This is a genomic window from Chryseobacterium sp. Mn2064, from assembly GCF_049319685.1.
Taxonomy (GTDB): Bacteria; Bacteroidota; Bacteroidia; order Flavobacteriales; family Weeksellaceae; genus Chryseobacterium.
The window spans coordinates 865074-922744 of the sequence record NZ_JBMOUE010000002.1 but is presented as its reverse complement, the minus strand read 5'-3'; the positions used below and the strand labels follow the sequence as shown (position 1 = coordinate 922744).

Annotated in this window: 55 protein-coding genes (2 of these 55 cut by a window edge); 26 read left to right on the top strand and 29 right to left on the bottom strand. The window is 36.3% G+C overall.

The genetic code is table 11. The annotated features are described in order from the left end of the window. From ACL9RH_RS11240 to ACL9RH_RS11225, 4 genes are all read left to right on the top strand, one after another. Positions 1–485 carry the 3' end of an NAD-dependent epimerase/dehydratase family protein gene (locus tag ACL9RH_RS11240; RefSeq protein WP_422693455.1) on the top strand. It extends 529 nt beyond the left edge of the window, so only the last 485 of its 1014 coding nucleotides appear in the window; its start codon lies off the left edge, out of view; the stop codon is at positions 483–485. Next, positions 482–2251, top strand: a complete 1770-nt coding sequence (locus tag ACL9RH_RS11235) for an AMP-dependent synthetase/ligase (protein ID WP_422693454.1) — start codon at positions 482–484, stop codon at positions 2249–2251. Before ACL9RH_RS11240 ends, ACL9RH_RS11235 begins: the two co-directional genes overlap by 4 nt. A gap of 128 nt (positions 2252–2379) precedes the next feature. Next, positions 2380–3438 carry a diphosphomevalonate/mevalonate 3,5-bisphosphate decarboxylase family protein gene (locus ACL9RH_RS11230; RefSeq protein ID WP_422693453.1) on the top strand — a complete coding sequence of 353 codons (1059 nt, stop codon included), beginning with the start codon at positions 2380–2382 and terminating at the stop codon, positions 3436–3438. 1 nt (position 3439) lies between these two features. Continuing rightward, a complete protein-coding gene (locus ACL9RH_RS11225; RefSeq protein WP_422693452.1) occupies positions 3440–3586 on the top strand; it encodes a hypothetical protein in 147 nt (48 codons plus the stop codon). Between the two features lie 42 nt (positions 3587–3628). Here the strand turns inward: ACL9RH_RS11225 and ACL9RH_RS11220 are convergent, their stop codons facing one another. After that, positions 3629–4669 (bottom strand): endonuclease/exonuclease/phosphatase family protein, encoded by a 1041-nt coding sequence (locus ACL9RH_RS11220; RefSeq protein ID WP_422693451.1) that lies wholly within the window; start codon positions 4667–4669, stop codon positions 3629–3631. 151 nt (positions 4670–4820) lie between these two features. Here ACL9RH_RS11220 and ACL9RH_RS11215 point away from each other — a divergent pair, with 151 nt between their 5' ends. The 3 genes from ACL9RH_RS11215 to ACL9RH_RS11205 are packed head-to-tail and all read left to right on the top strand — an operon-like array spanning position 4821 to position 6578. Continuing rightward, entirely contained in the window at positions 4821–5261 is a 441-nt protein-coding gene (locus ACL9RH_RS11215) for a nuclear transport factor 2 family protein (protein WP_422693450.1), read from the top strand. Then, positions 5262–6197, top strand: coding sequence for a hypothetical protein (locus tag ACL9RH_RS11210; protein ID WP_422693449.1), 936 nt, complete (start codon positions 5262–5264; stop codon positions 6195–6197). It abuts the gene before it with no gap. Positions 6198–6200: 3 nt separating this feature from the next. Next, positions 6201–6578, top strand: coding sequence for a VOC family protein (locus ACL9RH_RS11205; protein WP_422693448.1), 378 nt, complete (start codon positions 6201–6203; stop codon positions 6576–6578). Between the two features lie 3 nt (positions 6579–6581). On the opposite strand, the gene ACL9RH_RS11200 is transcribed toward ACL9RH_RS11205, so the two are convergent. Both ACL9RH_RS11200 and ACL9RH_RS11195 read right to left on the bottom strand, forming a co-directional pair. Next, a complete protein-coding gene (locus tag ACL9RH_RS11200) occupies positions 6582–6965 on the bottom strand; it encodes a DUF1634 domain-containing protein (RefSeq protein ID WP_422693447.1) in 384 nt (127 codons plus the stop codon). Beyond that, positions 6965–7795 (bottom strand): sulfite exporter TauE/SafE family protein, encoded by an 831-nt coding sequence (locus tag ACL9RH_RS11195; protein WP_422693446.1) that lies wholly within the window; start codon positions 7793–7795, stop codon positions 6965–6967. Before ACL9RH_RS11195 ends, ACL9RH_RS11200 begins: the two co-directional genes overlap by 1 nt. 97 nt (positions 7796–7892) lie before the next feature. Here ACL9RH_RS11195 and ACL9RH_RS11190 point away from each other — a divergent pair, with 97 nt between their 5' ends. Further along, positions 7893–8444 carry a DUF1543 domain-containing protein gene (locus tag ACL9RH_RS11190; protein ID WP_422693445.1) on the top strand — a complete coding sequence of 184 codons (552 nt, stop codon included), beginning with the start codon at positions 7893–7895 and terminating at the stop codon, positions 8442–8444. 26 nt (positions 8445–8470) lie between these two features. Then, complete coding sequence (locus ACL9RH_RS11185; RefSeq protein WP_422693444.1) at positions 8471–9583, top strand: 5-(carboxyamino)imidazole ribonucleotide synthase; 1113 nt, start codon at positions 8471–8473, stop codon at positions 9581–9583. Between the two features lie 83 nt (positions 9584–9666). Here the strand turns inward: ACL9RH_RS11185 and ACL9RH_RS11180 are convergent, their stop codons facing one another. From ACL9RH_RS11180 to ACL9RH_RS11170, 3 genes are all read right to left on the bottom strand, one after another. Then, positions 9667–10368, bottom strand: a complete 702-nt coding sequence (locus ACL9RH_RS11180) for a hypothetical protein (protein WP_422693443.1) — start codon at positions 10366–10368, stop codon at positions 9667–9669. Between the two features lie 84 nt (positions 10369–10452). Further along, a complete protein-coding gene (locus tag ACL9RH_RS11175; protein ID WP_422693442.1) occupies positions 10453–12576 on the bottom strand; it encodes a cation:proton antiporter in 2124 nt (707 codons plus the stop codon). Positions 12577–12585: 9 nt separating this feature from the next. Beyond that, positions 12586–13149 (bottom strand): hypothetical protein, encoded by a 564-nt coding sequence (locus tag ACL9RH_RS11170; RefSeq protein WP_422693441.1) that lies wholly within the window; start codon positions 13147–13149, stop codon positions 12586–12588. 298 nt (positions 13150–13447) lie between these two features. Here ACL9RH_RS11170 and ACL9RH_RS11165 point away from each other — a divergent pair, with 298 nt between their 5' ends. Next, entirely contained in the window at positions 13448–14356 is a 909-nt protein-coding gene (locus tag ACL9RH_RS11165; protein ID WP_422693440.1) for an alpha/beta hydrolase, read from the top strand. A 26-nt stretch (positions 14357–14382) separates the two neighbouring features. Here the strand turns inward: ACL9RH_RS11165 and ACL9RH_RS11160 are convergent, their stop codons facing one another. Then, entirely contained in the window at positions 14383–15291 is a 909-nt protein-coding gene (locus tag ACL9RH_RS11160; RefSeq protein WP_422693439.1) for a DMT family transporter, read from the bottom strand. 122 nt (positions 15292–15413) lie between these two features. Continuing rightward, positions 15414–16424: a zinc-dependent alcohol dehydrogenase family protein gene (locus ACL9RH_RS11155; RefSeq protein WP_422693438.1), complete on the bottom strand. Its 1011-nt coding sequence runs from the start codon at positions 16422–16424 to the stop codon at positions 15414–15416. Between the two features lie 86 nt (positions 16425–16510). On the opposite strand from ACL9RH_RS11155, the gene ACL9RH_RS11150 reads away from it, so the two are divergent. Beyond that, positions 16511–17341: an AraC family transcriptional regulator gene (locus ACL9RH_RS11150; RefSeq protein WP_422693437.1), complete on the top strand. Its 831-nt coding sequence runs from the start codon at positions 16511–16513 to the stop codon at positions 17339–17341. Between the two features lie 54 nt (positions 17342–17395). Then, positions 17396–17899, top strand: a complete 504-nt coding sequence (gene purE / locus ACL9RH_RS11145) for a 5-(carboxyamino)imidazole ribonucleotide mutase (RefSeq protein ID WP_034699885.1) — start codon at positions 17396–17398, stop codon at positions 17897–17899. 52 nt (positions 17900–17951) lie between these two features. On the opposite strand, the gene ACL9RH_RS11140 is transcribed toward purE, so the two are convergent. The 5 genes from ACL9RH_RS11140 to ahcY form a co-directional block, all read right to left on the bottom strand. After that, the gene (locus ACL9RH_RS11140) at positions 17952–19511 is read right to left on the bottom strand and encodes a BspA family leucine-rich repeat surface protein (RefSeq protein WP_422693436.1); all 1560 of its coding nucleotides are present in this window, start codon (positions 19509–19511) and stop codon (positions 17952–17954) included. A gap of 17 nt (positions 19512–19528) precedes the next feature. Continuing rightward, positions 19529–21085 carry a BspA family leucine-rich repeat surface protein gene (locus ACL9RH_RS11135; RefSeq protein WP_422693435.1) on the bottom strand — a complete coding sequence of 519 codons (1557 nt, stop codon included), beginning with the start codon at positions 21083–21085 and terminating at the stop codon, positions 19529–19531. 244 nt (positions 21086–21329) lie between these two features. Beyond that, the gene (gene yiaA, locus ACL9RH_RS11130; RefSeq protein ID WP_422693434.1) at positions 21330–21722 is read right to left on the bottom strand and encodes an inner membrane protein YiaA; all 393 of its coding nucleotides are present in this window, start codon (positions 21720–21722) and stop codon (positions 21330–21332) included. Positions 21723–21941: 219 nt separating this feature from the next. Next, positions 21942–22748 (bottom strand): hypothetical protein, encoded by an 807-nt coding sequence (locus ACL9RH_RS11125; protein WP_422693433.1) that lies wholly within the window; start codon positions 22746–22748, stop codon positions 21942–21944. A 102-nt stretch (positions 22749–22850) separates the two neighbouring features. After that, positions 22851–24164, bottom strand: coding sequence for an adenosylhomocysteinase (gene ahcY, locus ACL9RH_RS11120; RefSeq protein ID WP_422693432.1), 1314 nt, complete (start codon positions 24162–24164; stop codon positions 22851–22853). Between the two features lie 169 nt (positions 24165–24333). Here ahcY and ACL9RH_RS11115 point away from each other — a divergent pair, with 169 nt between their 5' ends. Both ACL9RH_RS11115 and ACL9RH_RS11110 read left to right on the top strand, forming a co-directional pair. Further along, a complete protein-coding gene (locus ACL9RH_RS11115) occupies positions 24334–24852 on the top strand; it encodes a HugZ family protein (protein WP_422693431.1) in 519 nt (172 codons plus the stop codon). Positions 24853–25019: 167 nt separating this feature from the next. Beyond that, a complete protein-coding gene (locus ACL9RH_RS11110; RefSeq protein ID WP_422693430.1) occupies positions 25020–25634 on the top strand; it encodes a 4'-phosphopantetheinyl transferase superfamily protein in 615 nt (204 codons plus the stop codon). 19 nt (positions 25635–25653) lie between these two features. On the opposite strand, the gene ACL9RH_RS11105 is transcribed toward ACL9RH_RS11110, so the two are convergent. The 3 genes from ACL9RH_RS11105 to porU all read right to left on the bottom strand — a co-directional run bounded on the left by ACL9RH_RS11105 (position 25654) and on the right by porU (position 33261). Further along, the gene (locus ACL9RH_RS11105; protein WP_422693429.1) at positions 25654–27912 is read right to left on the bottom strand and encodes an FUSC family membrane protein; all 2259 of its coding nucleotides are present in this window, start codon (positions 27910–27912) and stop codon (positions 25654–25656) included. Positions 27913–28137: 225 nt separating this feature from the next. After that, positions 28138–29301: a type IX secretion system outer membrane channel protein PorV gene (porV, locus tag ACL9RH_RS11100; protein ID WP_422693428.1), complete on the bottom strand. Its 1164-nt coding sequence runs from the start codon at positions 29299–29301 to the stop codon at positions 28138–28140. 60 nt (positions 29302–29361) lie between these two features. Next, positions 29362–33261, bottom strand: coding sequence for a type IX secretion system sortase PorU (porU, locus tag ACL9RH_RS11095; protein ID WP_422693427.1), 3900 nt, complete (start codon positions 33259–33261; stop codon positions 29362–29364). Positions 33262–33425: 164 nt separating this feature from the next. On the opposite strand from porU, the gene gldJ reads away from it, so the two are divergent. Both gldJ and ACL9RH_RS11085 read left to right on the top strand, forming a co-directional pair. Further along, positions 33426–35027 (top strand): gliding motility lipoprotein GldJ, encoded by a 1602-nt coding sequence (gene gldJ, locus ACL9RH_RS11090; protein WP_422693426.1) that lies wholly within the window; start codon positions 33426–33428, stop codon positions 35025–35027. A gap of 152 nt (positions 35028–35179) precedes the next feature. Next, a complete protein-coding gene (locus ACL9RH_RS11085) occupies positions 35180–36451 on the top strand; it encodes a UDP-N-acetylmuramoyl-tripeptide--D-alanyl-D-alanine ligase (RefSeq protein ID WP_422693425.1) in 1272 nt (423 codons plus the stop codon). Between the two features lie 74 nt (positions 36452–36525). Here the strand turns inward: ACL9RH_RS11085 and ACL9RH_RS11080 are convergent, their stop codons facing one another. Further along, the gene (locus tag ACL9RH_RS11080; protein WP_422693424.1) at positions 36526–37134 is read right to left on the bottom strand and encodes an NUDIX hydrolase; all 609 of its coding nucleotides are present in this window, start codon (positions 37132–37134) and stop codon (positions 36526–36528) included. 36 nt (positions 37135–37170) lie between these two features. On the opposite strand from ACL9RH_RS11080, the gene ACL9RH_RS11075 reads away from it, so the two are divergent. Next, a complete protein-coding gene (locus ACL9RH_RS11075) occupies positions 37171–37560 on the top strand; it encodes an SRPBCC family protein (RefSeq protein ID WP_422693423.1) in 390 nt (129 codons plus the stop codon). A 48-nt stretch (positions 37561–37608) separates the two neighbouring features. On the opposite strand, the gene ACL9RH_RS11070 is transcribed toward ACL9RH_RS11075, so the two are convergent. The 4 genes from ACL9RH_RS11070 to mdlD all read right to left on the bottom strand — a co-directional run bounded on the left by ACL9RH_RS11070 (position 37609) and on the right by mdlD (position 42084). Next, positions 37609–38652: an anhydro-N-acetylmuramic acid kinase gene (locus ACL9RH_RS11070; protein WP_422693422.1), complete on the bottom strand. Its 1044-nt coding sequence runs from the start codon at positions 38650–38652 to the stop codon at positions 37609–37611. A 10-nt stretch (positions 38653–38662) separates the two neighbouring features. Further along, positions 38663–39253, bottom strand: coding sequence for an LPS export ABC transporter periplasmic protein LptC (gene lptC, locus ACL9RH_RS11065; protein ID WP_422693421.1), 591 nt, complete (start codon positions 39251–39253; stop codon positions 38663–38665). Position 39254: 1 nt separating this feature from the next. Further along, positions 39255–40562, bottom strand: a complete 1308-nt coding sequence (locus ACL9RH_RS11060) for a hypothetical protein (protein WP_422693420.1) — start codon at positions 40560–40562, stop codon at positions 39255–39257. A 202-nt stretch (positions 40563–40764) separates the two neighbouring features. Continuing rightward, the gene (gene mdlD / locus ACL9RH_RS11055; protein ID WP_422693419.1) at positions 40765–42084 is read right to left on the bottom strand and encodes an NAD(P)-dependent benzaldehyde dehydrogenase MdlD; all 1320 of its coding nucleotides are present in this window, start codon (positions 42082–42084) and stop codon (positions 40765–40767) included. Between the two features lie 345 nt (positions 42085–42429). Between mdlD and ACL9RH_RS11050 the strand changes: the two genes are divergently transcribed. The 6 genes from ACL9RH_RS11050 (at position 42430) to ACL9RH_RS11025 (ending at position 49658) form a co-directional block, all read left to right on the top strand. Continuing rightward, positions 42430–43548 (top strand): ATP-binding protein, encoded by a 1119-nt coding sequence (locus ACL9RH_RS11050; protein ID WP_422693418.1) that lies wholly within the window; start codon positions 42430–42432, stop codon positions 43546–43548. Between the two features lie 379 nt (positions 43549–43927). Then, on the top strand, positions 43928–44566 hold the full coding sequence (locus ACL9RH_RS11045) for a TetR/AcrR family transcriptional regulator (protein WP_422693417.1): 639 nt from the start codon (positions 43928–43930) through the stop codon (positions 44564–44566). After that, a complete protein-coding gene (locus tag ACL9RH_RS11040) occupies positions 44550–45866 on the top strand; it encodes a TolC family protein (protein WP_422693416.1) in 1317 nt (438 codons plus the stop codon). The genes ACL9RH_RS11045 and ACL9RH_RS11040 overlap by 17 nt, the downstream gene beginning before the upstream one ends. Before the next feature lie 16 nt (positions 45867–45882). Next, the gene (locus ACL9RH_RS11035) at positions 45883–46986 is read left to right on the top strand and encodes an HlyD family secretion protein (protein WP_422693415.1); all 1104 of its coding nucleotides are present in this window, start codon (positions 45883–45885) and stop codon (positions 46984–46986) included. A 131-nt stretch (positions 46987–47117) separates the two neighbouring features. Continuing rightward, positions 47118–48695 carry a DHA2 family efflux MFS transporter permease subunit gene (locus tag ACL9RH_RS11030; protein ID WP_422693414.1) on the top strand — a complete coding sequence of 526 codons (1578 nt, stop codon included), beginning with the start codon at positions 47118–47120 and terminating at the stop codon, positions 48693–48695. Between the two features lie 366 nt (positions 48696–49061). Next, the gene (locus ACL9RH_RS11025; RefSeq protein WP_422693413.1) at positions 49062–49658 is read left to right on the top strand and encodes a hypothetical protein; all 597 of its coding nucleotides are present in this window, start codon (positions 49062–49064) and stop codon (positions 49656–49658) included. A gap of 89 nt (positions 49659–49747) precedes the next feature. On the opposite strand, the gene ACL9RH_RS11020 is transcribed toward ACL9RH_RS11025, so the two are convergent. From ACL9RH_RS11020 to ACL9RH_RS11010, 3 genes are read right to left on the bottom strand one after another with little or no spacing between them, the layout of a single operon-like run. Next, the gene (locus ACL9RH_RS11020; protein ID WP_422693412.1) at positions 49748–50761 is read right to left on the bottom strand and encodes a TQO small subunit DoxD; all 1014 of its coding nucleotides are present in this window, start codon (positions 50759–50761) and stop codon (positions 49748–49750) included. Positions 50762–50816: 55 nt separating this feature from the next. Next, positions 50817–51191: a hypothetical protein gene (locus ACL9RH_RS11015; protein ID WP_422693411.1), complete on the bottom strand. Its 375-nt coding sequence runs from the start codon at positions 51189–51191 to the stop codon at positions 50817–50819. Positions 51192–51208: 17 nt separating this feature from the next. Then, entirely contained in the window at positions 51209–52123 is a 915-nt protein-coding gene (locus ACL9RH_RS11010) for an alpha/beta hydrolase (RefSeq protein ID WP_422693410.1), read from the bottom strand. Positions 52124–52288: 165 nt separating this feature from the next. Here ACL9RH_RS11010 and ACL9RH_RS11005 point away from each other — a divergent pair, with 165 nt between their 5' ends. Together ACL9RH_RS11005 and ACL9RH_RS11000 are read left to right on the top strand one after the other, a co-directional pair. Then, positions 52289–52609 carry a MazG-like protein gene (locus ACL9RH_RS11005; protein WP_422693409.1) on the top strand — a complete coding sequence of 107 codons (321 nt, stop codon included), beginning with the start codon at positions 52289–52291 and terminating at the stop codon, positions 52607–52609. Then, positions 52606–53166: a DNA-3-methyladenine glycosylase I gene (locus ACL9RH_RS11000; protein WP_422693408.1), complete on the top strand. Its 561-nt coding sequence runs from the start codon at positions 52606–52608 to the stop codon at positions 53164–53166. Before ACL9RH_RS11005 ends, ACL9RH_RS11000 begins: the two co-directional genes overlap by 4 nt. Positions 53167–53235: 69 nt before the next feature. Here the strand turns inward: ACL9RH_RS11000 and ACL9RH_RS10995 are convergent, their stop codons facing one another. Together ACL9RH_RS10995 and ACL9RH_RS10990 are read right to left on the bottom strand one after the other, a co-directional pair. Further along, entirely contained in the window at positions 53236–53640 is a 405-nt protein-coding gene (locus tag ACL9RH_RS10995; protein WP_422693407.1) for a hypothetical protein, read from the bottom strand. 187 nt (positions 53641–53827) lie between these two features. Continuing rightward, complete coding sequence (locus ACL9RH_RS10990; RefSeq protein ID WP_422693406.1) at positions 53828–54193, bottom strand: winged helix-turn-helix transcriptional regulator; 366 nt, start codon at positions 54191–54193, stop codon at positions 53828–53830. A 91-nt stretch (positions 54194–54284) separates the two neighbouring features. Between ACL9RH_RS10990 and ACL9RH_RS10985 the strand changes: the two genes are divergently transcribed. Next, on the top strand, positions 54285–54815 hold the full coding sequence (locus ACL9RH_RS10985) for an NAD(P)H-dependent oxidoreductase (RefSeq protein ID WP_422693405.1): 531 nt from the start codon (positions 54285–54287) through the stop codon (positions 54813–54815). A gap of 50 nt (positions 54816–54865) precedes the next feature. Here the strand turns inward: ACL9RH_RS10985 and ACL9RH_RS10980 are convergent, their stop codons facing one another. The 3 genes from ACL9RH_RS10980 to ACL9RH_RS10970 all read right to left on the bottom strand — a co-directional run. Beyond that, positions 54866–55339 carry a hypothetical protein gene (locus ACL9RH_RS10980; protein ID WP_422693404.1) on the bottom strand — a complete coding sequence of 158 codons (474 nt, stop codon included), beginning with the start codon at positions 55337–55339 and terminating at the stop codon, positions 54866–54868. 97 nt (positions 55340–55436) lie between these two features. Continuing rightward, on the bottom strand, positions 55437–56906 hold the full coding sequence (locus tag ACL9RH_RS10975; RefSeq protein WP_422693403.1) for an FAD-binding oxidoreductase: 1470 nt from the start codon (positions 56904–56906) through the stop codon (positions 55437–55439). A 34-nt stretch (positions 56907–56940) separates the two neighbouring features. Further along, positions 56941–57671: the final stretch of a patatin-like phospholipase family protein gene (locus ACL9RH_RS10970; protein ID WP_422693402.1), read on the bottom strand. The gene runs 856 nt beyond the window's last position; the window shows 731 of its 1587 coding nt (coding positions 857–1587); its start codon lies off the right edge, out of view — the gene reads right to left on this strand; the stop codon is at positions 56941–56943.

The window sequence follows — 57671 nt, the reverse complement described above, 5'->3', positions numbered from 1 at the left end:
TCAATCCCGGCATGATCGTAGGAAGCGGAAACTGGACGCAAAGCAGTGGTGAACTTTTCTCTACCTTTGAAGATAATAGTTTTACTTTTTCAGGAGGTTCTGCTTATGTAGACGTAAGAGACGTTGCCAAAACAGCCATCGAACTGATGGAAAACAATATTTTCGGAGAACGTTTTATCATCGTTTCAGAGAACAACAGATATGCAGATCTTGCCAGACAGGTAAGAACCAGACTCGGGCTTAAAGATGCCAGAATCTTATCCCAGTCTCTATTGAATATCGGAAGAATTGCCAATACCCTTTTCGGATGGCTGATTCCGAAACTGAAGATGGTTACCAAATCCAATATTGAAGCCATATCTTCATTCAACACCATTTCCAATCACAAAGTCAAAGAAAAACTGAACTATCAGTTTATTCCCGTAAAAGAAAGCATCGACTTTCACCTGAATAATTATATTAACGACAAAAAGTTGAAGAAATGAATCTTGCCGAGGCAATTATCCTTAAAAATGTAGAAAAACATCCTATAAAATCTGCCATTGGTTTTAAAAAGAAAGAGGCGGCCTGGAAAGAGTTGAGCTGGAAAAAATTCAGTGAGATTATTTTTAAAACAGCCAATGCCCTTATAAATGCAGGAGTTCAGGAAAACGACCGAGTAGCCATTTATTCAGACAATTCCTCTGAATGGATGATTTTTGATCTGGCTTCAATGTCTATCGGTGCCATTACGGTCCCTATTTACTCTACCAACAATGCAGAACAGGCAGAGCATATCATCAACGATTCCGGGGCTAAAGCAGTTCTGGTAGGTAATCAGATGCAGTATGATGCTTGTCTTGAATTTTTGCAAAAAGAAGAAAATAACCTTGATACCATTATTGTTTCTAAAAAAGCAGTCTGGATCAAGAAAGAATTCAATAGCTTTTATCTGGAAGATTTTATTGCAAAAGCTTCCCCGAAATTCGAAATCTGTAAAAGAGAATACGAAGATACAGCCACGTTGATCTATACTTCCGGAACTACTGGAATTCCTAAAGGTGTAATGCTTACCCATGGAAATTTCATTAAAGCATTTGACTCTCATTTTGAATTTTTTAAGTTTAAAAATTTTGAAGAAGAACTTTCACTGGCCTTTTTACCTTTAAGCCATGTTTTTGAAAGAAGCTGGAGTTTGCTTTGTCTGTACGGAGGTGCAAGAGTATACTTCCTTGAAGATCCTAAAAATGTAGCAAAAGCATTGGAAGAAGTAAAACCAACCACGATGTGTGCGGTTCCGAGATTTTTCCAAAAAGTATATGCCGGAGTACTTGAAAAAGCAGAAGAGGGATCATCTTTAAAGAAAAAAATCTTTGACTGGGCTTTAAAAACAGGATGGGAAACTGCCGAATTAAGAAGAAATGAAAGACCAATTCCTTTTGGATTAAAACTAAAGGAGTCTGTTGCCGATACTCTTGTCTTTAGTAAGATTAAAGAAAGAATGGGAGGGCGACTTTGGTTTTTGCCTTGCGGAGGAGCATCTCTTTCGCCTGAAGTGACCAGATTCTTTGAATCCGTAGGAATTCACGTAACAGTAGGGTATGGATTAACAGAAACAACTGCGACACTGACTTTGTTTCCATTAACACACTTTGAGCACGCAACCAGTGGAAAACCTTTACCGGGAGTAGAACTTCGTATCGGAGAAAACGACGAAATTCAAGCCAAAGGAAACGGAATTATGAAGGGATATTACAACAAGCCTGAGGAAACCCAAAAAGTTTTTACAGAAGATGGCTGGTTCAAAACCGGAGATGCCGGAAAATTTGATGAGAAAGGAAACCTTATTATCACAGACCGAATCAAAGATCTGATGAAGACTTCCAACGGAAAATATATTGCTCCGCAACAAATTGAAAATCTTCTTACCAACAATAATTTTATCCAGCAGATTATGCTTATTGCAGAAGGAAGACAGTTTGTTTCAGCTTTGATTGTTCCTAACTTTGAATTCCTGCAAGACTATATTAAAAAGAACAATATTTCTTTCACTAGTTGGGAAGAGATGGTGAAAAACGATAAGATTATTAGTCTTTATAAAGAAAAAATAAAAGAATTACAAAACCACCTGGCAGATTATGAGAAAGTGAAGAAATTCACCTTAATGCCTGCTGAATTTGACATCAATACCGGAGAAATTACGCCTACACTGAAAGTCAAAAGAAACGTGGTTATCAAAAAATATGCGGATATTATAGAGAAAATGTACTAAAAATACAGCGAAAATCTCTATTTAATCCTGAATTTAATTCCCTCTTTTTCAGGTATATTACAACTGAATACATGAAAATTCAACAAATTTTTGACGGGGTGGTTAAAAATAATGACTTAAATTAAACGATGACAACACAAGAATTTTTAGGAAAAGAAAATTACAATATTCATACACAGACCGTTTCAGAAAGCTGTCCGTCCAATATAGCTTTGATTAAGTATTGGGGAAAATACAAAGATCAAATTCCTGCGAACCCGAGTATTAGTTATACATTAAACCATTGTAAAACAAATACGTCAATGGAATTTGTAGCCAGTGAAAATTTCTCTGTTCAGACCTTTTTGGCTGGAAACGAAGAATTGAAATTTGCCGAAAAAATTGAAAAATATTTTAGAAATATAGAACAATACCTTCCCTGGATTTTAAAAGGAAAATACATCATCAGAACAGAAAATACATTTCCTCACAGTTCAGGAATTGCCAGTTCAGCTTCTGGATTTGGAGCTATTGCAAAATGTCTTATGAAGTTAGATGAAGCGTTTTCAGGTAAAATTTCTGAAGAAGAATCTTTAAGAAAAGCTTCTTTTTTAGCAAGGTTAGGAAGTGGAAGCGCATGCAGAAGTTTATATAACGGGCTTATTGTTTGGGGTGATACCGACGAAGTAGAAGGAAGTTCAGATTTGTTTGCTGTGCCTTATCCGGATTCTGAAATTCATGAGGTTTTCAAGAATTTTAATGACTGGGTTTTGTTAATTCATGAAGGGCAGAAAAGTGTTTCTTCAACAGTAGGACACGGTTTAATGAATACCAATCCTTATGCGGAGAGAAGATTTCAGGAAGCCAGAGAGAACTTTGTTCCCATGAAAGAAATTCTGAAAAGCGGAAATATGGAGCGTTTCATTCAACTGGTAGAACATGAAGCTCTTACTCTTCACGCTATGATGATGATGAGTGAACCTGCTTTCATTCTGATGAAAACCGGTACTTTGGAAGTCATCAATAAGATCTGGGATTTCAGGAGAGAAACAGGACACCCTTTATTCTTTACTTTAGATGCAGGAGCCAACGTTCACCTTCTGTTCCCTAATAATGGCACTGAAGAACAGATAAAAACCTTCATACAAGCTGAATTATTACAGCACACTCAGAAAAATGGAGTAGTGAAGGATATTATGAAGTTCTAATATGAAAAAGAAGAAATTTTATATCCTTATTGCGGTTATTACCATTGTCTTGCTAATTATGCTTTTTGGCGAATATACAGTAACTTCTGAGGTAGGCAGTTGGGGATGGAACAGAACTATTAACTGGGGGTTGCCCTTTGGTTTCTGATAAAATAATAATGACAAGAGTGGGCTTTAGCCCACTTTTTTATTAATCTTCAATAACAACGGCTTCCCGTTCGCCATCTTCTTTCTTTCCTTCCTCTATCATGATTTCTGCTTCTGCTTTCTCTTCTGAAGTGGCTGTTTCAATCAATTCTTCCTGTTCATCATTGTGATGGTCTATAAAAAATTCGCAGTAGACCGGAAGATGGTCTGAACCAAAATTTTCCAATGTTTTCAGCTGTTTAATAAAAATATCTTCACTATGAAACATCAGATCGATAGGAAACCTTAAAAGACGGTACTTTGCATGAAAGGTAGAAACAAAAGAATGCCCAATTCTCGGATCTATCAGATGACTTGTTTTTCTGAAAAGTACAGATGATCTTGACCATGCAACATTATTAAAGTCTCCTACCACAATCACAGGTTTTTTAATGTCTTTTAAACATTTGGCAGTACTTAGAAGATCGCCATCCCTTTCCTTTGATGTTTCTTCTTCTGTAGGACTTGGCGGCGGTGGATGAACTCCAAAGAAAACAAAAGAAAAACCATCAGCTGTTTTCATATGTACCTCAATACTCGGAATATCATCAGCAACAAAATAGTGAGTCTTTGTTTCTTTGATTTCAATTTTGGAATAAAAATGCATACCGTAGGTGTTCTCAAGAGTCACTTTATGCTGGTAACTATATTCTTTTTCTAAAGGTCTCATTGCCTTTTCCCAGTCACCATTACTTTCCATAGTCATGAAAAAATCAGGATGATGCTTTTTAACAAGCGTGATGAATTTTTCGTAGTCTTTATTGAACTGATAGACATTGGCTGAAATAAAATGTAGTTTATCAGAAGATTTGTGACGCTCCCTATGTTTTTTTACAGGATAGAAACGGGTATATTTGATAAGAGTTTGGCTGTGATGAACAAACATGACCAACAGAAGCCCCTGATAGTACCATAAATGTTCTTTAGAATCAGTAAAAAGGCCTAATAGAAAAGTAAAAAAAATAAGATAGGTAAGCTGTATTTTAGCAAATTCCGGAACCCGGAATATCCAGTGCGAATGCTGTATTTTGGGTAGTATTGTCATGACCAGAAGAAGTATGACCAAAGTCAGATAAATAATCCACATATAAAAGCTCTGAAATAATTTTGACCACAATTTAAGGAAAATGAATTTTAAAATTTGTTAATCAGTTTAAATTTTATTTTATCTATTTTTAACTATCTAAATATATACTATGAATAAAATAATTGTATTTCTTGTTTTGATCAGTATTTCATGTTTCGGTCAGCAGAATAAAGATATTGAAAAACCTATCCATAACCTATTCCTTGGAATGAAAAATGCAGATTCTGAATTGGTAAAATCAGCCTTTGCAGAAAACGCTGTTCTCCAAACTGTAACAAAAGATGGAACCGTAAAAAATGACAGCGTACAGGATTTCATTGCTTCAGTTTCTCAATTTACAAAAGGAGATCTGGATGAACGAATTATCATAGAAGCCATTCATACAGACGGAAACCTTGCAAGTGTATTTACTCCTTATTCTTTTTATTTAAAAGGAAAATTATCACATTGTGGGGCTAATAGTTTTCAGTTGGTGAAGCAGAATAATGAATGGAAAATCCAGTATATTATTGATACGAGAAGAAAGGATAACTGTAAAGAAATACAATAAATGAGAAACAAAAATCTGATCTTAAATCCGGTTTTCTTACTATGTGTGGTCATCTTGTTTTGTAATGACCATTTTTTTAAACTACATTATACAAGCTGGTTTACAGGTAAATTATCCGATGTTGTAGGGATTATTTTGTTACCGATGCTTTTAACTTATCTGATTCCTAGGTTGAAATACAATTCTGTCTTTGTAGCAGGGGCAGTATTTGCTTTTTGGAAGTCTCCTTTCTCAGAGCCGTTCATTGAGTTTTATAATGGCATCACGCCAATAGCGATTCACAGGGTGGTAGATTACACAGATTTGTTGGTGTTGGCCTTACTTCCGGTTCCTTACTTTCTTATTAAGAACGAAAAATATATCAATACTTTCAGCAGTAAAAAACTGAGTCCTGTTATTGTCTTGTGTCCTACTATATTTATTTTGATGTCGACTTCACCACCAGCAGCATATCGACAATACAATAGATATTCGGGAAATGTAAAGTTTGAGAATCTTTCTATTGAGATCAAAAAGACCCAAGCTGAAATTATGGAAGAATTTAAAAAGAGAAATATAGATATCCGTAAAGATTCGGCCAGAATTATCAGTCAGTCTGAATATCTGATATTAAGGGTAGGAAGAATGAATGCACAAAATCTTAACCATGAAGGAGATATCTTCAAATATAATAATGATTCTTTAAAAACACTTTTAAATCAGAGAATTCAGGAAAGCCATGATTATAAAATTGATCAAATGGAAATAGGATCTGGATCCATTGTCAGAAACATACAACTTTCCATTTGGGGTGATATTGGGCGTGCTCCTAAACAATATAGTAGAATTATCGTACATTCTATACAGGTTGAAAAGAATCTGGACAGTATTCAGGTAGATAACAAACTTAATAAGATTTATAAAAACCTTATATTACAACGACTTAAAGAATTTTAAACAATGAAGATTCACCATATTGCCATTATCTGTTCAGATTATGCCGTTTCAAAGAAATTTTATACCGAGGTTTTAAACCTGAACATCATCCGGGAAGTGTACCGTGAAGAAAGACAGTCTTATAAGCTGGATCTTGCTATCGGAGATCATTATGTGATTGAATTATTTTCCTTTCCAGATCCGCCTCAACGTCCGTCGCGTCCGGAAGCTTGCGGTTTAAGGCATCTTGCATTCTCCGTTGACAATGTAACCGAAAAGCGAAATGAGTTGATAGGAAAAGGTCTAAATTGTGAAGAAATACGCATAGACGAGTTTACAGGCAAAGAGTTTTTCTTTACCCAAGATCCGGATCAATTGCCGTTGGAGTTTTATGAAATGTAATAATTAGTGCGCGTATCCTGCAAAAAAGCTTACCGCCATAATGGTTAAGACAATAGAAGAAATGACTACATACACGTAGTCTTTTTCTTTTAGGTAACCTATCAGAGCAAAAACAATTCTCATCAAAGGGGTGAAGATCAACAAAAGAATTCCCAACTGAATAATAGCAGAACCTTGCCCCTCGCACAACGAGCTCCAAAAATGGCCCCATACTTTTTCAGATGAGGTACCTACATTTAGGCTGCTGTATTTCTTGGGCATTTCAAAACCTTCAATGAAAAGCTTTACAAAACCTATCAATGAGGTAGCTACCGATAAAATAACTCCCAGTCTCAGAAGATTTCCTACCGAACGGTTCAGATCTACATCTGTAAAATTCTTTTTCATTATCTGAAACTTTTGTTGATACCGTTATACATCATATAAATAGACAGAAGAGTAATCACAATCGCAAAAAATACTTTAAGCTTCTTTGTTTTGGATGCCATCAGTGTCTTAGAACCAATGAAACTTCCTATTACTACACCTATCAATACAGGTGCTACGATTACAGGGATAATTTCACCTCTCTGGAAATAGATCAGTGCACTGGCTACTGCCGTTACCCCAATCATAAAGTTACTCGTTGTAGTAGATACTTTGAATGGCAGCTTCATCATATTATCCATTGCCAATACTTTCAATGCTCCGGAACCTATTCCTAAAAGACCAGACATTGCTCCTGCAAACATCATCATTAAAAATCCAGGAACCGTGTTTCTTGCAGAATAATTTTTTAAAACACCTTTATCAGGAAATGTTCCGTAAAGTTTAAGTTTTTCTTCCAGGCTTCCTTTTATTAAAGGTTCCTGGTGATCAGGTTTTCCTTTAAGATTTAAAATAACCGTTAAAAGAAGGATACTTGCAAAAATAATTCCGATGGTATTAGGATTAAGCATTCCCGAGACAAGAGCCCCAATTACAGCACCTGCCGTGGTGGCTATTTCGAGAAACATACCGATTCTCATGTTTGTAAAGCCTTCTTTTACAAAAGCTACAGCCGCACCGGAAGAAGTTCCGATTACTGAAATAAGCGAAGCACCGATAGCATAGTGCATTGGAACACCAAAACCTAGCGTTAATAATGGAATGATAATTACTCCTCCCCCTAATCCTGTAAGTGATCCTAAAAGGCCTGCGGAAATAGCACCAAGGAAGAGTATGATGATTTCTGACATACTACAATTAATGTTACAAATATAAAATTATTGTGGTAGTCTGCCAAACATTTGAAAAAGATAAATTTAACGTATTTTTGTATGCATGAAAAATGAAATGAAGTTATTTTATGTTATCCTTGGGGCTACACCCAAAGGTAGAAACATTGAACAGCACGATGTTTTTTTCGGAATTGCTGAAAGCCTTAAAGATCTGGTTCCTGAGATGAAAGCCTTTTGGAAGGAAGCAGAAGGTAAAATTCATATCGACTGCCATCAGGAAGTGAAGTTTGCAGACGGCTATGAAGTGAAAATTGTAGAAAAAGGAGAAAAATCTTCTGAAGAACAGCTGTATTTCCTGAATTTGGGAGGTTATAAGCCTGGTTTCTTTGAAGAATTTCATGAGCAGCACCTTATGGTAGGGCAGTCTATGGGAGAGATTGTAAAGAGAGCAAGAGGTACTGAATTTTATCAGACCATGGGATTTGAAGGTGCAGTAAGTCATATTGATGATAAACACGGTGTTGATATTGATGATATTTTCAACGTGAATGATATTCTTCCCGTACATATGAAAGAAAAATATTCCATCGTTCTTACCAAATCTAATGTGGAAGATCAGAAAAACCCAATGGGTCTTGGATATTTAAAAATTGATAAAGTTCAATAAGAAAGTAAATCTAATAAAAATAAAAAATGAAAATAGGAATTCTGGGAGGCGGACAGCTGGGAAGAATGTTGATACAAAGCGCACTGAAGTATGATGATGAGTTCTATACTCTGGACCCCGCTTCGGATGCTCCGTGTCATAATATCTCATATTTCACACAGGGAAATTTCAATGACTATGAAACGGTTTTGAATTTTGGAAAAGATAAGGATGTAGTAACCATTGAAATAGAACACGTAAATGCCGATGCACTGGCTGAGCTCGAAAAACAGGGAATAAAAGTGGTTCCCAATGCGAGTATCATCAAAACTATTCAGCAGAAGATCCTTCAGAAAGAATTTTATAAAGCTCATAACATCCCAAGCCCTGAATTTCAGGTGGTTTGGAATAGTGACGACAAAATCGTCATGCCGCTTCCATTTGTACAGAAAATGAATACAGGAGGATATGACGGAAAAGGAGTACAGGTCATTAAAACAGAAGAAGATTATCAAAACTTATGGAAAGAAGCTTCTGTAATCGAAAATATGGTAGATATCGATAAGGAGCTTTCCGTGATTGTTGCCAAAAATGAAAAAGGAGAAACCAATACTTTCCCTGTTACTGAAATGGTTGCCGATCCTAAACTGAACCTTTTAGATTTCAACGTTTGTCCGGTTCTTTTAACGGAAGATGTTCAGAACCAGATTGATGCTATTACTGAAAAATTTTTGGCAGTAGTCAATTCTCCGGGACTCTTTGCCATAGAACTGTTCCTTGATAAAGAAGGAAAAGTATGGGTAAATGAAACCGCTCCAAGACTTCACAATTCGGGACACCAAAGTCAGGAAGGAAACACCAATTCGCAGTTTGAGCAAATGTATCGTGTGGTAAAAAATCTTCCTTTAGCTGATACAGATGCCATCACGTACAGTGGAATGCTGAACTTGGTGGGAGCAGAAGGATACAGTGGAAAAGTAGTATATGAAGGCATGGATAGGGTATTGCAATTACCGGAAACCTATATTCACCTATACGGAAAAACAGAAACCAAACCAGGACGAAAAATGGGACACATCAATGTTCTGGCAGATTCAAGAGAAGAATTGATGGAAAAACTGGTGAAAGTGAAAGGAATGGTGAGAGTGATTTCAGAATAAAACTTAAAAAGCACAATAATTTTTTTATTGTGCTTTTTTAATCTCTTTATTCAGACTTCTCTTTTTGAGAATATCTCAAAATTTTAAAAAGGCATTGTTACCGTTTTTCCTTTATATTCTCCATTTACAATTTTAAGAAGAGCAACATAGCCACCTGCTCCATCAGAATTTAGCATAGAAATATATAATGTGTCACTTTTGCGGTCGTAATAACAGTTCGTCAACTCATTATTGGGATTGAATAGATTTTCAATTTCCTTATTGGGGATTTGTATTTTTTTGTCTCCGATCTGTACCGTAATAGATTGATAATATGTTTGAGGAATTGTACCATCGGTTCCCCATATTGGGTTGCCTTTATATTTATCTTCTATTTTTTGTCCGCTATATTGTGATGAAGAAAAGAATTTTTTGTGAGCTTTATAATTGAACTTGTCAGAAACAATACTCACCTTAATATTCCCTGATTTGAAAATAGCTTTATTCACCTCCTGCAGTACAGAAGGAATACTTTCATAAGATTCTATAAGTTTAACCTTTGAACTATAGATAGATCCCGATATTTGATCATTATAGTAAGCATTCAGCCAATTTTTATGAGAAGAATCAGGTTCATATACATATACAATCTCCCCTGAATTAATTTTTCCAACGATCTTACTTTTTATATCTGCGTTTTCTCTTACGTTCACATAGCCGTCTTTATCTACGATCTTGGCAAATTGAGCAAAGCATAATTGTACGCTTAAAATGGTCGTTAAAAGAAATAACCTATTTGTTTTCAATGGTTTTAATTTTGATAAAAATAACAATTATTATTGAATGTAAAACGTATCGAAACAATACCAGCCAACAGTTTTTTACTTTCTCTATTTAAAAATCTTCTGGATCACATTTCCAATCTCCATAAAATCTCCATGATTGCCTACAGAACGTATTTCCGGACTGTTTTTGTCGTATTCGGAGAATGGGAAAATCAAAAGATAATTATTATTACTCAGATATCTGTTCAACAACTCAGGGATAAGTCTCATCCTTGGAATATAGGATTTCATTCCTCGTTTGGCCATGAAAATAATCAATGCTTCATCATCTTTTAACTGGGCAGCCGTTTTTTCACCATCCTGCCAGGTATTCATAATGATGAACTCAGCTTCAATATTAGCTTTTTTAATGATTTTCTGCAAAATATCAAGAATATTCTCAGGAGTGTAAAAAGCTACCGTTGCTCCCGAATTTCTGGCAATATTCCAAACCCTCAGAAGAGCATGGAAGAATCCAGCTTCCTGATGGGCGTTTTCAGGGATCATCACTGCATATCGCTTAATAGTAGAAAGTGGCTGGGCTGCATGATATACCAATACATTTACATCATCATTCTGAAGATATCCGTTATAAAGATTGTAAACGAACGATGGCGAGAATCCTTTTTCATCTTCTAAACCAATGATAAGATCGGTAATATTTTGCTCTTTAATCACATTGTTTACTCCATTGATCACGTCATTGTCATACCTTTTAAACGTCTGCAATTTCACATCGGCTGCTGCTGCTGCATCAGCTGCCTGGTGAAGAAGCTTTTCTGCATTTTTTACCGAAGATTCATTTTTATCTTCATTGATGACATTTAACGCAAAAAAATCTTCTGTATTAGAATGAGCCTTTATCAAAATTCCCAGATTCACCATCCTTTCCACCGTTTCTTCATGATTGATGGCCAATAAAATATTCTCTTCTTCATGACTGTTTCCGGAAACTGTATCTTCATTATCGCTTTCAGCAATTTTTTGAGCGCTCGCCATTGAAATAAATGATGAAATCGTACACGAGATAAGAATCAGAAGGATACTTCCGTTCAGTACATGCTCATTCAACAGTCGGACAGGTTCGCCGGTTTCCGTTTCCGACAGAATAATATTATAACCTACCATTACAGAAGCCAGAGTCGCTGCGGCAGAAGCAGAACTTAATCCGAAAATCAGTTTTCCTTCCTCCTTGGTCAGTCTGAATGTTTTTTGCGTCGCTACTGCAGAAAGATATTTTCCACCAATAGAAGCGACCAGCATTATTCCTGCGACTTCGAGAGTTTCCCAGCTTTTGAAGAAAACCTTAAAATCAATAAGCATTCCTACACTGATCAGAAAGAAGGGAATAAAAATAGCATTTCCTACAAACTCAACTCTGTTCATTAACGAAGAAGTATGAGGAATAAGTCGGTTTAAAGCCAACCCGGCAAAGAACGCTCCGATAATGGCTTCTACACCTGCAAGTTCTGCAAGCATTGCCGCCAGATAGATCATCACCAGTACAAAAATATATTGTGAGATCTTATCATCCACCTTTTTGAAAAACCATCGTCCTATAATAGGAAATAGAATAAGGACAATCAATGCAAAAACGATGAATGAAACAGAAAGCTTCACCCAAAACTCGGTTCCTACATCCCCCTGCGACATTCCTACAATTACAGCAAGTACCAATAACGCCAGGATATCGGTAATCATCGTACCTCCGACTGTAATATTGACTGCTTTATTTTTCGCAATACCCAGTTTACTGACCAGTGGATAAGCAATCAGTGTATGAGACGAAAAAAGGCTGGCAAAAAGAATAGAAGTCAGCATCGAGAAATGAAGAAGGTAATATCCGCCCAAATATCCAAGAACAAAAGGAACGGTAAACGTATAAATTCCAAAAGTGAGGCTCTTCCATTTATTCTTTTTAAAATCACCCATATCAATTTCAAGTCCCGCAAGAAACATGATATAGAGTAGTCCTGTGGTGCCGGTGACAACAATACTGCTGTCTCTTGAGAGTACATTGAAACCGTTGGGACCAATAATAGCTCCGGCGATGATAAGACCCAGAAGATGGGGAACTTTAATCTTATTCAGAAGTAAAGGAGCTGCAAGAATGATGACCAGTACCAATAGGAACTTTAATACCGGATCTTCTATGGGAAGACTCAGATTGTGTATGCTCAGTAAAATCATAAGTGTTTTTTATTTGGTGGAACGTACTAATTCAACAGAGAACTTGGCCGTACAGCCATCGGAAGTGATGGTTCTTGTTCCTTTGATTTTGTTATCAGAAATGTCATTCAGAAGAACGCTCATTTCTACATTTTTTTTAGCCGTGGAATCAGTTTTGAAAGAAAGTCTGATCTCATTATTCTCAAATTTACCTGTATACAACCTTACCAAGTTGTTGTTATTGATGATTTTGGTAATAGGCTGGGTAGAATCATTATCGAATTCCCAGATGTCTGTACGTTGGTCGCCTACAGCATAATCGCTGCAGCTGGATTCTGTACAGATCACTTTTCCATTCCAGGGGCCGGAAATTTCTGTAGGCCAGGTCGCAATAACTACCGAATCTTTCTTGGCGAAAATACTGTCTCTCATTTTTAGAAGAGATTGGTATTCTGATTCTTTTTTAGCAAATAATTTTTCTTTCTCCAATAATTGTTTCTCTCTGTCTGTTAGGTTTTTCTCTTTTTCTTTGTAATCACAGCTTACTAAAATAAAAGAGGCAGCCAGAAATAAAAAAAATGTGTTTTTCAGCATATTGTATGAGTTGAGTATACAATATAAGGAAAAATAAGGAAAACATAAGAAAATATCTTTGTTTTGTGTGATATTTTTCCATCAGATTTAACTGTTTAACGAGAGCAAACATGGTTATAAAGCTCATTTTAGAAACTCAAAAATTAAAACCTTATAAAAATATTAAATCTCATATTCTCTATACGACTTATCAACCATATGTAGTAATTTTAATAATCAATAAATAGAGACAGTTTTGAACCGTTGAGGTGTTTCAAATTGCTGTATCTATTTAAATGATATTTAAAAATTCAGTAAAATGAAAAAAATATTTTTTGTTTTTTTATGGTTGTCAGGTCTTGTTTTCGGACAGAATGCATTACAAAATAATTTGCCATCTATTCCTCTTTGGAAAAATATTCCGGATGGTCCCGGTCCTGGAGGAAGCAACCAAATATCTCCGAAAGGCTCCTTTACAAATGTCAGTGTTCCCCAACTGATCGTTCATCAACCAAAAAATCCTATTGGAACCGCTGTGCTGATCATAAGTGGAGGAGGGTATGCACATATAGAATCCGGCTCAGAAAGCTATCCTGCAGCTGAATGGCTGAAATCTCAGGGAATTACGGCTTTTGAATTGATATACAGACTTCCTGATGAGGGTTGGTCTACAAAATTAGTTCCTTTCCAGGATGCACAGCGTGCTATGAGAATAATCAGGAACAATGCCGCAAAATACAAAATCAATCCCCATAAGATTGGTGTACTTGGTTTTTCTGCGGGAGGGCACCTTGCAGGGTATATTTCTTCAACATTTGATACTGCCTATTATCCGCCGAAAGATGATATTGATAAGGTTTCTGCCCAACCGAATTTTACAGGAATGATTTATCCAGTCGTTTCGATGCTTCCTCCTAATAATAAGACTCATTCTTTTAAAAGTTTACTGGGGCAGACGTCTGATAAAGAAGAGGAAATTAAATACTCCGTTGAAAGACAGGTGAATGCTCAGACTCCGATCACTTTTTTAGCCCATGCAAAGGATGATCCGATTTCCCCTGTAGAAAACAGTATTTTGATGTATCAGGCCTTAAAAAATAATACAATTCCAGCCGAAATTCATCTATTCTCAACGGGAGGACACGGCTGGGGATTAGGTAAAAAAGGAACCGACACCGTTGAATGGCCAGCGATGTTTTTGAATTGGCTGAAAATAAACGGCTTTTAATTATCTACTTTGCAAAGAGGAATTATCTATGCAATCTGTTTCTGCTTTCTGAACATCTCTGGTTTATAATTGATAATAAAAACACCACAGATGATGAGTACTGCGGCCAGAATAAACTTGAATGTAACCTGTTCATCCATAATCAGCCAGCCTAAAAATATAGCAATAATTGTATTGATATAAGCCAGGATGGAAACCTGCACCGGAGAAATTTTGGTGAGTGCGTAATGAAAAGCAAAAAAAGCAGCCACAGAACCAAAAATAGAAAGGTAAAGCATTGCAAAAATACTTTTCGGAGTCCAGTTTCCAAAGTTATAGTTTTCAGAAAAGGCAAAAGCAAAGATAATCTGGACAACTCCCGCAAAAAGGAACTGATAAAATAAATTCAGTGTGATATTTCCGCTCTGGATATTTAATTTTTTAGTGAAAATAGTTCCTGAAGCCCAACCGCCAATGGCACAGAAAAGAAAGATCATTCCCATTCTGTACTCGGGGTTTGCTAAATCTTTAAGGCCATCCCAAAAGATAAAAAGTATTCCGCTGAAGCACATCAGAACACCGGCAAAAGCACGAAAACTGAATTTCTGCAACCCAACGGCCACACTTCCCAAAAATACAAGAATAGGAGAGCAGGCACTGATAAGAGAAGCCAGACTGCTGGATACACTTTCTTCTGCCACTGTGGTCATTCCATTGGCAATAACAAGCATCAGTGAAGCAAAGACAATCTGATAGCCCAGATTTTTCCATCCAATCCACTTGAACTGTTTCCTTGAGAGAAGTACACAAAGCATGATAACAGAAGCCAGAAACTGGCGAATTCCGGCTACAAACCAGGCCGGAATGGTTTCTACAGCAATACGGATGGCTAAAAATGTAGTTCCCCACACCATAGCAACAGTGAGAACTGCGAAAATAAGTTTATAATTCTTCAAGGTAAATTAAAGTGTAACGAACAAATTTAGCTGTTTTTTAATGAAAGGTATGGGTACAGATTGTTAGATTTTTAATGATACAGATATTGGCCAATATCGTGGAGTTGTAGATTGTTCCTGTTTTAAGAGATGTTAATGACGATTTTTCCGGTTGTTTTTCCCGTTTCAAGAATGTTGTACGCCATCTCGGTCTGTTCCAAAGAGTAAGTCTGATGATGAAGCTGCACTTTTATTTTTCCAGTCTCAAGGAGTTGTGCGGCTTCTTTTAAAATATCTCCATGATGTTTTTTTCTTTCACCGGCAAGCAAAGGATAGAGGGTAAAAACTCCGGAATACTTGGCATTCCGAAAGGATAGAGGAGCCAGATTATGGGTGCCCCATCCAAGAATACTCACTACGTGGCCTGTATATTTTTTTACGGCTTGAAAAGAATCATCAAGTACACTTCCTCCTACGGTATCCACGATTGCATCAAAACCTGCTCCTGAAGTATATTGATCTACGTATTGTACAACAGATGAGTTGGTATAGTCAATGGGTTGGGCATGATAAGCTTCTATCTTTTTCATATTACCAGAACTTGCTGTAGCGTATACTTTTGCTCCCTTTGCAACTGCAATTTGTACAGCCATGTGCCCAACACCGCCTGTTCCTCCATGAATTAATACGGTCTGATCTTTTTGAATATTGATCTGATCTACTAACGCTTCCCAGGCAGTAATGAATATCAGAGGAATTGCAGCTGCTTCCTGAAATGAAATGTTTTTGGGTTTTAAGCTGATGTGTTCTGAGTCTGCCGTAATATATTCTGCTAAAGTACCCTGATGCCCACCAACACCACCCACCATTCCGAAAACTTCATCTCCTTTTTTGAAATTCTTAACGTCTTTACCGGTTTGTACAACGATTCCTGACATGTCAATTCCCAATACAGCGGGAAGGGTTACCTGAGCATGAGATGCCTGTCCGTTTTTTATTTTAAGATCTAAAGGATTTAATCCTGATGCTTTGATTTGAATTAGAACCTCATGATCTTTAGGAATAGGCTTATCCATTTCTTTTGTTACAAAAGGCTTTTCAAATTGCTCTAATACAAGGGCTTTCATTTTTGTTGTATTGACATTTAAATTCATTGTTTTTCTTTTTAGTTCTGCAAATTTCTGTGATTAATAATAGTAATATGTTGTATTTTTACATCATAAAAGGGTATAATATTGTCATGAAAAAAGATTTTCTACAACAACCGTTTGAACTTGATTTAAAGGAAGCAATGGAGGTATGCCCGCGAGGAGATCATAGAGTCAGCTTTTTTGAATTGGTTTATATTGTTTCTGGGACAGGCACACAGGATATTAACGGAAATACATTTTCTTATCGTGAAGGACACCTTTTTCTACTCATTCCGGAAGATGCTCACCGTTTTACCTTTGCAACAAAAACACAGCTTTTTTTTATAAGATTCAATAAGGTTTTTTTTCAGTTCCATACGATGACAAAAGATTTTTTGAAGCGTATAGAACAGAGTTTTTCCAACCATACTTTACAGGGAGCCGTTATTAAAGGAGAGAATGATCATCAAATGATTAAAAAACTTATGGAAAGTCTTATGATTGCAATGCAGAGTAAGAATTTCTACGCCAATGAACTGATCCATCTTTTGGTACAGACCATATTGACAACAGTAGCTCAAAATTTGATGAAAGAAGAAATACTGGAAGTGAGAGAAAGCACTGATTATAAAGTTGCTGATATTATTCAATATGTTCATGGTAATATTTATCATCCGAAAAAACTGACGAGTGAAAATATCAGTAAGGTATTCGGAATTTCAAAAACGTATATCGGGCGTTATTTTAAGAGTAATACGGGAAAGACTTTAAACGAATATGTTGTTCAGTATAAAATGGAACTTATAGAAAACCGTTTACGGCACAGCGATATGCGGATCAGTGAAATAGCGGATGAATTCGGATTTACGGATAAAAGTCACCTTAATCGCTTTTTCAAAAAGATAAAAGGAATCTCTCCGTCTTTATTTAGAAACGAATAAAGTTGTGATTTTGAAAGAAGACTTTTATCTTTGACCATCTAATAAAAATTGAAGATGGTAGGAATTATTATGGGCAGTCAGAGTGATCTGCCGATCATGGAACAGGCTGCAAATTTTCTTAAAAGCCTGGATATTCCATATGAATTGACTGTAGTTTCAGCACACAGAACACCAGAAAGAATGTTCGATTATGCCAAAACAGCTCAGGAAAGAGGCTTAAAAGTTATCGTTGCAGGAGCAGGAGGTGCCGCTCATCTTCCGGGAATGGTGGCAAGCTGTACTACACTTCCGGTGATTGGGGTTCCGATTTTGTCCAGTAACTCTATAGACGGATGGGATTCTGTTTTATCTATCCTTCAGATGCCTGGCGGAATACCTGTTGCCACAGTAGCTTTAAACGGAGCTTTAAATGCGGGAATTCTGGCAGCCAAAATTTTAGGAAGCGGTAATGAAGAAGTAGCCGCAAAACTTCAGAAATATCAGGATTCTTTAAAAGATAAAGTGTTGGGAACTGTGGATGATATCAAAGCGCAGCATCCTAATCATTTCGACAAATAGTTTATTTTATACTCAAAATAAAAGCCTCACTTTTCAGCGAGGCTTCTTTGTTTTATTTCTTAATGAATTTCGAAGAGAGGGTAGTATCTTTCAGAATGAGCTGCAAAATGTAATTTCCTTTGGGTAAAGATCCTACATTAATCATATCCTTATTAGGGTTGCCTTGCAATACCAGTCTTCCGCCAGCGTCATAAATTTTATAACTTTTAATATCATTTAATCCTTCAATGTGAATATCGTCTACTGTAGGATTAGGATAAAGTAAAGGTTTTTTTCTTAGTTTTGGATCTGATAATGATAGCAAACAGTTTCCAACCGTATCATCTGCCATTATCCAGCCTTTATTGAGAAGAATATTTCTTTTATCTACTGCATTGGCAGCATAGGTTAAAGGCGCTAAACTACCCCAATCAATATTATTGGCGGTGTTAGGATTATCTGCCCATCCTGCTAATGTTTTACTGTAATTTTCACAATCCATTCCTGCTTCAGTTAATGCCATGGCACCATTACTAACGCTGGCAAGATTCCAGGTTGCGAGAGAGTGATTAAAGTTCGGAGTTTCTTTTAGGATTTGGTCTATTCTGGTAACTTTGGTCATATCCCAACTTTCTAACGTATGAGTAAAAGCTGTACAGCCATGAATAGCATGGGCCATATTGGTAATTTTAGAAGTATTCCAGCTGTTTAAAGGCTGATTGAAAGCAGAATCGAAATGGAACATATAACCAATATTTTCAAGACTTGAGGTATTCCATTGATCCATAGGTTGATTGTAGCTTGGGCAAAGAGCAAACATCCATTTCATATCAGTTACCTTAGAAACATTCCAGTTGTTTAATGTTTGGTTAAAAATTGACCTTCCTGTAAACATATAGCTAAGATCTGTTGCTGATGAGGTGTTCCAGTTACTAAGATAAGGAGAATTGAACTGATCAGGAAGTGTAGCATTGAGACTGTCGTAAATAACGGCAAACATAAACCTGAAATTCTTAATCTTTGAAGTATCCCAGTTTTGCATGGAGCTGTTACCCATAAAGCTTTTTATACCATAAAACATATAAGCAGCGTCTTCAACATTATTAAGGTTGGGACTGTCAGTTGCTGTAATCTGGATGAGTTTACAATGGCTGAAGGCACTTCTCATAGTATCCCATGCAATGTTTCCCCACTGTTCTACTTCCAATATTTTATCAACACTTCCATTGATCTCCCATATCGGGAAAACACCATCAGAAATTTGAAACTCCTGTACATCTGCGAATTTTATTTGTCTGAAGATGCCATTGCCATTGCTCACTTTTACTCTGTATTTTGCGGTATCTTTATCTGCGAATGACAATCCAAAATCAATTAAAACCTGCTTTGTGGAAGTTACCCCAATAAGGGAGCCGTTATGCTGAGGGAAACCTACTTCTTCCCAATAGATGTCATAGTTTTCACCAATTCCGGGAAACCATATTTGATAATTATTGGCCTGATAGGGAGCGCTAACACTAACGGGCTGTATCACAGTAGAGGCAGGATTCCAGATGGTGATAAACTCATCCTGGGCTTTCACCATACATAACAGCAAAATAAAAAGTCCTGTTGAAAATTTTTTTAATACCATATGGAATGCTTTTATGTTTATTTTTTAATGAATTTTGAAGAGATAATAGTATCTTTTATGATCAGTTGTAAAATATAATCGCCTTTTGGTAAGTTATTGATATTGATAATATCTCTGTTAGGATTTCCTTCCTTTACGAGTCTTCCGCTGGCATCATAGATCTTATAGCTTTTGATATCTGCCAATCCTTCTATATGAATATCATCTACTGCTGGATTAGGGTATAGGGAAATTTTTTTGTTGGAGTGTGCCTCAGATACCGATAAGAAACAGCTGCCTGGTACATCTCCGGCTAATACCCAGCCTTTGTTGAGAAGAATATCTCTTTTATCGGTTACATTAGGTGCATATTTCAGCGGTGTCACCGCTCCAAAGGAAACATTGTTAGCTGTATTGGGATTGTCTGCCCATGCTGCAAGGGTTTTACTGTAATTTTCACAACTGATGGCGCTCCCATATAAGCCTGCATTGGCATCCCCAAGAGAGGCTAAATTCCAGTTTCCGAGCGGTTGGTTGAAACTTGTGGCGTCGTTAAGAAACTGATCCATTCTGGTCACCTGAGTCGTGTCCCAATGTTCCAATGATTGATTAAATGCTTTACAACCATGAAAAACATGCGCCATATTGGTTACTTTAGAGGTATTCCAATTTAAAGGCTGATTGAAAACAGGGATGACATGAAACATAAAATGCATATCTTCAAGACTTGAGGTATCCCAGTTGTCCATACGCTGATTATAGCTTAAACACTGCGCAAACATCCAGCTCATATCTTTTACTTTGGAAACATTCCAGTTATCTAAACTCTGATTAAAAATAACTCTTCCTGCAAGCATAGAACAGAGATCGGTAGCAGATGACATATCCCAGCTATTAATATAGGGTGAGTTGAACTGATCCGGCAATGTGCTTGGCGCTGGATCGGATAAAAGAGAAAACATATAGCTGAAATTTTCAATAGTAGAGGTATTCCAATATTGCATAGAGCTGGCACCTGTTAAGCTTCGGGTACCATAAAACATGAAAGAGGCATCTTTAACGCCGCTGAGAATAGGGGCATCTGTGGCGGTGATCTGAATCAGTTTACAATTACTGAAGGCACTCTTCATCGTTTTCCAGGTAATATTTCCCCATTGTTCTATTTCTAAAATTTTATCAGCGCTTCCATTAATTTGCCATATAGGAATATACTGTTCGGGACCTGGAAAGAGTTGCACTTCTCCAAATTGTATTTGTCTGAAAACACCGTTTCCATTACTCGCTCTTACTCTATACGTAGCAGCACTGCCATCATTGAATGATGTTCCGAAGTCAATAAGCACCTGTTTGGTAGAGGTGACGTTGTCAAGGATGCCATTGTGTTGAGGATATCCAACTTCTTCCCAAGTAATGGTATAATTTTCACCTATTCCTGGAAACCATATTTGTTGAGAACTGGCCTGAAATGGGGCATTTACATTAAGGGTTGGGATTACGTTGGAATCTGGCTTCCAAATGGTGATGAATTCGTTTTGAGCTTTTACAAAGAGACTTGATACAATGAAAATAAGGATAGAGATTCTCTTGAATTTCATACTTGTTGTTTTACAGATGGTTATTGTTTTTTATAAGTACAGCGATAATTATTAAAAAATAGGTTTTATATTGATCTATTTTTTAATGATTTCACTGTTTGTTGGAATAAATATAATTAAAAATATATTATTTATGTATTTTTTTAACTTAATATCTTATTGTATTAGTCTTTTTTTTAACATTTAGGTGTTGGTGAGTAAGGTGTATTCATAAAAAAACTCTCCAATTTGGAGAGTTTGTAAATTATTCTTGCATCATATTGTCCCGGGTGTTTTTCTGAACTGCAATAGCTCCAAACAATGCGAGTAAGAATGCAAAGGCATAAAATCCTTTTTCGCTTGGAAGAATGGTAGCATTCCACAGTCCGATGGCCAGTAGTACAATAGATGATAATGTAGCAAACCAGCAGATGCCGTAATAAATATCTGTTACCTGAATATTTTCTAACTTGTCACGAACAGCTTTTTGCAGAGAAACCACTGCAAATAAACCATAAAGAAGAATGGTGAAATAATACCCTTTTTCATTCAACAGCATTTCGGCCCTCGCAAGGCCTACAATAAAGCCGATCATTCCAGCTCCCAGTGCAACCCAAGATGCTGCTATAAATGCATTCGATACTTTTTGTTTTTTCATGAATTAATGTTTTATTTAATCGTTAAATATATTCATTTTTTATAAAATTCAGTTGATTAGAGGATAAAATATGGGTAAAATACGGGGATGAAGAAAGAAATTTAGTTTAATACTTTCAAAATTTGTTTTGCTTTTCTAGGAGATTGTAAAAGATAATTGCTTTGGAATTCAAGAGATATTGCATCATAAAAAAACTCCCCAAAGCTGGAGAGTTTATTTCTATTGAGTAATATATTCGTAGTTATACTGAGCGGAAAGATCTCCGTTGGCTTCTTTTGAGACAACCTGAACAGGTAATCCTGAGCTGTTGTATTGGATAGTAGAAGTTCTCGTTTGATTTTGTATCCAGACCCCATTACTTTTGTAACTTATCTTTTCGGTCAGATAATTGTTTTTGCTTACAGCATAGGCACCTCCCATCATAATTTTGAGATGTTTGTTGATATTTGAGTATGGGTTCAGTTTATCATCATAAGAATAAACAATTTTAGTACTATAGCTGGATCCTCCGCCTTCTGAAGTTTCTGATGAAATATTGTTTCCACTATAAGTATAAGTATCTACAATAGGATTTGTGCAGCTCGGTGACTGGCAAAGCGAGGAAGATATTACCTGCCCGTCGGTATTATAACTATAAGTAATCGTTCTGTTGTAATCAGGATTACTCGTGTAGATTGCTTTTACTGTTGTTAGCAGATCTCCATTGTAAGTATAAGAAGAATAATAGTCTAAAGTTCCATCTGGTTTATAATAAGTGGTTTTAGAAGGTTTCCCGTTACTGTATTCGAATTGGGCCGTTCCTGATACTGACGATGTTTTTATAAGCTCACCTTGATTGTTGTATTCCAAAGTTTGTATACTGGTCTGTGGCTGAGCTGGATTGTCATAATAAACTATAGTAATTTTGCTTAATAATACCTTAGGTACGGAAGGATTATTAGCGATCTCATTATCGTCATTACTACTGCTACAGCTGTTAAAGAATACGACAGAAGCCATCATTCCCAGAAATAAGAATTTTTTCATGTTATTTTTTAGGCTGTAAAAATACGGAATGGGTGAAAAGCTTACATAAAAAAATCCCACTATTTCGAAATAGTGGGATAATATCATAGAGTATTGTAAATCTTAGTATCTGTAGTACTCTGGTTTGAATGGCCCTTTTACATCTACTCCGATGTATTCTGCCTGTTCAGGAGAAAGAGTTTCAAGTTCTACGCTTAATTTTTTAAGGTGTAAAGCAGCTACTTTCTCATCCAAATGCTTAGGAAGCATATATACTTCGTTTCCATAAGCAGCAGAATTGTTCCAAAGCTCAATTTGAGCTAAAGTCTGGTTAGAGAAAGAGTTAGACATTACGAAACTTGGGTGTCCTGTAGCACATCCTAAGTTCACCAATCTACCTTCTGCAAGGATGATCACTTCTTTACCTTCAATAGTATAGATATCTACCTGAGGTTTCACTTCAGATTTAGTTGCACCGTAGTTTTTGTTTAACCAAGCCATATCGATTTCATTATCGAAGTGACCGATATTACATACGATTGCTTTATCTTTCATTTTAAGGAAATGCTCTCCTCTTACGATATTGAAGTTACCGGTTGTAGTAATGATGATATCAGCATTGTCTACCACAGTATCTAGTCTTTTCACTTCATAACCGTCCATTGCAGCCTGTAAAGCACAGATTGGATCAATTTCAGTTACTGTAACGATAGAACCAGCTCCTCTGAAAGAAGCAGCAGTACCTTTACCTACGTCTCCGTATCCGCAAACTACCACTCTTTTTCCTGCTAACATTACATCTGTTGCTCTTCTTACAGCATCTACTGCAGATTCTTTACATCCGTATTTGTTATCGAATTTAGATTTAGTAACAGAGTCGTTTACGTTGATAGCCGGCATTACTAAAGTTCCGTTCTTCATTCTTTCGTACAATCTGTGTACTCCGGTAGTTGTTTCTTCAGAAAGTCCTTTGATGTCTTTTGTGAATTCAGGATATTTATCAAAAACCATGTTTGTTAAATCTCCACCATCATCAAGAATCATGTTCAATGGTTTTCTGTCTTCTCCGAAGAATAAAGTCTGCTCAATACACCAGTCAAATTCCTCCTCATTCAAACCTTTCCAAGCATAAACCGGAATTCCTGCAGCAGCAATAGCAGCAGCAGCGTGGTCCTGAGTAGAGAAAATATTACAAGAAGACCAAGTAACTTCAGCACCTAAAGCTACCAATGTCTCAATAAGTACAGCTGTCTGGATCGTCATGTGTAGACATCCTGCAATTCTAGCTCCCTTAAGTGGCTGAGAAGGTCCGTATTCTTCACGGATAGCCATCAAACCTGGCATTTCTGCTTCTGCAAGGGTAATTTCTTTTCTTCCCCATTCTGCAAGGGAAATGTCCTTAACTTTGTAAGGAATGTATTGTGTTGTAGTACTCATATGTAATGAATAGTTTTTAAATTCAATTGATAATGAAATGCAAAATTACAATTAATAATTAAGATATAAAAACGACAGATTTAAGTTCTATTTTATGAGATTAAACATGAGTTAATATTATTTAGTCTTAATATAAATAGTTATTTTTATCTCGTAAATAATATTTTTTATGGATCATACAAATACAGAGAAAAAAACAAAGCCGGTAGCTCCTAAAGTAAAAGAGCTTATTACCAATACAAAGAGCGTTATTTTGGCGACTGTTGATGCGGAAGGAACTCCAAATTCAAGCTATGCACCGTTTGTGCAAGTAGGTAATACATTCTATATCCTTGTGTCTTTCATGGCAAAGCATACCAAAAACCTTTCAGAAGGAAGAAAAACTTCAGTAATGTTCATTGAAGATGAATCTGCTACCAAACAGATCTATGCTCGTGAAAGATTAACTCTTGAATCTACCACTTCTCAAATTGAGAGAGATTCAGAAGTTTGGAACCAGGTGGTTGCTCAACTTAAAGAAACTCACGGAAAAGTAGTGGATATTATTTCTGAAATGGGAGATTTTATTCTAATTGCTTTGCAGCCTGTAAAAGGATCGTATGTAAACGGATTCGGAAGCGCTTATTTTGTAGATGCAAATCTGGAGATTGTAGAGCACAGAAATGATGCGAACCATCAGTCTAAATAATTAAGCTGGGAGTCGGAAGAAGGATTCTGAAAGTTAATAAAAATCAGTACGGCTATCTGTTGTTTTTATAGCAGAGAGTTATTGCCATCCTCCAGCTCCCATCTTCAAGCTTCTTTTGAATGATTTCTTTTTAGTATTTTTGTACAATAAAATTTGTACAAAAAAGAATGCCCCTTTACCGAGATTTTTCTGATGATAATGCAACAATCCTTGTGTGGAAATATGATGAAAGTGAAGAACTTGATATCAACGAATTGCTTGAGCCCGAAAATGCAGAAAAAGTAAAGGATTACCACCCCAAAAAACTTTTGGAAGTACTGATGGTTCGTAAGCTGCTGAAAGGGCTGAAACCAGATTCTAAAATTTTATACAAAGAAAGAGAACCTTTTCTGTCTCCTAAAGATGCAGAGATTTCTATTACCCATTCATTTCCATTTGCTGCAATCGCTATTTCTCAAAATAAGATAGGAATTGATGTGGAAAAATTCAATCCTAAGATCTTAAGGGTAATTGACAAATTTACCTATGAAAATGAGAGAGGGTTTATTCCGGAAGACAAAGCAGATACTTTTTATACCATTATATGGAGTGTTAAAGAAAGTATGTACAAAATCCATCATTCAAAATATTGGTCTTTAAAGAAAAACTACGAAGTAAAACCTTTTGAGCTTAAACATTTGCATAAAATAAGCTGCAGGGTTTACGATGAGCAGTTTTCTGATGAATTTAAAGCCAGAGTTGAGTTTTTTGACGATTATTGTTTTACCATCGTAGAAGAATAATTTCTTTCAGATTGTTGATTTACTCCGTTTCGTCTACTTTTTCAGCCTTATATTTTTCAATGACCTTTCGCTGTTCTTTGGCAACATCGTAGATCAGTTCAAGAATATCATGGATGTTTTTAAGCTCCGTTAAGTGGGAAATCTTATCCGTATCTATTGTATCTATAATATTACTTTCTTCAATTTCTGTTTTTCTTTTCAGGAGCATATCTTCAATGGAAGAATCTTCAGGCTCAAGGCGACTGTCCATTTTTAAAGCTTCATTCACATCATTACCATTCAGAAGGGTAGAGGTTTGCTGCATCTCGGCCTCAATTTTTTTGCTCCAGCTTTCAGAATCTATTTCTGGATACTGTTCGTTGCTTTGTGCATATTGGGAAAGAGAAGCGGTATAAGCGGTAACAAGATGTGAAGTGGCTACAAACTGATGGACAACTTCCAGTTTTTTCTGCTGATTTTTAGGATCAGAAATCATACGCTGGAAATTATCGGAAAGATTAGCCAGAGAAATGATTGCATTTTTTCGCTTTACCTTATAATCCTCGATATTAAAATCTCCTTTAAGGAATTTAGACATTACACTCTGAAAATAAATCAGATTGTCTGCGGCAGATTTTTTCATCAGATCCAGATTCTGAGTATGTTCCCACACAGGCAGTACAATATAAGAAACCAAAAAAGCGATAACTCCGGCAATAGCAGTATCCACAATTCTGTCTTTGAAGATGATATTTATTTTTCCAGGATTCAAAAAATTGAAACTGAGGAAAATATAGATGGTCATAAATAAAACGGCCCAAAAATAACGACCTTTGAGAAAGCTGAAACACATAATCATACTCACCAGCAAAATCGCGAGCAATACACTGTTTATATGAATAAAGTGAAGGATAATATAAGCAATGGTAGCGCCTGTGACAGTTCCGTAAAGACGCAGGAGATTCCTTTTTTTGGTAATGGAATAAGCTGGTTTCAGAATGGCGGTAATGGTGATCAATATCCAATAAGTATGTCCAAGTCCCAAAGAATCAAACATGGAAAAAAGATACCCCAGCAATAAAGCGGTGGTAATTCTTATGGCATGACGGAAATGAGAAGATGATAGAGAAATATTGTTCCTCAGTACCTTAGAATTAAGCTTAGGCTCATTGGGCATAAACTTTCTAAGGTCTAGCCCCGTGGATAAACTTTTTGCCAGTTTTATATCCTGAGAAAAGACTTTATAGATTTCGTTGATCTCTTTTGTAATTTCATTGATGCGCATCAGAATCTGACGCAGAACCATAAAATTTTCAAGGCTCTCGGAAGAAAGCTGCTTGTTTCTGAGCTCAAAGTAGTTATAATTAAGGTTTTTCAGCTCAAGTTCAAGGTTAACCATCGATTTTGCTCTTGTTCCACTTTGAAGAGCGATTCCGATATTGGTGATTTCTTCAGCCAGAAGATTAAGATAGTCATGAATATTTACAAGAATCATGCTGTCGTCAAAACTCTGCTGCAGTTTCTGATAATCACTTTCAGAAGTCATTAGCTTTTCATGAAGATCCATAGAGTTAAGGAACATCAGCATCAGCAAACGGCTGGTAGTCGTAGATTCGTTGACGATGGTTCTGGTTTTGAAAACAGTTTCCCTAGTATCTTCCTGTAAGTTTTTTATTTCAATCTGCTTGGCAATAACCTGAATGGTCAGTTTATCAAAGTCAGGATTTTTCTGATAATAATTAGCTTTGATTTTTAAAAATTCCGCCAGTTGGAGATAATTTTCACCAATCATTTGTCCTGCCAGTTTATAAGGACGAATGGTGGTTACCACAAGGAATATAAGAAGGAACCATATACATCCGCAGGCAAAAATCAGGAGACTTTTCAATATATCACTTCCTGTAAGATGGCCGTCTATAAAGATTGCCAAAACAACCAAAGACAGAGAGCCTACCGCTGCGAGTCTTTGTCCATAGACCCCAATCAGAGAGAAAAACATTCCAAAAATGATGATCTCAGCAATGACAAGGATTGTGAAATCCATCACCAGACTGGCAATTAATGCCACTAATACAAAACAGCAAATGGCAAAGGTGAGGGCGTTTCTTCTTCGGATAAAAGGGCCCGGCTGATCCGTAAGTGCTACAAAGCTGGTTCCCAATGGAAAAAGGAAATATTCTTTCAAAATTCCGAAGTGGGCGAGGACCAAACAAGGCAGAACAGTAGCTAATGTAATCCTGATTGCAGAATATACATATTGACTGGTTACAAATTTTTTTAGTTCCGCCGAATAGTTCATATTACAAAAATAACTATTGGATTTAAAAAAGACGCCATAAATAAGAGACTTTTGTAAACTTAAGTGTTATATTTTTTTAATACATGGTTTTTACTTTATGAAATGAACAATAAAGGTTAATAATTGACAATTCTGGTAGATATACCTTTTTCTTTTTCATCTTTTTCCAATAAAAAAAGCCTCATCGAAATAGAGATGAGGCTTTTTGTATTGTTATTACAGAAATTATCTGTCGTTATTGGATGTTTCGTCACCAATGTTCCAGGTAAGTCCGAAACGAAGAGTGTTATCCAGTGCTGTATTGATTTTAGACATATTGATCAGGTAAGAAAGATCAAGACCGAAAGAACGGTACTTTAATCCGATACCCGCTGTAGCAAACTGTCTTGCTCCCTGCTCTTCACTTTCATGGAAGTAACCTCCTCTTACAGAAAAAGCATTATCATATGAATATTCTAAAGCACCACTATACATGATACTGTTTTTGTTTTTGAAAGATTTTCCGATACCGGCCATTGGTCCCACATTGGGAATCTGGTAGATAGGCTGTCTTGTATTCGGGTCTATTCCTGCATATTCAGATCCGGGAACCAAAAGTTTAGAACCTTCTACGCTAATCCCAACTCTGTTCATATCGTCCAGATACATATCGTACCCAACCCCTAATCTTGCCATGGTAGGAAGATAAGATCTTGATTCTTCGTTTCCGGTATAATCTAGCTTAGGACCTAAGTTTTGAACGGCAAAACCCGCATTTACTTTACCATCATATCCACCAATACTGGAGAATCTAGGAGAAGTATAGTAACCTGAGATATCTACTGCGAAAGAGTTGGCAGGCTTAAGAGTTGTATCTGTGTTGAATCCTCCGGCTAAGTCTGAACGGATAAATCTACCTGTTACAGCCATGGAATAGGAGTCAGAAAGTTTCAGAGCATAGGCAACGTCAATAGAGAATTCATTTGGTTTTGATGTACCCATTGAAGCGATTTCTGTACCTACCAGCTGGGTAAGGTCAACCTGTCCCATATTGAAATAATAGATACTCGCAGAAATAGTAGATCTTTCGTCTTGCCCCAAGAACTTATGGAATGCACCATATAATAGGAATACATCATTGGTAAGTTTTCCCATATAAGGTGTATAGTTAAGACCTATGGAAGAACTTGTTCTGCTAAAAGGATATTTCGCCGCATTCCAGAACTGTGAAAATGCGTCCGGAGAGGTTACAACCCCTTGATCTCCCATACCACCAGATCTTGCATCTGGCGCAATTCTTAGAAAAGGAGCTCCGGTAAGTACTGGGTTTACTTTACCCAAATCTTGTGAATAGCCTAAAAAACCAGCACTCAAACCAAATCCTAAAAGCAGTTTAGTAGTTAAATTCATATGTTGTCTTTTATATATTATCAGTTTTTTATTAATATTATTGTCTATGTATTTGTTAAATTATTTCAAAAGTACCATTTTTTCTACAGCTGTGGCACTTCCTTTGCATTTTTCTTGGTTTTGACTTTTTGCAAATATCTTAAAAATATACGTACCTTTTGCTACTGTCGCCCCAAAATCATCTCTTCCGTCCCATTCTATTGCCTGACGAGGGGTTCTAAAGCCCTGTAGGAACGGTTCTGCCACTACCGGTTGAGATAAAGTTCTTACTAATCTTCCGGTAATTGTATAGATCTGTACATTCACATCCAGAATATCGTCACAATTGTGCTCAAACTGGATATATGTTTTGTTAGTGAATGGATTTGGCCAGTTGAGTGGTCGGTTGATGATCAAATGCTGGTCAGACTCATCCTTAACTTCAAAGTTTAACGTAGCAGTTGTAGAATTATTGTTTATATCCCAAACTTTAAAGCTTAGCTGGTGTTGTCCCACGGCCAGATTTTTAAAAGGATAGGTTACATTTCCTTTCTGATAATCGGAAAGGCTAGGGTTGAGACATCCGTTACCTTCTCCCGGAGAATAGAAATCATTTAGAATAACGGTATTGATAATTTGTCCGTCAAGGTACGTTGTAATATCGTGTCCAATTCCTGATCCGGTAGAGTTGATCCCTGTATCATCCGTAAGACAAGCAAGAAGCATCGGGTTCTGGTTCGTAATACCGCCATCTGCAAAGTTGGTATTATTCATATACAGTTTTACTTTTGGAGGTTGATTATCATTGATTCCGTTTGGATTGATATCACCTACCTGAACGGTTTGGTTATTGAAAACATCCGAAGATTTATTGTCTGCGTAAGCTAATATTCTTCCGTCTCCCACGGCATAATTGATGTCTTTAGGAACGTAGAATTCTGAAGTGAAGACTCCGTTTACAGCCGTACCTGCTGCTTTTACAATGGCTGTTCCTTCTTCTGTGTAATCTAGTACCGGAGCAAGGGTTCCATTATTATTTAAAGTCTTTTTATTTAATCTTTTATCGAAAATATTGATGGCTACTTTTCCGTTGAAAGTATTGTTAAGAGTTCCGTCTGGCTTATTAATATGTCCTTTTACCTTTACGAAATCTAATCCTCTGATTAATCCCGGTACTGGAGTATCAATATTATCAATCGTTAATAATCTTTGAGGTCTGCTCAATTTCATCGCAGGATCTCCAAGGAAATTTACTTTAAGGTGATTGCTGTTGGGCCCTTTTTGTTTTTTTGCTAATAAATGAGCGTTTCCTAACGAACTGAAGTCATCATTCGTTAATTTGAAGATATTTCGGGTGAAAGTATTGGTGAAATCACGTCCGTAGTCTACTCCAATAGCACGGCTGGAAGTAATCATTGTAGAAGCTCCTCCTTGTTTTAACTTAAGAAACTGCTCTCCCACAGAGTTCGTTTCCGGTTCATCCCATAAAGTAAATTCACAGGTGATCGTAGATACGAATGGAAATCTGCTGTATATGTTAGAGAAGTTATTGGCATTCTGAACCTCCGTACTGGTTAAAACCCTTTCCTGCGCCCATCCGTTGATTCCTCCGTGTCCGAAGTAGAATAAATACAGACTGTTTCCAATAGCATTGGAAATAGCTTGGTTCACCTGTGGATACCTTAAACCACCAGAAGTGCTCTGAGCAGTGAAAGCATCCATATAGAGTTTCTTTACGTTATATTCTTTCAGTTCAAGTTGACCAGGTTGTTCAAATATACTTGCTAAGCTGGAATTCATAACATTGTGGAAAGGGCTTCCTCCTTCAGCATTATCATCCACTACAAAATCAAGACGCATACGCCATTCTCCAAAAGGACTGGATTGCCCCGGAAGAGAATTATAGTAAGCCAGTGTTTTGTTTATCATATCAGAAGCCTCAGTTACATTAGCTGCCGGAATTCTTCCCACAGGAAGGTCCGGTAGATTATTCTCAATTAAAAGAGAATTCTGTGGCTGAGTCATTACAATATAATCATCGGTAACGAACGAAGATACATAATCTGAAGATTGCTCACTCTGGTAGCTGGACACAACATTGGAGTTGTTAGGAATTCTGTTTTTGTAATCATATGAAGTATCTCCAAGAATGAATACATACCTGAGCCTTCCATTTGGAGTGTTCAGTTTTGTGACAAAATCTCTAATAGCGGTAAGATCTCTGCTTCCGCTTCCATATTCTTCATAGATTTTGTTGATATCTACAATTTCTACCTTATAATTATCGGTGGTTTGATGATAACTGGCGATTCTTTGTGCCTGTCCCATCATTTCAGGAACAGTAAGGATCAGATAATCGACGTTCTGTAATGCAGAAAGATTCTGATTGGAAATTCTTCCCACAAACTGAGGACTATAAGCCGCATCCGAACGGAAAGCTACAAACTCATTGTTGAAGCTTTGGTCAGCAGCAGTATAAGCAAAGTTAAATGAACCTGCTCCTGCTTTATTTACTCTTCTGTTAGCATTTGTAATATCGGTAACATCCCATACTTGTTCTATAGTATTAGCATTATTAATGCTGAACCCATACGTATCATTACTTCCACTTACAATAGAATAATCTCTGAAGTTCATCTGTGAACCGTTGAAACTAAGATTTTCTTTATACTGTACTTCAACATAATCAAAGTAGTAAGTTCCGTTAGGGTTTTTAGAAATATTAGGGTTGTAATTGATCGTTAACTGGTTTCCGGTAAGATTAGTAATCGAGCCAGAATAAATAATTGGATAAAAATTATACTGTACTCCTCCGGAATCTGCAGGTACATCTTTGGTCGTTGGAGCCTGATTATTGATTTTAAAATCAATACTGTTCTGCTGAGACTTGTAGGCGACCACCTGAGTTCTGTATCGGATCAGATCATTAGCCTGAATAGGAGAGTTGGTATTGAATACGATATTCTTTTCACTGTTGAAAGGTGTATCTTCAACCCAGGTTCGTCCTACCTTTAACAGGTTTTTCTGATCTTTATTAATGACCTGGAAATTGTCATATCTGGTGATCAGCTGAGCAGGAAGTGTTCCGTCTATAGGCTGTACTCTTTTTCCTGCACCTTTATCAAAGTTAATATAATAGTATGAAAAATCTTCATAGATATTCTTCACATTATTGCTTCTTTCAGAAAATCGGGTGTCTCTTCTTTTGAAACCATTTCCGTTCGAAGTATCATAAAGGTTATACCCGTCTGGCCCCTGAGCGTAGAACAGGGCATAATCATTGTCATTCCATACTCCATCATCTTCACCTACTACCTGAATGGCATTTTCCTGTAAGGCACTGTATTTGGTATCCTGATTGAACTCAGGAAGCATGATTCCTCCATTTCCATAAATTCTGAAATTTTTAGGATTTACAGAAGCAGGATTGATCCCATTATCTTTTAAAAATTGGGCTGTGATTTTGAATACCCCAGATTTGTCAACTTTTATTTTATAGAAATTACCGCTGGAAAGAGGGTTGTTAGCCGTTCCCACTTTGTTGACGTTTGCTGAAGCATTCAAAGGAGCTGTGCCTTCTGAAACATTAAATGATGAAAGTCTCTGAACACGGCCTTTTACATTTTTGAATAAAGCAATACTGATACTGGCATATGTTTCGCCTTCCAAAGTATAATATGAAATGTCTGCCACATCATAATCTGGAAGCCTGCCTTTGTCTAATTCAAATAAATCCTGATTGGATACATTCTCCCAGGCGAGGTCTGAAATTTTTAACTGCTTTTCTCCGATTTTTTGCTTGGTTACTATAAAAACATTATTTTGGCTGAAAGAAAAACCTTCATTTTTGAAAATAGGAAGATTAATTTTTGTGTCACCGAAATCCTGAATTTTAGAACCATTCCATTCTATAGTGTTTCTTTGGGCGTAAAGTGTTGATGCAAAAGCGATTAAGGATAAAAGAGTGATTTTTCGTCTCATGTTTATTATTGAAATTGCTAAATTACAAAATAAATGAAAATTTTAGAATTAAATTGTGATACAATAAAATTAATTTGTTAACGTTTTTCAAAAAAATCAAATGATTACTTGATTTATTGAATAATTTATTTTTTCTTTGTACTTTGAAAATATTTATATCGACTATGAAAAAACTAAAGTTGTTTTCATTAATAGCATTAAGTTCTACACTTGCATTAACCAGCTGTGGCGGATCAGGGACCAGCAAAGGAGGCGGTACTAAAAAATTTGTCAGCAAGACGGGTTGGAAACCAAACGAAAAACAAGGTTGGTTTTTTGCAGGAAAGCAACAAAAACAGAAGGGTTGGCCAGGAATGGTATATGTAGAAGGTGGAACTTTTACAATGGGATTAGTGAAAGATGATGTTATGCACGATTGGAATAACACACCTCGCAGAATGCAGGTAAGTTCATTCTTTATCGGAGAAACTGAGATTACTAACTACGAATACCGCGAATACCTTACATGGTTGAAGTATGTATTCCCACCAAGTGACCCTAGCTTCAAGGAGATCTACAACGGCGCCCTGCCAGATACTCTATTATGGGACAACAAATTAGCTAGAAACGATTATAATGAAACTTATCTGCGTTCTCCAGAATTCGACTACTATCCTGTAGTAGGTGTTTCCTGGACTCAAGCCAACAGATATTGTGAATGGTTGTCAGATAGAGCCAATGAAAAAGCTTTGATGCAAGCAGGTATTATTGCTAAGGATTTGTACATCAACGAATCCAACAACCAGGGTGGTACTGCATTTAATATGGATAAATTCAAATCGAATGATCCTGAAATGCAAGGCTACATCAACGAAAAAAGAATGCAGCAAAAAACGGGTATGAAAACTACCAACCAGAGATTGCTAGCAGCAAACAGAGCTCCAAACTCTGCCATGGTACAGAAGTTCAGACTTCCTACTGAAGTAGAATGGGAATACGCTGCTCTTGGTATGGCTAAGAACAGAGAGTATAACCAGTACATGGGTAAAAAACCTCAAATCGAAAGATTGAGAGGAACTAAAGGAAAAGAAAGAGGAATGTTCCTTGAAAACTTCAAAATGGGTAAAGGTGACTATTCAGGTATTGCTGGATGGAAAAACGACGGATCTGCTCAGACTTCTGATGTTAGACAATATCCATCTAATGACCTTGGAGTTTACGGAATGTATGGTAACGTAGCAGAATGGACTGCGGACGTATACAGACCAATCATTGACGAAGACTATAACGACTTCAACTATTATAGAGGTAATATGCCTCAGACGATCGTAAGAAACGGTGACGGAACTTACAAAATGATCGACGAGGGTACTATTAAATATGATACTCTGGCAGACGGAAGATTAGTATACAAAGGTCTTCCTGGACAATTCGAAAGAGAAACAATTGCTGACTACAGAAACTACAGAGACGGTGACAGACAATCTTCTCTAGAGTACTACAGAGCTTCAGATTCTGCTGCAGGATTTGATATGTACAACTCTCCTAAAAAGAGATTTATCGTAGACGCTACTGGTAGAGTGAAAATGCAGAAAGACAGCAAAGACAGAACTTCTGAAATGTCTAACGAAATCAGAGTTGTAAAAGGAGGTTCTTGGCAGGATACTGCATATTGGCTAGACCCGGGGCAAAGAAGATACAAAAACCAAGGAAAAGCATATGGCTGGATTGGTTTCCGTGTTGCTCAGGATGCTAGAACTAATGATAAGAGCAGAACTAGAAGATAATATTTATCAAAAAATACTTATAAAAAACCTTCCGAATTTTCGGAAGGTTTTTTTATTTTTGAAACATGAAATCGCTCTGGCTAAAAAGTCTGAAACACTCGTGTATATTTGGCGATTACATATGACTTCTAAAAATATATATATATTTCCACATGAATATAGAACAGTTTTATCCTTTATTTCTGCAAGCCGGTAAAGTAACCATTGATAGCAGAAAAATCGCAGAAAATGATATTTTCTTTGCCTTTTCCGGAGATAATTTCAATGCGGCAACTCTGGCTGAAAAAGCTATTGACGAAGGTGCTCTGGCAGTTATCGTTGAGCAGCGGGAATTTGAAAACGCAGATAGAAATATTTTCTATGTTCCTTCTACGCTTGAGTTTTTGCAACAATTGGCCATTCATCACAGAAGGCAGCTGACTATTCCTTTTATCGGGCTTACCGGAAGTAATGGAAAAACAACTACTAAAGAACTCATTCACGCTGTACTTTCGGAAAAGTTTAATGTACAGTATACATCAGGAAATCTGAATAATCATATCGGTGTTCCTTTGACGATTCTATCCGTTAAAGAAGAGCACGAAATGGCTGTCATAGAGATGGGCGCCAATCATCAGAAAGAAATAGAATTCTTATGTACCATCTCTTTACCTGATTTCGGTTATATTACCAATTTCGGAAAAGCGCACCTGGAGGGATTTGGCGGTTTTGAAGGCGTTATCAAAGGAAAATCCGAGTTATATGATTATCTTAAAAATAACGGAAAAACCATTGTAGTTAACGAAAACGACCCTATTCAGGTTGAAAAAACTGAGAATTATTCGCCAGTCATTACGTTTGGTAAAAATGATTCAAATTATGATTTCGAATCTTTCTCGGAAGATCATTTTGTAGGACTAAGTTATAATGGAGTGAAAGCTGTTTCAAAACTTACCGGAACTTATAATTTCACCAATCTTTGCGCAGCAGTAAGTTTAGGACTTCATTTTGGGATTAACTTTGGCAAAATTAAAAATGCTATTGAAGCATATACTCCAACCAATATGCGTTCTCAAATAGTAAAAAAAGAAGGAAGAACAATGGTATTGGATACGTATAATGCTAACCCAAGTTCGATGACGGCTTCCTTGAATAATTTCATCACTTTTGAGGGGTCTAAAACCATCATTATTGGTGATATGCTAGAGCTGGGTGAAGAAAGTGGAAAAGAACACCAGAACATTTTAAAACTCGCTCAGGATTTAGGATTTACCGAAATCATCACAGTTGGAAAACATTTTAAAGCAGTAAACCACTCAGAACTAGCTTTTGAAAACACAGCGGCATTGATTGAATACTTGAAAGAAAATAAAATTCAGTCGGAAAATATACTGTTGAAAGGATCCAGAGGTATTGCTTTGGAAAAACTGATCGAATTTATTTAAAAAAATACAAGACTGCAGGGGAGGGGAGTTTAATAATGACTTCCTGCCCCTCTTTCAATCTTTGATATCACTACTTACTTTCTGGAATCCCAGAATTCTTTCACGATAAGCTTAATATTCTGAAAAGTGCTGGGGAAAACTTCACTTTCTATCTGAGCAGTATTTTTCCAGGCCACTTCTGTAATTCCTTCCTCAATTTGTGGTTTTGAAGTATCCTCACCATTAAATTTCATTTCAAACCAATGGGTACACTTTAAGATCTTTTCTCCGTTCCTTTCAATGTAAATATGATAAGTGGTATTGATAAATTGAATGAGTTCAACATCTCTTAAACCCGTTTCTTCTTCAATTTCCCTTACGGCAGATTCTTCTCTGGATTCTCCTTTTTCCATTTTCCCTTTAGGAAGGTCCCATCTGCCAAGTCTTTTGATGAAAAGTGTTTCTCCTTCAGGATTATTTACCAAACCTCCGGCTGCCTCTATGATTCTGAAAAGCTTCTGAAACTCGCTCCAGATCTCATCAATATTCTCACCAAAAACATTCAGTTCATTCACAGAAGTATTTTCCAAAATATCCAACGCAATCTCTAAAGTCGTGAAACTTTCATACCCGAGATTTTTTTCAAGTTCCTCAGGATGCTTAGATATCAATAATTTTTTTTCGTTCACAAAAACTTTATACATTTGTAAGAATTAAGAATTTAAATACAAAAATAAAAAATGAATTTAGAAGGACGAAAGATTATTGTCAATAAATCATCTAAAGAGCTCTCAGAATTGTTGAAGTCACCTGAAAATTATAAAGATTTTATGCCGGATGGTCTTCAGAAATTTGAAACAAGAGACAACGGTTTTAAATTTGGTTTACAGGGAATGCCTGAAATTGCTTTGAAAATAGATGAAGTGAATGATCAGAAAGCGGTTTTAAAGTCTGCAAGTTCAAGCTTAGATTTTTCATTAACAGCTACCTTGAATCCTATCAGCGAAAACCAAACTGAAGTACAGATGTTGTTTGAAGGAAAATTCAACCCGTTTATCAAAATGATGGTAGAAAAACCATTACAGAACTTTATCAATACGCTTACCGACAAGATCGAAGCTTATAAATAATAAAAAGACCTTCAGGAATGAAGGTCTTTTTTATGTTATTTAATTTGTTTACGCTATTACGCCCGAGCAATGATCGTTTGTACTTCCCGTTGCAGAAGATAGTACGTTGATCTCGTTGTTCATCTTTAAAACACCCATAAAGGCAAAGATCAAAGCTTCCTTATAATCGATGATTTCTTTTTTCGGAAGAATGATGTCTGCACTGGTTTTTTCTCTTATTTTTTCAATTAAAAAAATGTTGTAAGCACCACCACCTGTAATCAGAAGGTCCTGAATAGTATTTTCATTGATCACTTTTGAAATCTGCTGGGCGATATGTTCTGTGAAAGTTGCCAATGCGTCCAATGTTTCAATTTCTTCAAGAAAGGGAAATACGTGTTGATTACACCATTCCAGTCCTAACGATTTAGGATAAGACTGCTGATAGAAATCTAAAGCATTCAGGCAGCTTAGCAATTTCTCATCGATTTTTCCCTGTCTGGCAAGATCTCCATTTTCATCAAAGTTTTTATTCAACTTTTGCGCCAGTGTGTTGAGAACAATATTCACGGGAGCAATATCAAAAGCAATTCGTTTATTGTTTAACCGTAAAGAGATATTGGAAAATCCACCAAGATTAAGGCAAGCATTATATTCAGAAAAAAGTAACTCATCACCAATAGGAACCAAAGGAGCTCCATTACCATTCATGAGTACATCCTGACTTCTGAAATCGTAAATAACAGGCAATCCTGTTTCCAGTTTGATCGCTCTTCCATCTCCAATTTGAAGCGTAAATTTCCTGTGTGGCTGATGAAAGACTGTGTGACCGTGGGAAGCAATTAGGTTGATATTCTCAATGTGATGCTTTCTTATGAATTCTTTCACTTGCCCGCCAAGATAGAAACCATATTCTGCATTTAGCTCTAATAGATCTTCTGCCGAAAGGTGAATAGCGTTTCGAAGCCTGTTTTCCCAATCTTCAGAATAGGGAAGGGTTTCAGCTTTCAGAATTTGAAAATGCCATTGGTTATCTTTTTCAAATTCAGCCAGACAGATATCCAAACCGTCCAGACTTGTACCGGACATCAATCCTATAGCCAGAGCTTTCATGAGGGTAGATTTATTTTTTGTTCTCGGAAATTCTTTTGGAACTGAAATCTCCTGAGTTATTATAAAAAGTATATTCGGAGAAATCGTCTTTGGCAGTCATACCATTCGCTCCCACCAATGTAGAACCGTCTTCCATGGTTACATATACAGTATCTTTGGTATAGATTCTCTTTTTTCTTTGATCCCAGAAAATACTCTGCATGGCAAATTTTTGGCCTTCGTTGGTGGTAATTCTTACATTACCTCTTGCCTCATAAAACTGTTTATAATCGAAAAACTTAGCGTATTTTGCTTTTATAGTTCCAGGTATTTTGGGCTTTTTCTTGTCGAAAAACTGAATATCTATTCCTTTTTTTGCTACGGTATAAGGACTGTCTATCAGTTCATATTTTTCTATGATAGGAGCTTTTGCCTTAAGTACAATAAAACCGGAGTCACGCTGTATAATATTGGCGTTATTAATGATCTGTGAAGGGAAATTCTTGCTTTGGGTACCTTTGTTTTTGGTAAGATCTTCTTCACAGGATGTCAATATAAAAAATATAGCACAACTAAAAAGGTATGCTATATTTTTATATGATATTTTATTAAAAAATTTCATTCTAGTTATAAAGAGACTTTCTGAACCACTTATCAGCAAAATTGAAGCCGATTTTCAGGTTGATATAATTCTGGTTGATCAGGTTGTCTTTAAGAGTTCCTCTTTTACCAACTTCAAGACCCAGTTCCAGACCACTCATTCTTGTAATACTGCTGTTTTTGAATGGTAACATTACCCCTGCAGTAATACCAAATTTGTTAATGCTATTCCCTTCCAGTTGAAGATTTCCTCTTTCATAGAAAGCTCCATATCGATAGATTACTCTTGAGAAATAATTTCTGAAGTTATTATAGTTTGGAAGATACCATCCCCCGGCAGATACTCTGTAGCTATCCTGGAAGTCAAAGGTTTTTCCGAAATATGCTACATTTTCTCCTTTTTTGTAATCAACCTGTCCTGAAAAGAACCAATGGTTCTCACTTCCATATCCTACCCCTACAGAGGCTTGGAATGGAATCATATTCTTAGAACTTACACTTTGCTGATCCAGGATGCTTTCATCTGTTTTGGTTCCGGCCTTTAGATCAGAATATCGGTAAGTACTATTTGTATAATCTACAGTTGTACTGCTTGTGTTACCAAAAGTAGCGGTAGCACCAATAGTTAACTTTTTATCCGTACGTGGGTTTAACGTTTGGTAGCTTGTACCCAACGTAAAGTTGAAGTTTCTGATTCTGTTTTTGGTTTCAAATCCATTTACATATTCTGTATCATAGGTTTGAAGAGCATTGTTATAAGCACGGAACTCATTAAGATCGTTAATGTCTCCAAAGTAAAGATTGGCTTTTGCTCCCACAGAGAATTCCTGATTGATCTTATAAGCCACTGCTACCTGTGCAATATTTACCGTACCACTTCCTTTAAAGTTATTCTTATAAACAGGATTGTGGTTTGCATCAAACTGCTCACTTACAATATCATAACTCTTAGAGCTGTAAGGCTGGTAAGAAATCCCCATTTTCACTTTTGAAGAGATAGGAAACGCTAGGGAAATATTGGAAAGATACGTAGAATGCTTTGTAGATTTCATATCGTTAAAGTTCGATTTGAAATAATTGTTTTCATTGGTAGCTTCCAGTTTGATACTTGTAAGTTCAAAATTGGCGTTGTTTGCCGGGTTGGCAAAATTGAAACTACTGGTAAAATCACTTATAAAAGCTGTTGATATACCTCCCATTGAAGAAGTTTCGATCGTATTATCATATTTTACATCTCCAATTCCATAGGCTGCATAAGGCGAGTTACTTAGACTCTGTGCATTTAAGAAATATCCAACTGATATGAATGATACTACAAAGATTTTTTTCATTCTTTATTTTTAAAACAATGCGCAAATATCTTAAATATTAATGAATTGTAAAAATTATATGTGGTTAAAGTTTGTTAAGGGCCCTTCTTTAAAAGAAAAATGCAAAATTTCTCCAATAAAAATAACAATTCTATTATCGAAAAAAGGCCATTCTATATCACGAATGGCCTTTTTTATAAAGAATAAAATCTTTGTAAATTTTTTATTTTACCTGAAGTACAGAACGGCTGTGGCTGAAACTTTCAAAACTGAATTTTCCGTGATATTTACCCATTCCGGATGTTCCGACTCCTCCAAACGGTAGAAAATGAGAACCTACGTGAATAATCGCACTGTTGATTTCTGCATCACCACTGGTCGTAAGGTTAAGAACCTGATCTGCAAACTCCTGATTCTCGGAGAAAACATATAAAGCTAGAGGTTTAGGACGGTTGTTGATTTCTTCCAGGGCTTCATCAATATCACTATATGTCATGATAGGTAGGATAGGTCCAAAGATTTCCTGTTGCATAACCTGATCGTCCCAGGTAACATTGTCCATTAAAGTCGCTTCAAAATGACGGGTTTCTAAGTCATAATTTCCACCATAGATTACTTTTTCAGGGGATGCATCCAGATATCCTGCCAGATGTTTAATTTGGTTTTGGCTTACGATTTTTCCAATTTTTCCTAAAGAATTACCTTCATAAGTGGTATTTAAATGAGCTTTGAATTTTTCAATAAAAGCGTCTTTTATAGATTCATGAATGTAAATATAATCAGGAGCCACACAGGTTTGACCACAGTTGATCCATTTTCCATAAGATATTCTTGCGACTGCTTTATCAAGTTCTGCATCTTTATGAACGATGGTCGGAGATTTTCCACCAAGTTCCAAAGCCAGGGGAATCAATTGTTCTGCTGCTGCTTTCATTACAATTTTCCCTACGTTCGGGCTTCCTGTGAAGAAAATATAATCGAATGGGAAACTCAATAGCAAAGTGTTTTCCTCAATACCTCCCTGAATAACGGCAACATAAGACTCGTCGAAAGATTCTTTTACGATATCTTCAAGAACTTTTGCCACATGAGGCGTATTTTCTGATGGTTTTATAATGGCTGTATTTCCTGCAATCAAAGCTCCGATCAAAGGGCTGAATGTAAGCTGAACAGGATAGTTGAAAGGACCAATGATATAGTTTACGCCATACGGCTGATAAGTTATTGTACTCACTACTTCTGCTCCGGACGGATGCGGTTTGGAAGGAACAGGTGTTGGTTTCGCCCATTCATCAATATTTTCAAGAAGATAATCCAGTTCACTGATGACAATTTGAATTTCTACATACTCAGCTTCCTTTCTGCTTTTTCCCAAATCAATAGACAAAGCTTCGCAAAGAGCATCGGTATGATTTAAAAATACTTCACGGAATTTTTTTAATTGTGCCTTTCTGAATTCAATATCTTTTGTCTGATTGGTTTTGAAGAAAGCTTTCTGTTGTTGGAATATTCCTTTTATTTTTTGTTCTAAGTCTTTGTCCATTGGTTGATGATTTTAATAATTGAAATTTGGCATAAATTGTAATCTCAATTTACGACTATTTTTGTATTGCAAATATATTGCCTAAAATTAAATTGCACAAAATTTAATTTTTAAATTTTTTCAAATAAGATTATTGATGATTCCTATTATTATAGGATCCCTTTTAAACGTAGTCCACGGTAAGTTTATCTAATTATCTTTACCTATTAAAATAAATTGCTAACTTAAAATTTTCGGGTCTAAAAGCCGATCAAAACAGATAACTTCATTACAAAAGTTCAGGCAGTTTCTATTTTAATCAGACTTAATTTTACAAATTGAAATAAGATTTTTTATCTTTGAAACATGAATTGGGAGAACATCGCCGGACAGGATCATCTGAAAAAACTTCTTAGAGAGAGCATTGCCGAAAACAGAGTGAGCCATGCCCAACTTTTTGTAGGAAAAGAGGGGTATGGAACATTACCAATGGTTCTGGCTTATGCAAAAGAAATCTTTAGTCAGGAAAACAGCCATGCTGCAGCTAAGGTAGAACACCTCAATCACCTGGATCTGCATTTTAGCTTTCCAGTCTTTACAGACAACAGAAATTCTTTAAGTAAGAATAAGTTTGATGAGTTCAGAGAAATGATTCTAGCGTCTCCTTATGCAAGCTATGATGACTGGACAGCCTTTCTGGAGTCTGAAAACAAGCAGCTCTTTATCTCAGCAGACGAAATTGATGATCAAAACCAGAAGTTCGCACTCAAAAGTTTCGAAGGAGGTACAAAAATTCTGATTGTTTGGAGAGCTGATAAAATGAATATCTCGGCTGCCAATAAATTTTTGAAGTTTTTGGAAGAACCACCGGCAAAAACTATTATTCTTCTCACCGCAGAAAGTACAAATGACATTCTTCCTACCATTCTTTCGCGAACGCAGATTGTGGAAGTCCCGAGAATTGAAGACGAAGACATTCAAAAATACCTCAAAAACAATCATTCTGTATCGGAAGAAAAGATCAGAGAAATCGTGCATGAAGCACAGGGAAACCTCAATGATGCTGTTAAATTGTTAAACTCCGGTGACAAAAGCAGCGAGTTCGAGCAATTGTTTGTGCAATGGGTACGGGATGCGTTTATGGTCAAAAAGAAACCTGCCTATCTGAAAAGTATTATCCTCTGGGCCAGAGAAATTGCAGGCTGGAACAGAGAAAAGCAAAAAAACTTCCTGAATTACTGTTCTGAAATCTTCAGGCTGGCATTGCTGCAGAACTATCAGTCTGAAAATCTGGTTTACAAAAAGATTGATGCCAACGGGTTCAACTGGGGCGGATTTTCAAAATTCATTACCGGAGCCAATATTGAGAGTATTCTGGAAGAGATCAATGATGCAGATTTGCACCTTACAAGAAACGGAAACCCTAAAATTGTATGGACCGATCTCGGCATCAAATTATCACGATATATTCATAAAAGTACATAATATACAAACTCCGGCAAATGGCCGGAGTTTATTTTTATATTTTCTAATCTGAACGATTATTTTTCGATAGAAAATCTTCTTTATATATTTTTCTGCAAGGAGGGTTTATACTTACAGAATTACCATTTATCTCACATTTTCTTTTTTCAAGACTTTATAAATTTTGCTAGGGATATAAGGTTGACTTTCCTGTTTATTAACAAAAGTTTAAATAAATAATAAAATCATTAGGCACTTTTTTTGTAAATTCATATCTGATTGTACTATCGTCATTAGTTTATAGAAAGCGTCTCTTATTTACAATAAATTAAATCTATATTAAAAAATCAATCAATCGTTTGATTCGAACAAAAACTTGTGTAAATTTGCGCCCTGAAAAATGAGTAATGACATGATTTCAAAAGAAGAGAATATAATATTTGCCGCCGAAAAGCTTTTTGCCGAGAAAGGGTTCGAGGGAACTTCCACAAGGGAAATTGCTAAAGCAGCTCATGTAAATATTTCGATGATCTCGTATTATTTCGGTTCCAAGGAAAAACTTTATGAAAAACTGGTAGAGTATAGAATGAATGAAGGACAGTTTTTTTCAAAGGATATTTTAGAAAGAACAGATATGAACGAGTGGCAAAAGATTGAACGAATAATCGATCAGTTTTCCAATAAGGTAAGAACTCAAAAATGTTTTTACAGAATTATGCAGAGAGAGCAGCTGTATGCTCAAAACCCTCAGATTATAGAGTTTTTGAAGCAAACTAAAATGATTTTTCTCTCCATGTATTCTCAAATTCTGGAAAGCGGTCATAGAAAAGGAATTTTCACCAAAAATCCTCCCATCTATCTGTTGCATACCACAATAAGCGGAACTCTGTTTTATGCATTCAATGCGAAAGAAATGTATAAAGAATTCCTTAATGACACAGAAGAAGACAGTGTTTTTGATGAAAAATACTACACAGAACTTAATAAACATATAAAATATTTACTAAAAGACCTTTTAGGTTATGAAGAGAATAAATAACTCAGTGATTGCATTATCACTATTCGTAGGAATAGCAAATGCAAATGCTCAGGAGAAAAAGACCCTTTCTCTTGATGAAGCTGTGCAGCTGGGAATCCAGAACAGCAAGAATCTTAAGATCGACGCAGCCAAGATCGAAGAGGCTACCGCTGATCTTTTGGAAGCTAAAAACAAACAGCTTCCGGAATTGAAAGTTTCTGGGAGCTATATGTATCTTCCCATAAAACCAAATGTTGATATCAAGCTGGCGGGACTTTCCGGTGGAGCAGGAGGACCAGATATACATCAGGTAGTTTACGGTTCGGCCAACCTTAGTGTTCCGATTTACAGCGGTGGAAGAATAAAATACGGTATTCAGTCTGCCAAATATCTTGTGGAAGCTTCAAAACTAAGTACGGAAAATGATAAGGTAGCCATTGCTTATAACGTTGCCCAGGCTTATAATAATTTGTTTAAAGCCAACCAATCCATCAAAGTTTTTGAAGAAAACCTTGCCGCTTCTCAAAAAAGAGACGAAACTTTCCTTAAAATGGAAAATAACGGGTTGATTGCAAGAAACGACAGATTAAAGGCTAACCTTCAGACCTCCAATATCGAACTTCAGTTATTGGAAGCCAAAAACAATTACAATATTGCCAATATCAATATGGATTTGTTATTAGGACTTCCTGAAACAACAGAATTAGAAGTTGATCAGAATTATATTGAAGAAGGTTCAGACGTAAAACCTGTTGATTTTTACGTAAACGAAGCAAGAGAAAATCGTAAAGACTTACAGGCTCTGGCTCAGCAAAGAAAAGCAGCTCAGTTGGGAACAAAAGCGGCAAAAGCAGAAAACCTTCCGTCATTAGCTTTTACAGGAGGATATGTTGCAGCAGATATTCCGAAATTTCTTACAGTATACAATGCGGTAAATGTAGGAATTGGTATCTCTTATAATTTATCCAATATCTGGAAAGAAAACTCATCATTGAGACAATCTCAAGCCAGAGAAAAACAATTGGCAGCTACAGATGAGCTACTGAATGATAATATTAAACTGGATGTAAACAGAGAGTATCAGAATACAGACTATTCTAAAAAGAGAATTTTTGTTTTTGAAAAATCTGCTGAGCAGGCTAACGAAAATTACAGAATTACAAAAAACAAATACGACAACGGTCTTGCTACCATGACGGAACTATTGGATGCAGACGCAGCTCAGATTGCAGCTAACGTTGGTGTGATCAATGCTAAGGCAGATGCTGCATTGGCATACAGAAAACTATTACAGACAACAGGAACTTTAACAATTAAATAATCAGATCGAAACCAAAATGGAAAATAATAATACACAGGCAGCTGAACCTAAAAAGAAAAAAAGTTTAGTTTTTCCTATCATTTTAGCGGCAGTAGTAATCGGAGGAGGTATCTATGGTTACAGAGCTTTTACATATGGACAGTATCACGAGGAGACAGATGATGCTCAAATTAGTTCAAATATGTCACCTGTTATTTCTAAAATCTCTGGATATGTAGCTCAGGTAAAAGTAAAAGATAACCAGTTCGTAAAAAAAGGAGATACGTTGGTTATTTTAGATAACAGAGATCAGAAAATGGCTTTAGAACAAGCTCAGGCAGCACTATCTACAGCTAAAAGCAATATTTCAAACGCAGAAGCTACTACAACGGCTACTTCAAAAAATATCGGTTCTTCAGAAGCGGCTGTCGTTACGGCAAATGCTCAGATAGAAGCAGCGAAAGTACACGTTTGGCAAACTTCTCAGGATTTGAAGAGATATGCAAATCTTGTGAAAGATCACTCTATTACAGAACAACAATATGAGCAGGCTTTAGCAGCAAAACAATCTGCAGATAAGCAATTACAGGTATTAGTAGATCAGAGAAATCAGATTGCTCAGCAAACTCACATTGCATCTTCTCAAACGGCTGCAAGCTCGCAACAAATCAGCGTGGCTGGATCTGTAGCTAAACAAAGAGAAGTAGATGTAGAAAATGCAAAATTAAACTTATCATACACTGTAATCCTTGCTCCTGAAGATGGATACGTAGGAAAAGTACCTACTCAGGCAGGTCAATATTTACAGGCTGGAGCACAACTTTTTGCTTTGGTTAAAAACGACCAGAAATGGGTAGTGGCTAACTTTAAAGAAACTCAGGTTGATAAAATGGTAGAAGGTCAGAAAGTGAAAATCGAGATTGATGCTTTCCCTGACAAAGAGTTTGAAGGGGTAGTAAGCTCATTCTCTCCAGCTACAGGAGCTACCTTCTCTATCCTTCCTCCGGATAATGCGAGTGGTAACTTCGTGAAAGTAGTACAGAGACTTCCTGTGAAAATCGATTTTGTAAACCTTGATAAAGATATTGCAAAAAGATTAAGAACAGGGATGAACGTGAAGGCTGAAGTTGCTTTGAAATAACATTTAAAATTGTTAAAAGTCAGTGAGCTTCGTTGTCAATAGTGAATCAGCTGTTAAAACATAAAGCTTTAAAATTCACCATTCACTTGTGAAGTAAAATTTACCATTGACTTTTTACATCGAAAAAACTTATGCAAGATTCATTAGTAGAATATGGAGCGCGTAGAGTGATCATTACGATTACTGCTATCCTTTGTGCCCTTCTTGAAATTGTAGACTCCACGATTGTCAATGTTGCCTTGAATGAAATGAAGGGGAATCTTGGATCTACACTTTCTGAAGTGGGTTGGGTAATTACAGCTTATGCCATTGGTAACGTAATTATAGTACCAATGACGAGCTGGCTTTCTCAGCAGTTTGGGCGTAGAAATTACTTTGCGGCATCCATCATTATATTTACCATATTTTCATTTTTATGTGGAAATGCGACTAATATCTGGGAACTTGTGTTCTTCAGATTGATGCAGGGAATAGGCGGGGGAGCCTTATTGGTAACTTCACAAACGATCATTACGGAATCTTATCCGATTGAAAAAAGAAGTATGGCTCAGGCTATTTATGGTCTGGGAGTAATTATTGGTCCTACACTAGGTCCGCCACTTGGAGGATATATCGTTGATAATTTCAGCTGGCCTTATATTTTCTATATTAATATTCCGATTGGGATTGCAGCAACCTTGATGACACTGCAGTTTGTAAGAAGTCCGAAATATGCCGAAAAACGTAAAGTATCAGATGTAGACTGGATTGGAATTGGTTTACTGGCAGTAACAGTAGGTTCATTACAGTTCATTCTTGAAAGAGGTCATGAAGAAGACTGGTTTGCCAGTGGAATGATTGTAGCATTTACTGTAGCAGCTGTTTTAGGATTTATCTTATTCCTTTGGAGGGAACTTACCTTTAAATATCCGATCGTTGAACTTAGGGTTCTTAAAAATAGTAACCTAAGAATCGGAACGATGATGTCATTCGTCCTTGGATTTGGATTGTATGGTTCAACGTTCATTGTTCCTTTGTATACTCAGAGTATCTTGGGATGGACGGCCCTTCAATCTGGAGCACTGATGATTCCTGCTGCATTAACCACAGCCTTTATGATGCCTATCATTGGTAGACTTTTGGCAAAAGGTGCGAAACAGCAAATTCTGGTTTCCTTAGGACTGTTCATCTTCTTTGTGTATAGTTTCTGGGGATACAAAATTCTGACACCGGATACCAGCAAAGATGCCTTTTTCTGGATGCTTATCGTAAGAGGAGCCGGTCTAGGATTATTGTTTATACCGATCACTTCCTTATCGTTAAGTACGCTGAAAGGACAGGAAATTGGTCAGGGAGCAGCCTTTACAGGGATGATGAGACAGCTGGGAGGATCTTTCGGTATTGCAGCCATTACCACTTTTATTGCGAATGCAGGCCAGAAATATAGAAATAACCTGATATCCCATCTAGACGAAAACAGCTTTGATGTACAGCAAAGACTTGCAGCTCTTAAAGCCAGTTTTATCGCTAAGGGAAAAACACCCGATGAAGCGATGAATGCGGCTTATAAAATGCTGGATTTGTCTGTCACCAAGCAAGCCACTGTACTTTCTTATATGGATGTATTTCTTTACCTCGGAATAATATTCTTAATATGTATTCCGTTTATCTTACTCGTAAAAGAAAGAAAGAGCAAAGAAAAAATAGATTTGAGTGAAGCCATGCACTAAATTTTAATTAAAACCTTCGGAAATCCCGAAGGTTTTTTTGTTTTAAAAACTAAAGGTACTCATATAAAATATTAGTTTTCAGCATCTTTGTTGAAATAAAAATAATATCACCTATTGGAGAGTTTATTTATTTTGTCTAGCTTTACATCACCAAATGAAAAAATATGAACAGATTACCTCACTCCAGAATATCTTTTCAAAAAGATCCTAAAGAATAGTTTTTCAGTATTTTATCTGAATGTCAATCGAAGTGTATTCCGTTTGCACTTTCTGTTACTTTATCTTTATTCGACACACAGACGATATTTTCTTCTGTCATATTGTTAATACCAACCGTGATCACGAAAACCCTACAAAATAGTAAATATGAATTCAGTACAATTACCGGAAACCTACCTCGCATTATCCGATTTCAGAAAACATGATGTCTATCTTCCTGAAATGAATCCTACCCAGATTATTGCAGATTATTTCCCGGGAAGTTTTACAGAGCTTACCCAGCGCCTTTCGGATATTACAAGTTCCTTTTATGGAGGAATCCTTAAACAGGCGGGAAAACTTTATGGAGATGAAGCAATTGAGCAGCTTTCCCGTTCTTTTATGCATGATCTTGGATCAAAGATGGTAATGAGAAACTTCCAGGCAAAACCCGATTTGAAACCCGGTATTCCGGCATTCGCTCACATATTGATAGCAGCAATTTTTACATCCAGTCCCGAATATAATTTTGAATTTAAAGAATTAAATGACCACAAAAGCAAATTTCTGATTAAAGGAGCAGACCGTTATCACAGAATCACGCAGGACCTACAGATTGCCAATCAGTTGGAATGGCCGGTTATAAAACCTTTTATCCATGGCATTTGCAATACCATGGGGCTGGATGTTTCTATGGAAGTAAAAGTACTGAAACTGGAAGCGGACAGTTCCTGTATTTATGAAATAACAGTTTCTAAAAATTGAGAAAAAGAATTAGGATTACTATTGTATTTCTTGCCAAAAAAAGCGGACTTAGTCCGCTTTTTCTATCCCTATTCAGATGATTTTGTGTTCTATTGGATACTTTTTACCCATTCAATTCCACTGATATCAATCAGTTTGAGTGAATGAATTGTACTTTTCTGGAGAATATCATTAATATTGATCATAACGTCAGCTTTTGCTCCCAATGGAATTACAAGACTGTGTTTGCCGGGCTGTATTTTCGTTACATAATAATTTTTTATGCTCTCTTCAGGGAATGTTGAAAGATCTTTATGATCCAGTTCCTTTAGAATATTGCCATCTTTATCCAACAGATGAATTCCTATTAAAAAAGATCCGTAAACATCAGCTCCCTCAGTTCTGTAAATTTGAAAAGTCAAATCCGAATCATGATGCGCTATATTTGAGATTTCAAGCTTCGGTTGGACAGATTTATTATGAAGTGTTCCCCAGACACCACCATGAAAGTACTGATTGGTATACAAAGTAAGTCCAAAGATGATAAGTGAACCGGTCAGAACAAAGATCTTAGGTTTTGATAGGGATAAGTTTCCTGATCCGAACCATTTAAACCATCGAGTATGGGTAAAGGTTTTGTTTTTTCGGATAAAATAATAGTCCAAAGAATAAGGGCCACTTCCTGTAAGAAACAATACAAAGCCACCTGCAATACCCAGAACCCCGATCTGCCATTCATCCAGACAGGTCGTGCCTAGCCATCCTGAACCCAACAAAATTCCTAAAGCAAGGCTGAAAATACCAATACTCATGAGCCGGGTAAATAATCCCAAAATGATGAGTAACCCAACAATAGCTTCAATTATTGTGAAGATCATCATAGAACGTTGTAGTGCGTCCGGATGGGTCACCAAATATTCAATGATAGGTTTAATTCCCAATGCATTGGGAAGGAAATGATTAAATTTTTCTCCGATATATCCTTTTTCATAAGGAATAAGTTTGTTTTCTAAAATAAGTCTGCGCCAAAAGGCTGAAAAGTAAGTCCATCCTATGACCAGGCGGAGAGATAGGGTATATAGACCAGCCAAATCTGTAGACTGGCTGTTAGTCGTATTTTTCATTGAAATAAATATATTAAAGTGTAAAAAACTGAATGTTGATTTAACGTAAGAACGTTTAAACTAAACTCAATTTCAGTCTTTTAAACAGAATATATTTCGGAGGACTGTTTCCTGTGGAATGCCCAGAATAATCATTGAAAAATATCTTTTCTTCCCGGATATTCCTTGAGATAAAGCGTATAGCTGGAAAAGCTCCCTTATGTTTAATAGCAGCAGCTTTTGAGAGAGAAGCTTTTGAAGAAGCGGAAAAAGAGTCACAGGTAGAAAAAGTTTCCGGTGTTATCTTTACTTTATTTAAACCGCTGATATATTGAATGTCAAAAATATCAAGCACATTTCTTTTTACGGAGCATGGTGATAAAGAAAATACCAGAATAACCATCAATACGATGATTTTACAGGAACTGATATATACTTTTTTGTCTGACATTCTCACAAAACTACACTTTATTTCAATGTAAGCGTGATAAATTGTAAAAATTCATCCTGTTGATCTACAAATAAATAGTGAGAACAGTTATCTATCAGTCTGAAATGGTTCTTTCCGACAATATTTTTAAGATCATTGAGTTGTTTTTCAGAAAAAATTCCATCATTTTTTCCGTAAATAGCAAAAATGGGTGTTCCTTTCTTTTTAATTTCCTTTAAGATTTTGGTATTATCCAGATTATTAAGAGGTTCGTTCTTATAAAATATGGCTGGAGAATTGGGATTTCTGATATTGTTTGTATAAAACTCACCCGCTTCATAGTTTTTTCTAAGCTCCTGACTCTCTGGAGTGGGAGAAGGCATTTTGAAGAAATTCATTATACCTGCAATTTCGTAACATCTTTTTCTATAGACCGCAGAATTTTTAGCAAGTTTTTCTATTTCTAAGATTTCTTTTAACCGGGTCGGATCATTTTTGAAATATTCTTTAGCCTGTTTCAGAATATGATCATACGTTTCCTGTTGGGTAAATAAGGCCCCGGCAAGCGTTAGAGAACTTACTTTCTTTGGAAAATGGGAGGTGAATAATGTACCGATAATTCCCCCGAAACTATGCGCGATAATATTTGCTTTTTTGATCTTATAATCAGCATAAATCTGGTTCAGATCCTCAAAACTTTCCTGGAAGGTCATAGTGGCATTCTTATCCTTGGAACGCCCTTCACCGCGTCTGTCGTAGACAATTACATAGAAGCCTTTCTCAGCGAGCTTTGAGGCCGTTGTTCCTTCAAATAAAGTAGCGTTTCCACTTGGCCCGCCATGAATAAAAATCACGGGAGGGTTATTCGGATTTCCGTATGCTTTTGAATACAGAGTCTGTGCATGATAAAAAACAGTGAAAAGTATGAATAAGATCGTTGTAGAGAATTTCATCATTTTAGTTTTAAAACTCAAAACTACTGAATATTCCCAGTCAATGAATGAAAGGTTCCATAATTTTAGTTAAATTTTGAAGTTTAAAAATACTGCTGACGGACAGTTGTCAAAACTGTATCTTATCTTTATACTCTAAAAGTTATTACAATAGAAATTAATAGTATGAGCACCGATAATTTTAACGAAATTATAAAACGTTCTTTACACATCCGGGAAAAGTATCATCAGCTTGAGATGAAGGGAAACGGATCGGAATGGACTTTGGAAGAAGACGCCTTAGCTTATCTTACAGACGCAGGTCTGATAGGAAGAAATATAATGTCTCATCAGAAAACCTGGCTCAAAAAAGATTCAGCAGAAGAACTTGAACACAAGCTGGCCGAGAATATCTGGTGGCTTATTGTGTTGGCAGACCGTACAGGGGTTGATATCAAAGAAGCCCTGGATACATTTTTAACGAAAACAGAAAATATATTTCAATGAGTTATTGCTTAGCCATAGAAGGAATGCAGCCTGAAAGCAGAAAGGAACTGCACAAAAATTATCATGACAATTATTATGGATTTCCGATTCATGATGATAATGAACTGTTTGGAAGACTGATTCTTGAAATTAATCAGGCAGGTCTGAGCTGGGAAACTGTTCTAAAGAAGGAAGCAAGTTTCAGAAAAGCGTATGATAATTTTGATATTCAGAAAATAGCAGCCTATACAGAAGCAGATCGCGAAAGACTGCTGAACGATCCTGGAATTATAAGAAATAAACTGAAAGTGAATGCCGCCATTGAAAATGCAAAAACGATCATGGAATTACAGAGAGAATTTGGTTCGTTTGAGAAATGGCTGGAGCATCATCACCCTAAGACACTTCAGGAGTGGATGAAACTATTCAAAAAAACGTTCAAATTTACAGGTGGTGAAATAGTGAATGAGTTTCTGATGAGCACCGGATATCTGAAAGGATGCCATACTGAAAGCTGCCCTGTCTATCAAAAGGTATTGGATAGCAATCCAATGTGGATGAAAACGAAAAGTAAATAGAAAAGAAATCAGAATATTTTTTTAAAAAAATCCTGCAGAATGATACAATCTGCAGGATTTTTAATTATTTTATTTCATACTTCTTACTGAAACATCAGGTTTTTCACCTTGGGGAACAATGAAAATGGCATCATCACTAATGGTATCCCCCGGATCAAAGTAGTAGCTGCCAGTTACCGGAATGGTACTCGTTACAAATTTTCCCGATCTGTCATAGGCTGAGTACGTAACGTTAAGTATTTGAGCTTTCATTTTTAATTCGATCTTTTTAGAGGTCAATCTAGCCCCAGTTGCATTCGTACAATCAATTTCTACAAGACCGATATTGTTTACAACTTGAGGAAAAGCGGACAACCGAATATTGTATGCCTTATCTGATGTATTTTTTACCGATGCAGAGACTTTGTATCGATCATAGGATTTTCCACCGGATTCTATACTCTCTTTGTTGAGTATGTTGAATGTAACAGTCATCCCATTGAGATTTAGGGTTTGACCATCAGAAATTTTCTGTGCATTGACCAAATTTCCAAAAAAGATGAATATAGTGAGGAAGATTAAAAAAGTAAGATTTTTCATAGGTGTTGATTTTGGAGTTAAAGAGTAATCAATTTACATAAAATAATGTAATGAAACTTTTTAACGTAAAATCTTTTTTATCTTATTGATTTTCTACGAGCTGCCTATGTTCCTTTCCCCATTTTTCAAATTCAAGAATGATAGGACCCAGCTTATACCCGATTTCTGTAAGTTCATACTCTACCCGTGGCGGAACTTCTGCATATACCGTTCTTGTAATAATTTTGTCTTCTTCTAACCTTCGAAGTTGAAGTGTCAGCATACGTTCTGTAATGGTATTTAGCTTTTTCTTCAGTTCTCCAAACCTCATTTTTCCATTAATCAGATAGCAGCAGATGGCCAAGGCCCATTGTCCCCCGATAATGTTGGAAGCATAAATCTCCGGACATTCATCAGCCAGAGCTTTTTTATTGGCGAAATTGGTGGAGGTTTCCTTTATTTTAGTCATTACTTACATTTTTTATAGTACCATACAATGGGTAGCTAATGTACGAAATGTAAGTTACGTGTAGTAATTTTGCAGTAGAAATTTAAACATAATGAAGACTTTAATAATTGTTACACACCCGGATATTGAAAAATCTGTAATCAATAAAAAATGGATTGATGAATTAAAAAAGAATCCTGAAAAATATACTGTTCATCAATTATATGAGGCTTATCCAGATGGAAAGATCAATGTTGCAGAAGAACAAAAACTGATGGAATCTTATGATAAGATTGTATTTCAGTTTCCTTTTTACTGGTTCAGCAGTCCGCCGCTTTTGAAACAATGGCTGGATGAGGTTATTTTATACGGATGGGCCTACGGAAGCAACAGTGGTTTCAAGCTTGCAGGAAAGAAGATGTCATTAGCGGTAACGGCCGGAATTGATGAAGAAGGTTACAGCCAGTCAGGTGAATATAAATATACGATGAATGAACTGTTCCGTCCCTATGAACTGACTTTTGATTACATCAAAGCAGAGTATAAAGAACCTTTCGTTTACTATGGAATTGAAAGAGATCCTTCCGATGAATGGATTAACAGAAGCGTTCCGATGTACTTGGAATTTTTAGATTCCTTATAAATTTTCAATAGGAATCTATCTAGTTCTTTTTACTAAATAGATTCCTAATTTTAACCCATATATTTTTCATTAAATTTTTGCAGATCTACTGCCTGTTCTTGAAAATAATCTTTAAACTTATCCGAGAGACTTTGATCTTTAAATTTTACAATAGTATATCCGCTGTCAAAAGCAATAATTTCTAACATACTTCCTTGAATTAAAAAATGATCAGGTTTCCAAACATTTGTATCTTCAGCAGACAATGTGGATAAGGCAGAGGTATCTGGTTCAATATTATTTGGAACAGCTGATAGTATTCCCCAAATGATCTGAGTATTGCTTTCATAGATTTGTTCAAATTCCGGATGATCCAAAATAAAATAATCTTCATCAAAATTAATGGGAAGTAGTTGATCAGATATAAAATCTAAATCTGTCAGAATCCATTTATAAACAGCAAGATCATTCCAAATAGGTTTCAAAACCTCATGAAGGTTGGTATGGAATTTTACCTTTTTTGTACTTCTGATAATCCAGTTCATTTATTCTTTATTTAAAATCTTATTGATTTGTTTTTTTATTCTTAATAGCATTTTCCTTCGTCAGAATGACAGTAATGAAAAATTGTATATAGCCCCTTTATTTATAATGCTGGTAAAACTTATTATCAAAAAGTTCTGATGGGTCATACTTTCTTTTGAGTTCAAAAAAGGATTCAGTCTGTGGATATACCTTTCTCATTTTCTCTTTTCCAATGTGAAGACGGTAGGGAAGGTAAAAAGTACCTTCGTTTTTTAACGTTATATCCACCAGTTTGTTGGTTAATAATTTCATAGCATTTTCCTGCTCTGCCGTTTTCTTCTGATTGAATAATAAAACAAACCCAAATACATTTTCCCGGGCATAGTTCATATAGCTGTCTTCATCTTTATTAACGGCGCGGATGGTGATATTAAGCAGATCCATCCCGGAATTTTTCAAAACAGGCTTCATATCTTTTATAAACTGATTAAAATGCCTTTCGGGAATAAAATATTCCTGAAGCAGATCTGTAGAATTCGGATCTTTGTTTTCAATCAGGGAAACATGATCATTAAGCAATTCATTTCGGGAATAAACTGCATTTTTGGTCATTTTATTCATTCCGGTTTCAAGGTCCCATCTCAATCTTTTTCCATATTCGCTGTTTACAGTACTACGGAAAACAAGGCGCTTCACTTCTTCATTTTTAGCATTTTGGAGCGGAAGAGACAAAGGCTTTTCATTTACCTTTTCAAAATAATTGATGGTGGCTTCTTCAAGGAATCGTTTGTCTGAAATTCTTAATCTTCCGAAAACAAGATTTACATTAGGATTTTCAGAGATGAATTTTTTATAATAATCCGTATAATTATCAGCATTTAAGCGGACATACTTATATTGAAGTGCAGTATTGTCAACCACTTTCAAACGAATGTCGAGAATAATTCCAAAAAGTCCGTATCCGCCAATCACCAGTTTAAAAAGTTCCGGATTCTCTTCTCTGCTGCAATTGATGATCTTCCCGCTTTCATTCATCAGGGTAAAAGAAACAACACTGGAGGAAATTGGAGGAAGATTTTTCTGCCATCCATGCCCGTTTACGCTGATAGAACCACCTACAGAAAACGAACTGAAAGCCTGCATTACGGCAATAGATTTTCCATTTTTATCGAGATATTTGATGGCGTCTTCCCAAAGAGCTCCCGAGCCAATGGTAAGAATATTGGTTTTCTCATCCAGCTCCATATGTTTATAAGGAAGCATGTTAAGAAGAATTCCGTTGGGGTAAATTGAATGACCGCCCATGCTGTGTTGAGCTCCGGCAATAGAGATTTTCAGATGTTTTTCTTTGGCATATTGTAAAATCTGCTGCAACTGACTTTCAATATCTGCTTTGGAGGAAGGAACTTTGATCAGGGTATCTATTTTGGTTAAATTCAACTGACTTGCGTCATTGGTATAACCTTTAGGAATTTCATTTTTACGATCGGATTCACTCCATTTTGTTTTAAGAATATGAATAATCGGGATAGAAATGAAAATAATGCTCGCTATAACGGCAAGAATTAAAAAATGTTTCTTTTTCATGCATATATAAAAGGCTAAAATACTCAAAAAATCCTTATCCTACCGTAGGGGTGTCTTCTTCTTTCAGTATCTTTTTCTCTTTCATAGAAAGCATCATGCGTTCATATTTATATTTTTCCCAATCGAATTGATTGAGAAAATCAAGGGCTGCCTGGAATCCTCTGTTGAAAAGCTCTTCCTTTTCTTCTCTTTTCATAAAAAAGTTCAGCCAGCTGCTCGTACCACAATTGACAGTCTGGATGCTGTATAATTTGTAGAAAGTATGCTTGGTAAGAAATGTCTTATCATTAAATCCCTTCAATGTATTAATGATGTTTCCAGCATAGCTGAAGGGTGTTTTCATAATTTCAGCACTTGTTTTTCCCTTCTCTGAAAGTAAATCGGAATCACTGGTAAGCTGTACCCCAAAAAGAGGCATTCTCGGATAAAAAACTTCATCTGCATGAAACAGATCAATAGGGAAATTGGAAATACTGCCTCCATCAATGAAAACTCCGACCGGATTAATATCTTCCTGTTTGGTGTTCATCCAATATCTCCAGGCATACTTCACAGAGTCCTCATATTTGTTGATCACTTTTTGAAAAGGTTCAAAAAAGAAGGGCACAGACATAGAAGCACGGACAAATTCTGCCGGGCTGATGTGCTTGAGTTCTTCTTCAGACCAATACAGATTGGCCATGGTGGGAAGCTCTACTTTTATTTTAGCGTTGATGTCTGTGGTGACAACAATATACTCTGAGCGAAGAAGGTAAAAGGGATTGT

Excerpts from the sequence above, each read along its gene's own strand:
- ACL9RH_RS11235 (WP_422693454.1), top strand. The coding sequence starts at position 482 with ATGAATCTTGCCGAGGCAATTATCCTTAAAAATGTAGAAAAACATCCT.
- ACL9RH_RS11230 (WP_422693453.1), top strand. The coding sequence starts at position 2,380 with ATGACAACACAAGAATTTTTAGGAAAAGAAAATTACAATATTCATACA.
- ACL9RH_RS11225 (WP_422693452.1), top strand. The coding sequence starts at position 3,440 with ATGAAAAAGAAGAAATTTTATATCCTTATTGCGGTTATTACCATTGTC.
- ACL9RH_RS11220 (WP_422693451.1), bottom strand. The coding sequence starts at position 4,669 with ATGACAATACTACCCAAAATACAGCATTCGCACTGGATATTCCGGGTT.
- ACL9RH_RS11215 (WP_422693450.1), top strand. The coding sequence starts at position 4,821 with ATGAATAAAATAATTGTATTTCTTGTTTTGATCAGTATTTCATGTTTC.
- ACL9RH_RS11210 (WP_422693449.1), top strand. The coding sequence starts at position 5,262 with ATGAGAAACAAAAATCTGATCTTAAATCCGGTTTTCTTACTATGTGTG.
- ACL9RH_RS11205 (WP_422693448.1), top strand. The coding sequence starts at position 6,201 with ATGAAGATTCACCATATTGCCATTATCTGTTCAGATTATGCCGTTTCA.
- ACL9RH_RS11200 (WP_422693447.1), bottom strand. The coding sequence starts at position 6,965 with ATGAAAAAGAATTTTACAGATGTAGATCTGAACCGTTCGGTAGGAAAT.
- ACL9RH_RS11195 (WP_422693446.1), bottom strand. The coding sequence starts at position 7,795 with ATGTCAGAAATCATCATACTCTTCCTTGGTGCTATTTCCGCAGGCCTT.
- ACL9RH_RS11190 (WP_422693445.1), top strand. The coding sequence starts at position 7,893 with ATGAAGTTATTTTATGTTATCCTTGGGGCTACACCCAAAGGTAGAAAC.
- ACL9RH_RS11185 (WP_422693444.1), top strand. The coding sequence starts at position 8,471 with ATGAAAATAGGAATTCTGGGAGGCGGACAGCTGGGAAGAATGTTGATA.
- ACL9RH_RS11175 (WP_422693442.1), bottom strand. The coding sequence starts at position 12,576 with ATGATTTTACTGAGCATACACAATCTGAGTCTTCCCATAGAAGATCCG.
- ACL9RH_RS11170 (WP_422693441.1), bottom strand. The coding sequence starts at position 13,149 with ATGCTGAAAAACACATTTTTTTTATTTCTGGCTGCCTCTTTTATTTTA.
- ACL9RH_RS11165 (WP_422693440.1), top strand. The coding sequence starts at position 13,448 with ATGAAAAAAATATTTTTTGTTTTTTTATGGTTGTCAGGTCTTGTTTTC.
- ACL9RH_RS11155 (WP_422693438.1), bottom strand. The coding sequence starts at position 16,424 with ATGAATTTAAATGTCAATACAACAAAAATGAAAGCCCTTGTATTAGAG.
- ACL9RH_RS11150 (WP_422693437.1), top strand. The coding sequence starts at position 16,511 with ATGAAAAAAGATTTTCTACAACAACCGTTTGAACTTGATTTAAAGGAA.
- purE (WP_034699885.1), top strand. The coding sequence starts at position 17,396 with ATGGTAGGAATTATTATGGGCAGTCAGAGTGATCTGCCGATCATGGAA.
- ACL9RH_RS11140 (WP_422693436.1), bottom strand. The coding sequence starts at position 19,511 with ATGGTATTAAAAAAATTTTCAACAGGACTTTTTATTTTGCTGTTATGT.
- ACL9RH_RS11135 (WP_422693435.1), bottom strand. The coding sequence starts at position 21,085 with ATGAAATTCAAGAGAATCTCTATCCTTATTTTCATTGTATCAAGTCTC.
- yiaA (WP_422693434.1), bottom strand. The coding sequence starts at position 21,722 with ATGAAAAAACAAAAAGTATCGAATGCATTTATAGCAGCATCTTGGGTT.
- ACL9RH_RS11125 (WP_422693433.1), bottom strand. The coding sequence starts at position 22,748 with ATGAAAAAATTCTTATTTCTGGGAATGATGGCTTCTGTCGTATTCTTT.
- ahcY (WP_422693432.1), bottom strand. The coding sequence starts at position 24,164 with ATGAGTACTACAACACAATACATTCCTTACAAAGTTAAGGACATTTCC.
- ACL9RH_RS11115 (WP_422693431.1), top strand. The coding sequence starts at position 24,334 with ATGGATCATACAAATACAGAGAAAAAAACAAAGCCGGTAGCTCCTAAA.
- ACL9RH_RS11110 (WP_422693430.1), top strand. The coding sequence starts at position 25,020 with ATGCCCCTTTACCGAGATTTTTCTGATGATAATGCAACAATCCTTGTG.
- ACL9RH_RS11105 (WP_422693429.1), bottom strand. The coding sequence starts at position 27,912 with ATGAACTATTCGGCGGAACTAAAAAAATTTGTAACCAGTCAATATGTA.
- porV (WP_422693428.1), bottom strand. The coding sequence starts at position 29,301 with ATGAATTTAACTACTAAACTGCTTTTAGGATTTGGTTTGAGTGCTGGT.
- porU (WP_422693427.1), bottom strand. The coding sequence starts at position 33,261 with ATGAGACGAAAAATCACTCTTTTATCCTTAATCGCTTTTGCATCAACA.
- gldJ (WP_422693426.1), top strand. The coding sequence starts at position 33,426 with ATGAAAAAACTAAAGTTGTTTTCATTAATAGCATTAAGTTCTACACTT.
- ACL9RH_RS11085 (WP_422693425.1), top strand. The coding sequence starts at position 35,180 with ATGAATATAGAACAGTTTTATCCTTTATTTCTGCAAGCCGGTAAAGTA.
- ACL9RH_RS11080 (WP_422693424.1), bottom strand. The coding sequence starts at position 37,134 with ATGTATAAAGTTTTTGTGAACGAAAAAAAATTATTGATATCTAAGCAT.
- ACL9RH_RS11075 (WP_422693423.1), top strand. The coding sequence starts at position 37,171 with ATGAATTTAGAAGGACGAAAGATTATTGTCAATAAATCATCTAAAGAG.
- ACL9RH_RS11070 (WP_422693422.1), bottom strand. The coding sequence starts at position 38,652 with ATGAAAGCTCTGGCTATAGGATTGATGTCCGGTACAAGTCTGGACGGT.
- lptC (WP_422693421.1), bottom strand. The coding sequence starts at position 39,253 with ATGAAATTTTTTAATAAAATATCATATAAAAATATAGCATACCTTTTT.
- ACL9RH_RS11060 (WP_422693420.1), bottom strand. The coding sequence starts at position 40,562 with ATGAAAAAAATCTTTGTAGTATCATTCATATCAGTTGGATATTTCTTA.
- mdlD (WP_422693419.1), bottom strand. The coding sequence starts at position 42,084 with ATGGACAAAGACTTAGAACAAAAAATAAAAGGAATATTCCAACAACAG.
- ACL9RH_RS11050 (WP_422693418.1), top strand. The coding sequence starts at position 42,430 with ATGAATTGGGAGAACATCGCCGGACAGGATCATCTGAAAAAACTTCTT.
- ACL9RH_RS11045 (WP_422693417.1), top strand. The coding sequence starts at position 43,928 with ATGAGTAATGACATGATTTCAAAAGAAGAGAATATAATATTTGCCGCC.
- ACL9RH_RS11040 (WP_422693416.1), top strand. The coding sequence starts at position 44,550 with ATGAAGAGAATAAATAACTCAGTGATTGCATTATCACTATTCGTAGGA.
- ACL9RH_RS11035 (WP_422693415.1), top strand. The coding sequence starts at position 45,883 with ATGGAAAATAATAATACACAGGCAGCTGAACCTAAAAAGAAAAAAAGT.
- ACL9RH_RS11030 (WP_422693414.1), top strand. The coding sequence starts at position 47,118 with ATGCAAGATTCATTAGTAGAATATGGAGCGCGTAGAGTGATCATTACG.
- ACL9RH_RS11025 (WP_422693413.1), top strand. The coding sequence starts at position 49,062 with ATGAATTCAGTACAATTACCGGAAACCTACCTCGCATTATCCGATTTC.
- ACL9RH_RS11020 (WP_422693412.1), bottom strand. The coding sequence starts at position 50,761 with ATGAAAAATACGACTAACAGCCAGTCTACAGATTTGGCTGGTCTATAT.
- ACL9RH_RS11015 (WP_422693411.1), bottom strand. The coding sequence starts at position 51,191 with ATGTCAGACAAAAAAGTATATATCAGTTCCTGTAAAATCATCGTATTG.
- ACL9RH_RS11010 (WP_422693410.1), bottom strand. The coding sequence starts at position 52,123 with ATGAAATTCTCTACAACGATCTTATTCATACTTTTCACTGTTTTTTAT.
- ACL9RH_RS11005 (WP_422693409.1), top strand. The coding sequence starts at position 52,289 with ATGAGCACCGATAATTTTAACGAAATTATAAAACGTTCTTTACACATC.
- ACL9RH_RS11000 (WP_422693408.1), top strand. The coding sequence starts at position 52,606 with ATGAGTTATTGCTTAGCCATAGAAGGAATGCAGCCTGAAAGCAGAAAG.
- ACL9RH_RS10995 (WP_422693407.1), bottom strand. The coding sequence starts at position 53,640 with ATGACTGTTACATTCAACATACTCAACAAAGAGAGTATAGAATCCGGT.
- ACL9RH_RS10990 (WP_422693406.1), bottom strand. The coding sequence starts at position 54,193 with ATGACTAAAATAAAGGAAACCTCCACCAATTTCGCCAATAAAAAAGCT.
- ACL9RH_RS10985 (WP_422693405.1), top strand. The coding sequence starts at position 54,285 with ATGAAGACTTTAATAATTGTTACACACCCGGATATTGAAAAATCTGTA.
- ACL9RH_RS10980 (WP_422693404.1), bottom strand. The coding sequence starts at position 55,339 with ATGAACTGGATTATCAGAAGTACAAAAAAGGTAAAATTCCATACCAAC.
- ACL9RH_RS10975 (WP_422693403.1), bottom strand. The coding sequence starts at position 56,906 with ATGAAAAAGAAACATTTTTTAATTCTTGCCGTTATAGCGAGCATTATT.